This is a genomic window from Nocardia sp. NPDC049737 (genome assembly GCF_040674755.1).
Classification (GTDB): Bacteria; Actinomycetota; Actinomycetes; order Mycobacteriales; family Mycobacteriaceae; genus Nocardia.
Map to the genome: position 1 here is coordinate 82134 of NZ_JBFANH010000027.1, position 57671 is coordinate 139804.

Sequence of the window (57671 nt, forward strand, 5' to 3'; positions counted from 1 at the left end):
ACAGCCTCGACGAGGTCCGCGCCGCAACGGCAACAACTACTGACGCACAACCACCGACATGCCCACGCCCGAAACGAACACGCCAACGAAATCGCAAACCACAGCCTCGACGAGACCCGCGCCGCAACGGCAACAACTACTGACGCACAACCACCGACATGCCCACGCCCGAAACGAACACGCCAACGAAATCGCGAACCGCACCCTCGACGCCGCAATGGGACCAATTACTGAACAACTGATAGGCAGCGGTCAATGCGCGGGCCCCGGGATCCGCGCCACGTGACGACCGAATCAGAAGCTGATCTGCACATACGGTCGACGTCGACGATCTCGCTGCGGCCGAATCCGGCTGGACTCCGCAGCGCGCCGCCGACATGTGCGGCATCGACGCAGATGATCTGCGGCACACCCGCCGCCGAACGACCGCTGTTCAAACCGCCGCCGCGGGCATCCAGCTCACAGAATCGGCCGGCCACCGGTGACCGCGACACGCGCTCCGGAGATGTAGCTTCCGTCGTCGCTGGCGAGCAGCACATAGGTCGGGGCGAGCTCGGCGGGTTGTCCGGCACGGCCGAGTGGGGTGTTGTCACCGAAATTCGCCACCTTCTCCGGCGGCATCGTCGACGGGATCAACGGGGTCCAGATCGGGCCCGGTGCCACGCTGTTGACCCGGATTCCCTTGGGGCCCAACAGCTGTGCCAGACTGGCCGACAGATTCGCGATGGCGGCCTTGGTCGCGGCGTAGGGCGCCAGCGTCGGCGAGGGCATATCGGAATTCACCGAGGAACTGCCGATGATCGACGATCCCGGGGCCATATGCGGCAATGCGGCCTTCACCAGTGCGAAGTAAGCGTTCACGTTCACCCGGAAGGTGTAGTCGAATTCCTCGTCGCTGACCTCCTCGACCGTCTCGTGGGTCATCTGGTAGGCAGCATTGCTCACCAAGACATCCACCTTCCCGAATTCCGCGACCGCGGCGTTGATCACCGCTCGGCAGTGTTCGGGCTCGGCTACGTCGCCCGCGATCGTGACGACTCGGCGGCCGGCCTCGCGGACGAATTCGGCGACCTCGCGCGCGTCATCGTGCTCGTTGAGGTAGGAAATCACCACGTCGGCGCCTTCGCGGGCGAATGCGATCGCCACCGCTCGGCCGATACCGCTGTCCGCGCCGGTGATGACCGCTGCCTTCCCGGTCAACTTGCCGCTGCCGCGATAACTGCGTTCACCGCAGTCCGGCACCGGTTTCATCAGTGTCTGCACACCTGGGACGTCCTGCTGTTGCTCGGCGAAACCCATCGTCCGGCTCCCTTCTCGTCGCCCTCGAAAGCCACCGGTCGGCAGCGGTGACATCCCCGGTAATTGCCCGACCATCCCGGGCCAAACTCCCCCGTCGGGTCAGCCCGGCTTGATATTGGCGTTGCGGTGGAAGACGTTCCCTGGGTCGTATTCGGACTTGATATCGGCCAATTTCGCGTATTTCGCAGGTCCGTAGGATGCGCGAACCCGGTCCTCGCCCGCCTCCGCCATGAAGTTGACGTACCCGCCCTGGTTGGAGGCGAAGGGGCACAGCGCTTCCCAGGTCGAGCGCACCCACGCCCGGTCGGCGGCCAATATCTCGGCGTCGGGGGCGGCGGCTTCGATATTGCAGACGTAGTGTGCCGAGCGCGCGCCGCCGAATGCGGTGTCCTCCTCGCCGACGGCGGTGAAGGCGCCGTCGAGTGTGAAGATCGGCATGAACGACAGCGGCGAAGTCTTCTTCCCGGCCTGCTCGGCCAAGACCGCGATCACTTCGTCCGAGTAGTCGTCTAGATCGAGCGCCTTCTCATATCCGTGAATGCCCCACGGCGCCGACGCATCGAGCATCGACTGCAATCCGGTGAAGGGCATCGGGGTAATGAATTCGAAGAGTGGGGTGAGCGCATCGCGGATCGGCGCCAGCATTTCGGCGTGTTCTTCGGCAGAACCGTAACCGGCGGTAATAAGGGCATGGCCCGGCACGAAGTGGTACTGATCGGGCACGAAGGGCTCCGGCGGCGCGGATAACCCGACGGCGACCAGCACGCCCGACCTGGGCGGCATCGCAGGAATGAAATCACGAATCAGACGGAGTGCCTCAGCCCCTTCCGTCAGTGGCCAGAAGAAGAACCCGACGTGCACTTCGGGCCCGACCTGATGCGCGCGATATTCGAATTCGGTGACGACGCCGAAGTTCCCGCCACCACCGCGCAGTGCCCAGAACAGATCCGAATTCTCGGTCTCGGACGCCCGCACAATGCGGCTATCGGCAAGTACGACCTGCGCCGAGATGAGATTGTCGATCGACAGTCCGGCTACGCGGGTCAGCCAACCCATGCCGCCACCGAGGGTGAGGCCACCGACGCCGGTATCGCTGATCACCCCGCCGGGCACGGCCAGTCCGAACGCCTGGGTCGCGGCATCCATATTCGCCATGGTCGCGCCGCCACCGACCCGGGCGCTACTGGTCGCCGGATCCACAACGACGCTGTTCAGCACGCCGAGATTGATCATGATGCCGCCGTCGCCGACGGCCGTGCCGCTATAGGCGTGGGCACCGCCGCGCACGGCCACCTCGAGGTCGTGGTCCCTGGAAAAAGCCAAGGCCGCGGCCACATCCTCGGCAGATAGACATTGCGCGATCACCGCTGGACGCCGGTCGATGGCACCGTTCCAGATGGATCGGGCATGGTCATAACCAGCGTCGGCAGGAGCGAACACCGGACCGCCCATCGCGGATCGCAGTGCTCTGAAGTCGGAATTCATTGTTCGGGTCATGGCATTTCTCCAGCCACCGGGTCCCCGACCACTCGTGGAAGAGCGGGTCACGCGGTCCGCGTCGCCGACTCTTGCTGCGGCACCGACACAGAGGTGGTGCGATCCCAATGCCACGCACACAACCAGCCATCCGGGTGATGTGGCGCGCTTGACATATTAACGCTGGTGCACCGCGGCCGTACCTGGTTCGGACCCGTCGGCGACGTGTCGGTGCGGCACCGGCCGGAAACTCGATGCTAAAAGCTTGGGTATGAACAGGGGCGAAATCGGAGGAGTATCCAGATCGGTAGTCGGCATCGCTTTGGTGGGGATGCTTGTCGGTACGGCGCTAGGCACGCCGACGGCATTTGCCGACCAGGTCACCATGTCCGCGACGATTTCCATCGATACGGTTTCGGAGGATGGTTCGCGCATAACCGACGTCGAGTACATCGACGACCGGAATACCCGACTACAGGTTTATTCCGCGGCGATGGATGCTGAATTCCCGGTCGAGGTCCAACGTCCCACGGACGGCTCGGTTCCACGGCCGACTTTGTATCTGCTGAACGGCGCGGGCGGTGGCCAGGACGACGCGTCCTGGCAGGCGCAGAGCGACGCTCGGCAGTTCATGTCGGATAAGAATGTGAATCTGGTCCAGCCGATCGGCGGCAGGTTCAGTTACTACACCGACTGGCGCGAGGACGACCCGGTACTGGGTCGCAATAAATGGAAGACCTATCTGACCGATGAATTGCCACCGCTGATCAATGCCGCACTGGGCACCAACGGAGTCAATGCGATCGCGGGAATTTCCGCTTCCACCGCAACAGTGTTGGCATTGCCCATTGCCAGACCCGACCTCTACCGGGCGGCTGCCGCATATAGCGGCTGCGCGCAGACAAGCGATCCGATCGGTTCCAGGTTCCTGAAGCTCGTGATCGCCTGGGGTGGCGGAAACGCCGATAACATGTGGGGCCCGGTCGATTCGCCCGAATGGACGGAAAATGATCCATACCTGCACGCCGATAAATTGCGTGGCATCGACCTCTATCTTTCGTCGGGCAATGGCCTGCCCGGAAAATATGACATGCTGGACGGGGCGCATGCCGAACCCGGCCTCGACGGACTGACAAATCAGGTTCTGCTCGGTGGCGTGATCGAAGCAGCCGCCAATTACTGCATGAAGAATCTGCAGGCGAAGCTTATATCACTCGACATTCCGGCTACCTACAACTTCGATGAGGGAACACATTCCTGGGGTTATTGGGAAGATGAATTGAAGCGATCGTGGCCGGTCCTTTCCCACGGACTCGGCTTGACATAGTAAACCCGAACGCGGGCCGGAGGCCTTGTCCGACCCGCGTTCGGCTGTAATGGCTAGATGGCGAAGATCGAACCGAGCAACGCACCGATAACCGGTACGAAAACGCTTCCGAGACGCAGCAGCAGCTCGGCTTCCTCCTATTGTCGGCGGTGTGGCGATGGGTCGGTGCGATCCTCCCGAGCGGTGCATAGTCGGTAGTTCAACGTTCTCCGCGCGTCGGCGAGTTGCCCGGCGTAAGCATCGGAGACATCGACCGGCGCGGCTACCGACACGCTACGTAAGCAAATAGTCCGTTTTGTGGCGCATGTGACATAGCGTCATCGAATACTTCGGCGCGTAGTCAGGAGACGGCTCGGTGATGTCGAGTATTCGCAGACGGCGATCAGCGCTCGACTGCTCTGCGGCATTGGCAATGGCGGGTTCGATCGCGTATCCGGCCGCGGCCGCGCCACAGCCCGCCAGCGCCCCGCTGCCGCCCGGATTGATCGCGGCCGTCGAGAGTGACCTGGGAATCGATGCGCACGAATATCTCGCACGCGCCGAAAGCGCCCGGCGGCTGGCCGAATTCACACAGCAGGCCCGCCCCGCATACCCGGACATATACGCCGGAGTCCGGATGAATGACGACCGCCCCATCTTCTCCAGCACCGACAGCGAGCGCGCCGCGGACACCGAGTCCCTCGCCGAAAAGGCCGGATTCAGGGTGGAAATCGTTGCCGAGAGTGAGCGCACCCTCGATGCCCGCCGCGTGGCCTTCGACCGTTGGCTACCCGGTCAGCCGAGCATCGTCGTCGATTCGATTGTCGGTAATGGCATCGACCTGGTGAACGCGAGCTCATGACACCCATCGATACGGAAGGCAAACACAACTAAGGAGCGAAATCGATGCTGCGCGTTGCCGCGGCCGCCATTGCGGTCGGTGCCCTCATGGTTTGTGCCGGTCCAGCCGTTGCCGAGGGTTTGGGCGACAGCGTCGTTACGTTCGCCAATGCTCCGAACAGTGCCCCGATCTCCGCCGACGGTCCGGGCGACAGCACCACCACTCCCACCGACGGACTGAGCCACAGCGCCACCACTTCCGCAGACGATCTGAACGACGGCGCCACCACGCTCACCGAAGGGGTCGCCACACAGGCCACCCCGCCCGTCAGTAACCCGAACAGCGGCGTCCCCACATCCGCCAACGGGCTGAACGGCAACGCATCCGCCAATGCCGCTGACAGCAGTGCCATCACGCCCGCACACGGTCCGGGCGACAACGCCGCCACAACCGCCGACACCCCCGACAACGCCATCACGCCCGCAGACGCCCCCGACAGTCCCATCACCCCCGCAGACGGTCCGGGCGAGAGGGTCACCCCTTCAGCAGACTCGTGGGACGACAGCGTCACCACATCCACCGACGGCCTGGATGACGCCCTTGCCACGCCCGTCGAAGAGAGCGACGACGACACCGCCGTCACGCCCGCGGCCAGCTCACACGACACTGTCACAACCACTGTCGGACTCGCGGCCTCACTGATCCGCTTGGGCACCAGGGCCCTCGCCCTGACAGTCGTCCCACTCCACCAATTCCCGGCCTTCGACGCCGTCATCACCCACGAAAGCGGTTGGGACGTCTTCGCCATCAATCCGAAAAGCGGCGCCTACGGCCTCGGCCAAGCACTGCCCGCCGAAAAAATGCAAACCCACGGCGCGGACTGGCGCATCAACCCGCTCACCCAAATCCGCTGGACCTATGACTACATGAACGACCGTTACGGCAGCCCTGATGGCGCGTGGGCATTTTGGCAGCAACACCACTGGTACTGACCATCAGCTCTTGGCTGGTGCGCGGTGCAGTTCTTTCCGGTCGTAGTAACGGGTGACGACACCGCCGAGGACGAGCCCGATGACAAGGCCGAGCAGCGTCATCCAGATCGCGCGGTTCAGTCCGGCCGAGCCGTCGGCATTGAAGTACAGGATTGCCCTGATCCCGAGGTACACCTGATGCATCGGTTCGAAATCGGCAAGCCAGGCAACGGATTTCGGGATCGCCTCGATCGGAATGGTGCCACCGGAGGAGGGCAGACCGAGCACGATGAACAGGATGAGGTTGACCAGCAGCCCTGCGGTGCCGAGCGCCGACACGATCGACAGCGCCGTGACGCCGACCGCGATGATCGCGAAGGTGCTGTAGAGGAACAGCAGCAGCGGCCGCTCGATCGGCATACCGAGCCAATGCCCGACCGCCATGAATATCCCGGCCACAACCGGCGCGCTGCCGGTGATCACGCCCCATTTCAGCAGCAGCGTTCCCAATCGGGAAATCGGCGTCGGCGGATAGTGCACGTACCAGGGACCGAATTCGGTCGGTGTAAAGCCGAGCGAGGAATCGACCATCCCATTGATCACCATGGCGCCGGTGAATCCGGCCAACAGCATCAGCATCGTGTAGAAGAAGGCCGTCAGACCTCCGCCCGTACCCGAGGGCAGTGGATGGAACGGGGTGACGACCACATCGATCGGTTTGGCCAACATCAGCCGACTGAGGCCGACCAGTTCCGGCGCCGATCCGGATGATCGCAGCTGGGTCTGCACGGTCTCGGTGAGCTGCTTGCCGACCGTCTGGTTCGCCTGCGTGAGTGCGTTACCGGCGACCGTCTGCACGACCTGCGATGAGAACGCACCGGACCGCGGATTGGTGTACACCGTGATGATCGGCTGAGTGACATCGCCGGGCAGCACGCCGGCGGTGGCGAAAACGCCGAGCCGCTTGGTGAAATCGCTCGGAATGACGATCGCCCCGTACACATTGCCCGAATTCAACTGCTGCTGTGCCTCATTGATGCCGAGCACCCGCAGATCGATCTTGTCGCTCGGAGTCTGCTGTACCAGCGCGTCGCTGATCTGTTTGCCCACATTGGTCGGCTTCCCGCCGATCACATCCCCGCTGTCCTGATCGACCAGCGCGATCGGAAAGCCGTGCAGATGCTTCGACGGATCGACGACATACGCGAGATACATCGTGGCCAGTAAGGCCATCAGCAGCGACACCACGACCGCCGGTGCGAGCCAGACACGCACACGCGACCGACGAGGACTCGCCTCTTCCGGGTTGGTCATGACAGCACCGTAATTCCCGGACCGAGATACCCGGCTTCATTACCGGACTGTGTCTGCGCGTCAATCCACGATCTGGCGGTGGAACTGCCCCAGGTCGTTGATCGCGGCTCGGGCGTCGGAGAGCAGATCCGCGGCGACGTGATGGACGTGTGGTGCACGGTCCCAGACCTGCAGCCGCACCGGGACGTTCGCTTCGGCACAGCGCAGGGCCAGCATCTCCGCGTCGGGCAGCAGGCATTCGGTGGAGCCCACCTGGATCAGCACCGGTGGTAGACCGGTGAAGTCGTGGTTGACCGGCGACCACATCGGATCGAGTTCGCCATCGAGGGCGACGCCGCGGCGCGCGATTGTTTCCAGTATCCGAGTGGGTATGTAGGAATCGCGGTGCCGGTTGGGGTGCGCATTGCGGGTCGTCGGATCGAAGTCGGCCCACGGTGCGATCGCGGAGAGACCGCCGGGCATCGGCAACCCGCGTTCCCGGATTGCCAGCACCAGCGCGAAGGCGAGTCCGCCGCCTGCCGAGTCACCGGAGACGATGATGCGTTCGGGTTGGAATCCCTGTTCGAGCAGGTATTTATAGGACGCGACGGCGTCATCGAGAGTCTCGGTGAAATGCGCGCCTGGTAGGTGTCGGTAGTCGACATTGAATGCGGGCATCCCGCTGGCGCGCCCGATTTTGGCGACGAGGCGCCGATGGGTATTCAGGCCGCCGCTGATGTACCCGCCGCCGTGGAAGTACAGCAGTGCCGAATCTTGTTGCTGCCGCGGGTCGGGCAGATCGTTGTGCCACAACCATTCGGCGCGGAAGTTCCCCAACTGAACGGTCCGGCGTTTGGTGCCGTTCGGGGGGACGAGCGCGGCGGCCGGTAGCTCGATCAGACGGCTGAGCCAGAGCATTTGCTCGAATCGACCGTTGCCACCCAACAGCGCCAGGGTCGCCAACCCGAACCCGACGGTGCCGCGCAGCAGCGGATGGGCGACCCGAGTTCCGATACCGGCCCGATTGGATGGTTCAACGATCGGTGACGAGGCTTCAGGGAGCGCAGCAGTCGTCACGACCATTGCCATTGTCTGCCCTTATTCGGGCGTGGCGGAATGAGTGTGTTCCAGAAGTCGCGGCGAACCGCGTCCCACAACTGGGTCAGTCCCGGATGAAGTTCTCGTGCTTGCACGAGGTCCGGATAAGCGGCGGGACCGAACGAGAGAACCGGCGCGGCGTCGTATGCGTCGTGCACGGCGACGATCGAGATCAGCCGATTCTGGATCAACCGCCATGTCACACGCAGGCCGTCGACTTCGGTGCGGCATACGTTATCCATCGCCGACTCCTGGTTGTCTTGAATGTAGCTCGCGCTTTTGGCGACCCTTATCGATCGGGCACCCTCGGTGAGATGTCAAGGTCGACCTCCTGCTCACAACGGCTTTCCTGAGCGTCACAGATCCGCCGTGCACAGACATGGGTAGAAACACCCACTTCGCCACCCATATCCGCAGCTCGCGCATGCTCGGTACGCAAACCGCATCCCTCGCTGAGGTTCGATCAGTTAGCGATCGCTTCGGAGACGACCTTCGCAAAGCGTGCCCTCGCACCGCCCCGGGCACGGCTAGATTGGGTCTCATGGGGCGAAGTAGGCCCACTCGCGTGGTCGGTAACCTGCCATTCGCGGTGACAAGTTTCGTCGGACGGCAACGGGAGATCCGCGAGGTCCGGGAGCTGCTCGCGACGGCACGGTTGGTCACGCTCACCGGTGTGGGCGGAGTCGGGAAAACTCGGCTCGCCAGCGAGGTCGCAGCCATTTCCGGCCGGTCGTTCCCGGACGGGGTATGGCTGGTGGATCTGTCCGCCGTCGGCGATCCCGATCTGGTGGCGCAAACGGTGCTGACCAGCCTGGCGATCGTGGACGTATCGAACCGGACCATCGAGGAACAGCTCGTCGAGCACCTGGCCGATCTGCAGGCGTTGATAGTGCTGGACAACTGCGAACACCTGGTCGACGCGTGCAGCGCGCTCTGCAATCTGCTACTGCGATCCTGTGCCGGCCTGCGCATTATGACCACCAGTCGCGAGTTGCTGGGCGTCGCGGGCGAGCACGTATACACGGTTCCGACGCTGTCGATGCCGAGCCCGTACGATCCGGTGACGCTCGGCGCGCTGGCCGCCTACGATGCGCCGGCGATGCTGGTAGAGCGCGCTCGGGCAGTGCGCCCGGACTTGACCCTGACCGAACGTGACGCGGATGTGGTGGCGCGGGTCTGCGAGCGTCTGGACGGGATTCCGCTCGCGATCGAGCTCGCCGCGGCCCGGCTGCGGTCACTGTCGCTGTCCGCGGTGCTGGACCGACTCGAGGATCGGTTCGTGCTGTTGGCCGGCTCTATCCGAGCCGCTGTACCGCGGCAGCGAACGCTGCGGGCGCTGATCGACTGGAGCTACGAGCTGTGCCTGCCGACCGAACAGCTGCTGTGGGCGCGGTTGTCGGTATTCAGCGGCGGATTCACCCTCGCCGCGGCCGAGGGCGTATGCGCCGGTCCCGACCTGCCGCGTGAACGCATTCTGGACCTGATCGACCACCTGGTCGCACAGTCGATCCTGGCGCCGGTGCCGACCGACGGCCCGCCGCGGTATCGGATGCTGGAAACGATCCGTGAATACGGCTGGCAACGGCTGACCGAGCGGGACGCGACCGACTCCGTGTGCAAGCGGCATTGCGACCATTACCTCACGCTCGCCGAGCGGATCGCCGGAGCCTGGAACGGGCCAGGCCAAGCGGCCGGTCTGGCCGAGTTGCGCACCGAGTTCGACAATCTCCAAGCGGCGCTGGACTGGGCCACGAGCACACCGACCGCAGCCCGCGAGGCATTGGCACTGGTCACCGCACTGCGCTATCACTGGTGCGCCGACGGGTTCCTCGGTGAGGGACGCCGGTGGACCGATAGAGCGCTGCGCGTCGCCGATGACGTCTGCCCGGAGCGGGTCTCGGCGCTGTGGGTGGCGGGATGGGTGCGGCTGCTGCTCGGCGACACCGAAGCGGCCACCGAGGCGCTCGACGAATGCGCGGCGGGTGCGGCAGCGATGGGTGACCGCCACTCGCTGGGCTGGGTGAGCTGTCTGCGCGGCACGGCGGAAGCGTTCCCTGGACGTCTCGCACCGGCCATCGCGGCCTTCGAGAAGACCGTCGCGGACTACTCCGACGATGACGACGTGGTCTGCATGACCCTGTTCCAACTCGCCATGGCACAGGCACACGCCGGTGACCGCAGCGCGGGCGCGACGGCCCGCCGCGGCATCGAACTGGCCGACCAGCAGGATGAGCGGTGGACCAAATCCTATTCACTCTGGGCCCTCGGCCACGACCAGTACGTCCGTGGCGACTACGGCACGGCGGTCGAGTCGACGCGCGCCGCATTGGAGATCCAGCGCGAATTCAATGACCACGTGGGCGCGGCGCTGATGATGGAGTTGCTGGCTTGGATCGCCGCCGCCCGCGGCGAATACCGGCATGCGGCGCGACTGATGGGCGCGGTCGGATCGGTCTGGCGACGCATCGGCACCTCGATCACGGCGTTCGGACCACAGCTGGGCGCACAGCACTCGGCCTGCGAGCGCACTCTCACCCAGTCGCTGCGGCAGGCGGAGCAGCGCGCGGAAACAGCGCGCGGTGCGGCGCTGGACCACGCCCAGGCGATCGGCTACGCACTCGATCCCAACCAGACCGCGCAGGAGCCGGACGAGCAGCAGAACACCGAGCTCACAACCCGTGAGCGGCAAGTGGCCGAGTTCGTCGCACAGGGTCTGAGCAACCGGCAGATCGCCGAACGGCTGGTGCTGTCGCCGCGCACCATCGACCGGCATCTGGAGAACATCCTGTGCAAACTCGGCTACTCGTCCCGGGCACAGATAGCCGCATGGACGGCGCGGGCGCACCGAGTGCGATAACGCTCGACCTGGGCAAACGATGTCGGTCGGGATGGACCGCTCGGCAAAAATGGGTATACCCCGGGTAATTCTACCGTCGTATTCAGCCGTCGCGGACGGGACGCTCGGTGAGGACAGCATTCATGGCTATCACACCGAGGTTCCCATGTCCGAGCACAAATACGAGTCCAGCAACAAGCCCATCGGGGCCGAAAACACCATGATGATTCGGCGCTGCGGGCCCTGTAACAAGTTGTTTCCGCCGCTGACCGCCGAATGTTCGTCGTGTGGGTCCTGGGATCTCGAATGGTCGCCGTCGTCGGGTCTCGGATCGGTCGTGTCGTGGCGGCTCGTACACCGAACTGTGAGCCGTCCGCACGCCCAGGTGGTGCCGTTGACGATCGCCATCGTGGAACTCGACGAGGGCCCATGGGTGTACGCGACGATCGAAGGAGAGGTCGCACCGGTTTCGGATCAGCCGGTCCGGGTGCGATTCGAGCCCCATCCTCGGGTGGATCGTTTCCCGGTATTCGCTGTCTGCCCGGCGGAGCCTCATTCGGATGGCGGCGTCCGACCCGCGCCACAGCGTGCGAATGCTTCGATCGATGTGCGCTCGACACATCCTCGCGAGGTCGAGCATCGCTTCGACGCGTGGTGGGTGCGGACATCGCTGCGCCAGTGTGAACTCATGGAGGGCGCGAAGGCAGTCGACACGGCGGCGAAATCCCTGATCAGCTTTGCGATCCGATGGGCACCGTTCGGCGGGGCCTCCGCCGGGGAACTGCTGGTGACCTTCGGTGTGACCCGTCGACGGTTTCTGCACATGCTGGAAGAGGCGCTGGACCCGCGACGGACCGATAGCGTCAATGTGCGGGGGCTGAAGCGCCAGCTGAAGGACGCCCTGACACAGGCGTGGCAGATGAGTCCTGCCGCACTCCCCGCCGGTAGCGCCTGATATAGCCACAACTCGCGATCCGTTCACCTTCGTTGGCGATACGCTGGGCATTGACGAAAGGTGAGCGCATGGCGCCCGGTGCTCGCGCACATGCCGAGTGGATTGCCCGCCGCTGATGACAACGGATGATCCACTCCGGACCCGCCGCGACGCGACCACACCCGTCACGGCTGATTCGAGCGCGTCCGGGTTCGAGGACGCCGCACCAGTCCGGGTATGGGCCCAGCCACCTATAACGGGAGGCCGCACCGGCGTGCTGCCGCTGGAGCTGACCAGTTTCGTCGACCGCCGCGCCGAGACGGCGGAGGTGAAGAATCTGTTGGCCACGTGCCGACTCGTGACGTTGGCCGGGATCGGTGGCGTCGGGAAGACCCGCTTGGCGCTGCGCGCGGCGGCGAACGCTCGACGCGATTTCGCCGATGGCGTCTGGGTTGTCGAACTGGCCGATGTGCACGACCCGTCGATGCTGGTCGAGATCGTGGCGGCCACCCTCGGCCTGATCGACCAGTCCGACCAGCCATTGCTCGACGTGCTGGTCCAATTCCTTAGCTCGCGAGAAATGCTGCTGGTACTCGACAACTGCGAACAAGTGATCGCGGCTTCGGCGGAGCTGGTCGAGACGTTGCTGCTGGCCTGTCCGAATCTGCGGATTCTCGTCACCAGCCGCGAGCCGCTGGATATCGCCGGGGAAGCGACGGTGCGCGTGCTGCCGTTGGCCGTCCCGGATCCGGACCTCGAGCCGCCGTTGCGTGGACTGCCCAAATACGACGCCGTGACCCTGTTCGCCGACCGCGCCGCGGCGGTGGTGCCGGGATTCGAACTCTCTGAGGACAACAAGACCACCGTCGCCCGGATCTGTTCCCGACTGGACGGATTGCCACTGGCGATCGAACTCGCGGCGGCGCGGATGCGCGCGATGTCGCCGGAGCAGATCCTGCAGCGGCTCACCGACCGGTACGCGCTGCTCACCCGCAGTAGCCGCACCGCGCCGACCCGACAGCAGACGCTGCGGTGGTGCATCGACTGGAGCTACCAGCTGTGCACGCCGCCCGAGCAGCGAATGTGGGCCCGGCTATCGGTATTCGCCGGCGGCTTCGAACTCGACGCCGCCGAGCAGGTGTGCGGTGCCGACCTCGCGTCCGGGACGCTGCTCGATGTGCTGTCCTCGCTGGTGGACAAGTCGATTGTGATTCGGGAGGAGCCGGATGGCCTCGTGCGCTTCCGGATGCTCGAGACCATGCGCGACTACGGTCGGGAGAAGCTGCAGGAGACCGGCGAATACCGGGAGCTGCGTCGAGGACACCGCGACTGGTACGAGCGATTGGCCGTGGACACGGAGGCAGGGTGGATCAGCGACCGGCAACTCGATTTGCTCGCGCGGCTCGACCGCGAACAACCGAATCTGCGGGAGGCGCTGGAGTTCTGCGTGTCCGATGCGAGCTCGGAGTCGGCCGAGGCCGGGTTGCGCACCGCCGCCGCCCTCTACCTGTTCTGGAGCTTTCGCGGCCAGTACGGCGAAGGCCGACGCTGGCTCGACCGCACCTTGTCCCACCCCGACGCGCACTCGATACCCGATCGCGTCAAAGCACTACAGACGAGCACGATCATGGCGGCGGTACAGGGGAACCTGGAGCGCGCGGCCGTCATCGTGGAACAGGCATGCACACTGGCCGAACAGGACCCCGCTCCCACCACCAAGGCGCTGGCCGCATTCGCCGAGGGAACCCTGGCGCTGTATCGGGGTGCACACGATCGGGCAGACTCGCTGGTCGAGCCCACCCTCGCGGTATTCGAATCGAATAAGAGAGGACATCTGTACATCTCCGCGTTGTCCATACTCGGTTGGGCATGCGCACTCCGGGGAGATACAAAGCGATCGATCGAATATCGCGAGCAGCTACTTTCCATCACCGAAGCGTGCGGCGAATCGCTGTTCCGGTCGAGCACGCTGTGGGCGATCGGCATGTCCGCATGGCAGCAGGGCGAGCGTTCGCACGTAGAAGAAGTGCTGCTGGAATCGCTGCGAGTCAGCCGACACATACCCAGCCCCCTCGTCGCGGCGCCCGATATCGAGGCACTGGCCTGGACCGCCGGCAATGGTGAACGCTCGGCCATTCTGATGGGTGCCGCCGAAGCCCTGTTGCGCTCCGCCACAGGTGTCGCGACCTTCTTCAACGAGCTATCCCCCTATCACGACGAATGCGACCGCATCACCCGCCGCAGGCTCGGCGACCGAAGATTCGATGCCGCCTTCCGGCGCGGCCAGGCCATGGGGTTGAGCGCCGCGGTGTCCTACGCCCTGGGGGAACTGCCGCCCGCCACCGCACACGATTCCGGCATGGCATTGACCAAGCGTGAGCGGGAGGTTGCGCTCCTCGTCGCCCAAGGACTCACCAATAAACAGATCGCCGCGAAACTCGTGCTCTCCCAACGCACCGCACAGCACCACGTCGAACACATCCTGAGCAAACTCGGCTTCACCTCCCGCACCCAGATCGCCACCTGGATCGTGGACGAGGCCCAGCACTAGGCGCTGCTGACGCTCGGGCGTGTCGCCACGCTGTCGAATAGCTGGCAATCCGCCGAACCGCCATAGTGTGGCGCTATGACTTCCGGGAGCGGTTCGGTCTTGGCCACCAGAACCCTCGCCGTGGGTGGCAAGCGGGTCCTCATCACGATCGGGAGGCCCTGCCCAGACCAGTCGGCGGAGGATTCGGCATATATCTGTCGCATCGATATCGACGGGATGGCCACCGCCCCGATCCGACTAGAAAGCAGCGCGGACACCCCCGCGCGGACAGTAGCGATCGGTCTGCGGAGGACCGCCGAACACTTGGAAGTCGGCCTGGCCGAACTACTATCCGACGCCCACATCGGCATCGCCCCGTACCGGCACCCGGGGGCCGGTCGGGTCGGCGGCGGCCCGACATAACCTCCGGTCGCCGCGCATTCAAGCCCCGCCGCAGACCGTCGGGCACGAGTGAGTGGCAGCGGGTTCGCGATGCCTAGGCACCCTGACGATGTGATGGCACGCAGCTTCCGCGGCGACGATCCTGGATGACGCTGGGCATATCCGTCGACAATGTGACCACGCCGAACGAACAAGCGATTTCGAACCGAAAAGCCTGGCGGCGGGCCGCGGTCAGACGGCGGGGCGGGATGAGGGCATCAAGGCGCCGTCCATGACCTCGGTCCACCATTTTTGCAAAGGGCTGGGGTCGGGCCATCGCACGATGTCCGCGTCGTGACCAGTGGCCGATATGGATGTCGATGTGGATGTCGATGTGCTGGTGGGTGTTTCGGTGTTCACAGGCGATCGTCTTTCACAACGGGCCGGTAGAGGCTCTTACCGGGCACGGTGATCAGTAGCGAGGCAGTCGTAGTCGTCGTCGGTGTCGGGCGGGGTGAACCAGGCTTGGTCGATCCGGTCGTACATCGCGGCGGAATCGAAGGCGGCGCGTACGCGTTCGGCGAGTGGGTGCAGCGTGGTGGTGTCCAGGCCGATGTCGGGGTCGCTGTCACGGACGGGGGTGTTCTGCTCGGCGCAATCGAGGTCGCTGCCTGCCGGGGGTGTGGGCATCGCGGTTTCCTTCCTCGAACGTGATCATCGGATGGTCGGGTGGAAGGGGGCCGGGTGAGCCCGGAAGAACGTGTGCTGACCGGGCCCACCCGTCGACGGAAGGAATCTGACTGACTGTTGTGACGCGCCCCGCGCGGGGCGGGGACGGTACCTGCCTGCTGTGCCACCTCGGGTGGCTGTGCACGCCGACCGGGGAATCCCCGGTCAGTCGGTGCTCGCGGCGCGGCCGGCGGGCACGTCCCGCCACCGGCGAGAACGTTTTCCTGCGGTAAGTACGGGCATCACCTCGCTTTCATCGTTGCTGGTCGGATGCCGGGCAAACCCGGGTGCGGGCGGGCTGCGCTGGGTCGCCGGCATAGGCGGGGGGCCGCCGCACATTGAGTCGGTGGGGCTGCTCCGCTCGCGGTCGGCTCGGTGCGATGCTCAACGCCGAAGCGCTTTCGCCCGGGTCAGGCGTTGATCGCCTGGCGTTCGTGGTCGCCGCGGGCGATCTCGATCTTGCGGGGTTTAGCCTTCTCCGCGACCGGGATCGTCAACCGCAGTACCCCGTCGCGGTAGTCGGCGCGGATCTGGTCGGTGTCGAGGTTCTCGCCCAGAAACAGCTGGCGGCTGAACACACCGCGGGTGCGTTCGGCGGCGATCATCGACCGCCCCTGGTCGAGTTCCGGGCGCGAAGCGCGCACCGTGACCACGTTGCGTTCGACATCCAGATCCAGCGAATCCGGGTCGATGCCGGGCAGATCGAACTCCACAAAGAAGTCGTCACCCTCGCGCCAGGCGTCCATCGGCATCGCCGCCGGGCGGGCCGGCGTGCCGAACACCTGCTGGGTCAAACGATCCAGATCGCGGAAGGGGTCGGTGCGCATCAGCATGGTCGCCACCTCCAGTTCACTCCATTCTCGATCGAAGGGAAATCAGATAACCTATGTCATCTGACATAGATATTATCTAGCACTCGACCCAGGAGAGTGCAAGTACCTGCGAGAGGTAATCTGAAGTCGAAGACAGCGAGGAGCGAAATGTCATTAGGTGGACACGACCGGCACCTGCCCGGGTCGGGTCGGGCGGTGTATGCGATTTCGGTGGCCGCCGAACTCGCCGGGATCGGAATACAAACGCTGCGCCTGTACGAGCAGCATGGGCTGATCGCTCCTGCCCGCAGCCCCGGCGGCACCCGCCGCTACAGTGGCGACGATCTGGTGCGGCTGGCGCGCATCACCACTCTTGCCGGGCAAGGAATCAACCTCGCCGGGATCGCCCGCATCCTCGACCTCGAAGACGCAAACACCGCACTTACCGCAGAACGCGACCAGCTACGCGACAGCGGCAACCACCGGCTGTGACCACCGCCCCAGCTGCGGCGACAGGAATCCAGGCGGTCACGCTATCACCGAATCGAGCACCTTCTTCACTGCCGAAGGCCGCGCGGGCGAACGCGGAGCCGTCTTCCGCAACTCGATCATCTGCGCACCGATCTCCTGAAGCTGCTTGCGCCCCAACTGCTCTCGCACCTTCGGGAACCAGGCTCCCTCTTCCTCATCGATATGATGATCGACGCTTTCGATCAGAACGGTGACTTTGGCGGTGAAGCGTTCATCTTCGGGCTTCATCGCCGCCAACTCCATCACGAGAACATCGGCGACATGGTGCTCTTCATAGGATTCGAGGATGTCGTCTTCCAGTTCGGGCACGAGCTTGCGCACCGTCGGATACATGCACTCGTTTTCGAGGTAGGTGTGCACGGTCAACGCTTCGATGATCTTGTCGACCAACCGTCCCTTCGCGGCGTGCGCACCATCGCCCGCCTTCTCGAAATCACGGAACAGTTTCCGAATCTCCTTGTGGTCTTCCCGCAACAAGACGATCGCATCAGTAGTCACCGCAACTCCTCGAACTCGAACACTCACGGGTTGGATCTATGCCAGGCGTGCCCGCAAAAACAGAACCGAAACCGCCGGTGCAGGTGAGCTCATTGGCAACACGCATATGCGGATGCGCGACAGTCTCGCCGAGGAATTCGCCGCGACGGCGCGCTCGGCGCGGCGGCAACCCTTCGCCGATGAGGGGCCGCCGAGTCGGCCCGCCGTAGACCAGCACGGGCCGCTCCAGCGCCGCGACGGAGACCGCGTGTCGGGCGCTCTTACACGCGTCTCGACCGGGCGGACTCGCGAGAAGAAGCCGCGCCGACTCTACCGCTCAAATCTCATCTCTTCGTAGGCGACGGTGACGCACTCACGCGCTGGCTCCGTATTGTCAGCGTCGAACGAAGGCTCCGTCCAACTGGTCGGGAAAGCGCGAAGCAAGCGAAACCGCTGGAGAGGCTTTTCTTCAGCGTTCATCACGGTGATGGTGATGTCCTGTCTGGGGGAATCCACGCCGCCGTCGACCAACGCGCACTCGATCCAATCGGTGAAGGCTTTGCTCCGGTCGAGCCCCCGGGTGATCTGCACCTCGCCCAGCGTGCCCTCCGACGGCTGGCTTATACCCATCACGTCCTGCACCATTTCCGCCCTGAACTCGCCCAGATCGATGGCGAAGGTGCGGGTGTCGGTCTTGTCCTGGATTTGCATGTCGACCTCCTGAATTCGTAACCGGTGGGTTTCTCTCTCATGAGGCAATGCCACTCGAGAGTACGGCGTGGCTGGGGCCACCGGAGTGGAAATTCGCTCAATCCCGGCCCAGCGCACCCGACCCGGATCCACAGTCGACGCAGAGCAGACGGATGTGCGCGGCGGCGGGTTTGAACAGGGGTTGTTTGGAGACAGGGTCCCATTCGGAGCGGGTGAGTCCGTTCGCCGCTCTCGCTCGGTCGGGGCTATCGATCCCTGTAGCCGTAGTAGAAGGTGGACATGAGGATATCGGGCGGTAAGGCCCGGTACCCCCGCGCGAATCCTGACATCAACGGTCCGGCCCGCCAACGTCGGTAGCCCGAGCGCTACCGGTTGTGGGTAGGCTCGGCGCGGCGGTGATCTGCGATATCGGGAGGCGATGTCACGGTGGCTGGATCGAGTCGGAGGTCGTGGGCGGAGCTGCTGGGTGCTGATGGGCCAGGCGCGGTGGTTTGTATTCGGGTGGCGGTCGGGTTGGTGTTCCTCAGTGAGGGGATCCAGAAGTTTCTGTACCCGGACAAGCTGGGGCCCGGTCGGTTCGACAAGATCGGTATCCCCGCCGCGATGTTCTTCGCGAACCTGGACGGTCTGGTCGAAATCGTTTGCGGCACACTGATTGTGATTGGGTTGCTGACACGCCTGGCGGCGATCCCGCTGCTCATCGACATTATTTTGGCGATCCTGCTGACCAAGCTGCGCGAGCTGCGTCCGGGTGGATTCCAAGGCGTGCAAGGCTTTTGGGGGATGGCGCACGACGCACGCACCGATTTCGCGATGCTGTGCGGCCTGATATTCCTGTTGTGGATCGGCCCCGGCCGCTGGTCTATCGACGCGATCATCATCCGCGGTGCTCGGGCTAGGTCGTTAACGACCGATGTTGCGGCGGAACAGGTTTCGTAGCCGTGTCCGGTCAGATGGTGTGCAGCAGAGCCATGAACCCGAAGTCCATGTGCAGTTGGCTGTGGCAGTGCAGCAGCGACAGGCCGGGCTGGTCGGCGGTGAAGTCGATATCCATCACCTGATAGCCGCCGAGCATCGCGACGTCCTTGCGTACTCCGGCGGTGGGTGTGCCTGCGGCGTGGGTGATTTCGAAGGTGTGCCGATGCAGGTGCATGGGGTGGATGTCGTCGGTGGCGTTGCGCAGGTGCAGCCGGTACCGCTTGCCCTGAGCGAGGTCGAAGACGGGCTGTCCGGCCGCCATCGAGAATGGAGTGTCGTTGATCGTCCACTCGTTGAACCCGTTGCGGGCGGCGTTACGTTTGTCGATCAGCATGTCGATCACCTGATCCGGTACCGCCGCGGTCCGGTCGGGTGTGGTGAACAGTCGGTAGTCCCAGGTGAACGGTGGCGGCGTGACCCATTGCGGATCGCCGGTGCGGTTGGCGTACTCGACCACGATGCCCATGCCGTTCTCGCGGTCGTCGTCGGCGGTGTCGCCGAGCACCCACACGCCGGGGTTGGTCATCTCCACGATCGCCGAGATGCGTTCGGCGGCACCGAGCCACAGCACCGGCACCTGAGCCGGGTTCGGGACGGGGTTGCCGTCGAGGGCGATGACGGTGAAGGTGTGGCCGGGCAGGGCGAGGCTGCGGGTTTCGGTTGCGCTGCCGTTGAGCACATGGAGCAGGACCCGTTCACCGGATTCGACGCGGATCGGGTCACCATGGCCGAGGGCGCGGCCGTTGATGCTGAACGTGCGGTAGCCGACCTCGTAGCCGTGCGCGGTGCCCAGCGCAAGTGACGCGGCCATCGCGGCCTCGCCGCGGTCACTCAGTTCCGGTATGGGTTCACCGGCGAGGAAGTCGCCGGGCATGTCGTCCTCTCGGCTCAGGGCGGGTTCGAATTCCTTGAGCGTCAGGAAGATCTCCTGATCGTAGGCTCCGGGATGCTGTTTCGATTCGATGAAGACCGGGCCGACTTGGCCGCTGTACTGACCGCCGGACAGATCCGCGCCGGGAGTCAGGTGGGTGTGATAGAAGCGGAGCCCGGCCGGGCCGCAGGTGAAGACGATGCGGCGCATGCCGTGGGCCGGGATGAACGGTGTGCCTTCCTCAGCCGAGCCGTCGACATCGACGGACAAATGTTGCCCGTGCCAATGCAGTTGCTCAGGGGTGTCGGTGTCGTTGTGGACATCGATGGTGGTCTGCTCACCTTCAGTGAATCTGAGCAGCGGGCCGGGGAATTGACCGTTGTAGGTGGTGGTCGACACCGTCCGGCCCGGGGCTACCTCGATCCGGCTACGAACGATGTGCAACGTGTAGTCGGCGTTGCTCGTTGGGCCCGACTGCGGGCGCGAGCACCCGGTCACCGTGGCGGTACTCGCCCCCGCACCACCCAGTACGGCCACGCCGCTCCATCTGAGAAAACCACGACGATCAACAGGCATAGTCGATGCACGTCCTTCGGCTGTCTCAGCAGATCGAAGTTGCGGCAGAATCCTGAATGCAGGACACGATATCGAATGCCGGTACCGTGCGGCTGTGAATCAGGGTGCGGCCCGGCCCGCGCTGTGGGCGCGCGATACGCGCAGCGTGCGATTCATCGTGACTGCCCGCTTGGTCCGCTACGGCACATGGGCGTGCGTGGCACTCGGGATCGCGCTGAGCATGCGCGGCATCGTCGGAGTCACCGTGTCGGGGCTCGAGATCGCCAATTTCACCGGCCGCACCCGGGCACACTCGGCATCGGTACGCGCCTGCCGGTCTCCGGCTACTGGGGTATCGGCGCAGTGCGATCCCTTTCGCGCCAGCCAGCTGATAGCCATCGCCGCAGTAATCCTGGCGTTGCTCGGGCTGACCAATCTCACTGTCTCTCAGCGACCCACAACCCAAAGATCCGAAGCCAACGAGCAGGCGTTCTACGGAAATTCTCCCGAACGTTGGCACACCGGGGTTCTCGAACAGTGGTCCTGAAGCCACCAAAAACATCCTCTGACCTGGAGCCGCCTGGGGGAATCGAACCCCCGACCTTTTCATTACGAGTGAAGCGCTCTACCGACTGAGCTAAGGCGGCGTGCCTTTCGGCGTGGCGAGTCTATCGTCTCGGCGGTCGGATCGCGAAAACGGGAGGTCATCGCAGCGCGATCGGCAGACCCGGCGGCGGCTTCCAGCCGGTCTCTCGGTCGGCTGCATAACCTGCCGGTCGAGCATTGAGGCGGGTCGAATCCCCCGACCTCTTCATTACGAGTGAAACGCGGCGACGGCTGGGTGCCGATCGAAATCGGCTAGGCGGATTGGGCGGAGATGAGGGTGGCGACCATGGCGGCGAGCGCGAAACGGGGTTTGACGTTGAGGTCGAGGGCCTCGCGGCAGGCGAGGACGGCTTCGATGGAGCGCAGCAGGCCCTCGGGGCGGACGCGGTCGGCGAGGTCGTGGATCTGATCGGACATATCGGGGTGGGTGAGGGTGACGCCGGAACCGTTGCGGGCGGCGCCGAAGCGGACAGCGAGAGCATCGCGGTAGACACCAGCTACGTCGATGAGCGCGCGGTCGAGGGCATCGCGGCCGGTGCGGGTGGCGCGGGATTTCTGCCTGCGCTCCAGGTCTTTGAGCACACCGGCCGAGCCTCGGGTAGCGCCCGCCGCGCCTTTGCCGGTGCCACCCGCGCCGAGTGCGGTCGCCAACTCGTCGCGCTCGCGCTCGTCACGGGCCGCACTCATCTGCTTCGCCTCGTCATCGGCCGACTTCACCAATTCATCCGCAGCCGTATAAGCGGCACCGGGCCGGGAAACCGCACCCACCAACGCCAGCGCCCGCTGCCGGCGAGCACGCGCCTGCTCATCGGTAGCCAGCCGTCGAGCTCGCCCGACGTGGCCGCCGCTCACCGATGCCGCCCAAGTGGCGGTCTTTTCGTCGAGCTTGTCGCGCTCTCGCAGCACCAGCGCGATGGCGGGCACCGAGGGTGTAACCAGATGCACATGCCGACAGCGCGACCGCAGCGTCACGGAGATGTCCTCCGGGTCCACCGACGGCGCGCACAGCAGGAATACTGTCCGCTCCGGCGGCTCCTCGACCACCTTCAACAGCACATTGCCCGCCGCCTCGGTCAACCGGTCGGCGTCCTCGATCAGCACCACCTGCCATCGACCGGTACTCGGCCGCCGCGAGGCGATCTGCACGATCTCGCGCATCTCCTTGGTGCTGATGCTCAGCCCTTCCGGAATCACCCGCCGCACGTCGCCGTGCGTTCCGGCCATCGTGGTCGTGCACGCATGACACCGACCGCAGCCGGGCGCACCCTCGTCCGTGCACTGCAGCGCGGCCGCAAAACACAGCGCCGCAACGGATCTCCCCGATCCGGGCGGCCCGGTGAACAGCCACGAATGCGTCATCGCACCATTGCCGGCCCCTCCGCGCGCGGCGACCGCGGCCGCCCGCAATTCGGACTCGACCGCATCCTGCCCAACCAGCCGATCGAAGACACCCGCCACGCCGTACACCCTAGCCATCCCCACCGACAGGCTCGTCCTCGCGCCGTCCGAGCGTCACGATCGCAGCTGATCGGCGTTCCGCGGCGGCGTGCGCCATCCTGCCGGTGGCGGTCCGAGCAGCCGTGCGGTCGGCTGATCGGGATGCGATCCGAGCCTGCGCGGCACCGCCGCGGATCTCCGAATATCGATCCAACCGTGCCAATGACCGTCGGGCCCACAGCCGATGCCATCGGCGGCAACCGACATCCAGTCGATACCCCGGTCCCGCAGTCAACCGCGCACACCCGCCAACGGATGCGGACTACCCGGCAGGTTCTCATAGCCCGCGAGGCGAATCCACTCGAGGTCCATGGCATCCATACTGCCGTCGATCACACTCGTTGATAAGTGGTGTTCGCGCCGTCGAGCGCCTCTCGAATGATGTCGGCATGCCCACTGTGGTGGGTGATCTCGCGCAGCACGTGCAGCAGGGTGAAGCGCACGGTCCACCACTCGCGGTCGGGCGTCCACGGTGTCGTCGGGGTCGGGATGGACGTGCTCAGATCCGGATCGGTGCGAATCAGCTTCGCGGTCGCCTCCGCCACTTCGTCCCAGGTGGCCAGCAGTCCCGCAACCGTATCGTCGGGCGCCATCAGATACTCACCCTCGAATTCGGCCAGTTCCTGCTCGGCCGTCTCATCGCGCTCGACGATGACCTTTGTCCAGTGCCGCTCGCAGTTGACGACATGGTGCAGCAGCCCACCGAGGGTCAACTCGCTGACGGTCGTGCGCTGCCGCGCTTGCTGCTCGTCGATACCCCGCAGGGTAATTCGAAACAGCGCGCGCTGACTGTCGAGCGCGAGGATGAGATCTTCGCGCTCCTGATCGATCGCCATGGCGGCCCCTTCCCGGTCGATGCTCCGATACCGGGGCGAGGCTACGGCAAGGCACCGACGAAACCGTCAGGCCTTCTTCGCGGCCGTCTTCTTGGCGGTGGTTTTCTTCGCTGCGGTCTTCTTCGCCGCCGTCGCCTTCTTGGCCGGAGTCTTCTTCGCCGCCGCCTTCTTCGCCGTCTTCTTCACCGGACCACGCGCGCGCCGATCGGCGAGCAGCTCCGAGGCCCGCTCGTCGGTGATCGACTCGACCTCGTCGCCCTTGCGCAGGCTGGCATTGGTCTCACCGTCGGTGACATACGGACCGAAGCGCCCGTCCTTGATCACCATCGGCTTACCGGTCGCCGAATCGTTTCCGAGTTCGCGCAGCGCCGCGGCACTGGCGGCCTGGCGTCCGCGCCGCTTGGGCTCGGCGTAGATCTTGAGCGCCTCGTCCAGCGTCACGGTGAAGATCTGATCTTCATTGGCCAGCGAACGAGAATCCGTGCCCTTCTTCAGATATGGGCCGTAGCGTCCGTTCTGCGCGGTGATCTCCTCACCGGAGGCCGGGTCGGCACCGACAACGCGTGGCAGCGACAACAACTTCAACGCATCGTCGAGCGTAATCGTCGCCAGATCCATATCTTTGAACAGCGATCCGGTCCGCGGCTTAGGCGCCGCAGCCTTTTTCGCGGTCTTCTTCGCGGGCGCGGGCGCGTCCTCGGGCGCGGGCTCCGGCAGGATCTCGGTGACGTACGGACCGAAACGTCCTTCCTTGGCGACGATTTCGTGTCCGGTCGCCGGATCCTTACCGAGCAGGCGTCCTTCCTGCGGTGTCGAGAACAGTTTCTCGGCGACCTGCGCGGTCAGCTCGTCCGGCGGCAGATCATCGGGCAGATTCGCCCGCTGTGATATCGAATCCCCTTCGGGGTCATCGGGATTGGCGACCATCCGCTCCAGATACGGTCCGAATCGACCGACCCGAACCACAACGTCGCGACCCTCGTCGTCGACGAACAGCTTGATCGAATTGACCTCGCGCGCATCGATGTCATCGAGCTGCTCACCGACCATCCGCTTCAGACCGCCGGAGCGCGCGACCGAACCCTCGACACCGTGATCGCCACCGAAATAGAAGCTGGACAACCAATTTCCGCGCTGCTCACGACCGCCGGCGATGGCATCGAGGTCGTCCTCCATGGCGGCGGTGAAGTCGAAGTCGACCAGCCGACCGAAGTAGGCCTCCAGCAGACCGACCACCGCGAAGGCGACCCACGACGGCACCAGCGCACTGCCGCGCTTGTACACATATCCGCGGTCGAGAATCGTCTTGATGATCGACGAATACGTCGAAGGTCGACCGATGCCGAGGTCTTCGAGTGTCTTGATCAACGAGGCCTCGGTATACCGCGCGGGCGGATTCGTGCTGTGCCCATCGGGATTCAGCTCCACCGCCGTGACGCGCTCGCCCTCGTCGAGCGCGGGCAGCCGGGATTCGGCGTCGTCGGACTGACCGCCCGCCTCCTCGTCGACACTCTCGACGTAAGCCTTGAGGAAGCCCGGGAAGGTGATGGTCCGACCGGAGGCCGAGAACACGCATTCCTCGCCGGTACCCGCGACACCGGTGATCCGCAGCGTCAGCGTGGTGCCCCTGGCATCGGCCATCTGCGAGGCGACCGTGCGCTGCCAGATCAGCTCGTAGAGCCGGAACTCGTCATTGTCCAAGCGCGCGTGCAGCTGACCCGGGGTCGCGAAGGTATCGCCCGCCGGACGAATCGCCTCGTGCGCCTCCTGCGCGTTCTTCACTTTGCGGGTGTACTGCCGCGGCGTCGGGTGCACGTATTCCGCGCCGTACAGCTGGGTCGCCTGCGACCTGGCCGCGGCGATCGCCGACTCCGACAGCGTGGTCGAGTCGGTACGCATGTAAGTGATGTAGCCGTTCTCGTATAGCCGCTGCGCGACCCGCATGGTCCGCTCGGCATTGAACCGCAGCTTGCGGCCCGCCTCCTGCTGCAGGGTCGAGGTCATGAACGGCGCGTATGGCTTACGCGTATATGGCTTGGCCTCCGCGGAGGAAACCACCAGATCGGCGCCCTCGAGCGCCTCGGCGAGGCGGCGGGCATAGGGCTCGTCGAGGACGACCACGCCATTGCCCTTGAGCTGCCCGTCCGGCCCGAAGTCCCGGCCGGTTGCCACCCTGGTCCCGTCGACACTGACCAGGCGCGCCCCGAAGGTGCGCGGATTGGTGGCGTCGCCGTTTTCCCCGCCCGCATCCAGCTTGGCCGCGATATCCCAGTACTCGGCCGAGCGGAATGCCATCCGCTCGCGCTCGCGCTGCACGATCACCCTGGTCGCAACCGACTGCACCCGGCCCGCCGACAACCGCGGCATGACCTTCTTCCACAGCACCGGACTGACCTCGTAGCCGTACAACCGGTCCAGGATGCGCCGGGTTTCCTGCGCGTCGACCAGATCGTTGTCCAGATCGCGGGTATCGGCCGCGGCGGCCAGAATGGCGGGCTCGGTGATCTCGTGGAACACCATGCGTCGCACCGGCACCTTGGGCTTCAACGTCTCCAACAGGTGCCAGGCGATGGCCTCACCCTCGCGGTCGGGGTCGGTGGCGAGGTAGAGCTCGTCGGCATCGGCCAGCAGGCTCTTGAGCTCGGAGACCTTGGCCTTCTTATCCGGACTCACCACATAGATGGGCTCGAAGTCGTTGTCGACGTCGACGCCGAGGCGCGCCCAGGACTGCCCCTTGTACTTGGCGGGAACGTCCGCGGCACCCCGCGGCAGGTCCCGGATATGACCGACAGAGGCCTCGACCGTGTAATTGCGACCCAGATAGGGCGCAATTTTTCGGGCCTTTGTCGGGGACTCGACGATCACGAGACGACGCAGGGGACGGCCCTGGTCGGCTGCACCGCGGTCTCGTGTTGCCACCGGCGAATACACCTTTCCTTATCGACCCGCGCTGCGCTTTTTCGCGCTGTGCGCGGCTGGGGCAAGCGGCGGCGACGGGGAGGACGTTGCCACCAGACACGTTTATACCTTGACGCGACGTGTGGCCGAGCGCTTGCGACTCGAACCACAGAGCGTACCTGCGTCCCTGGTGATCAGTATGCAGTGCCTGCCGCGCTACGACCGCACCGCAGGTACGCGCCGGTTTTTGTCTTACCCCAGATATAGCTCGTCCCTCACCTCCGTTACCGGTGGTGAGGGACGAGCGAATCGTTGCGTCGCTCAGCTGAGCGCGCGAACTCCGGTGGCCTGCGGACCCTTTGTGCCCTGGCCAACCTCGAACTCGACCTTCTGGTTCTCCTCGAGGGTGCGGAAACCCGACCCTTGGATCTCGGAGTAGTGGACGAAGACGTCAGCGGAGCCGTCCTCGGGCGCGATGAAGCCGAACCCCTTCTCCGCGTTGAACCACTTCACAGTTCCCTGTGCCATTCTGTTCCTTCTCTTTTCTTACCGGAACGGCGGACAAGTAGGTTCATCCACCGGGTCCGTTCCGACCGTTGTACTGTTGGTTCCCCCTGCAGGAAAGCACCAAGCACAGCGTTCGCAACATCGATCCTGCTGACGGTTTGGACTTTGGATCCGTCCCTCGAACACAGAAGCTTGCGACCAGGAACTAGTGAACCATGTCTTCGAGCAATTCAACAGTCGAGTTACCGACAATTTGCAAAAAAGTTGATCTAGCGAATGCGCAGGTGAGGGACACAATGCCGGAATCCAGACTTGTGGTTCGTTTGCTTACGGATAACCGAGCCAGCGTCTGGCAAACAGGCTGTGACCCAGGTCGCTATTTGGTATCGAAATGGCAGGTGGAGCTTCCCAAGCGCACACGTTTCACACTTTCTGTGCGTGTCGCGGAGTTCGAGTCGTGAATCCGACCGATCCGGTAAGTCGGCCACGGGCCAGCAACGGCCGAAGTTACGGGCGATCGTTGCTGAATCGTGTCCTGAATGCGGGCCCCGACGACGACACCCGCCTGACCCATGTCGTCGAACTCGCCGCACGCCCTGCAGCCACCACTACCTGGCCTGATTGGGCCGCGCCCGATGTCGTCGCCGCGTTGCGGGCCGCCGGAGTCGAGGCGCCGTGGACTCATCAGACGAGAACCGCCGACATCGCCGCGAGCGGCCGACACGTGGTCGTCAGTACCGGGACAGCATCCGGGAAATCGCTCGGCTACCAACTGCCGGTGCTCACCGCATTGCGCGAAGATCCACTCGCCACTGCCCTTTATCTGGCGCCGACCAAGGCATTGGGCGCCGACCAACTGCGGGCAATAGCGGAATTGACGCACGAGGGGCCGTTGCGGGATGTCCATCCGGCCACTTACGACGGCGACACACCGGCCGAGGTCAGGCAATGGGTGCGCGCGAATGCCCGCTTCATCCTCACCAATCCCGACATGCTGCACGTCGGCATGCTGCGTTCGCATCAGCGATGGGCCAGAGTGCTGCGCAGGCTGCGCTACGTGGTGGTCGACGAATGCCATGCCTACCGGGGCGTATTCGGTTCGCATGTGGCACTGGTGCTGCGCAGGCTGCGGCGCATCGCGGCCCATTACGGTGCGGACCCCGTATTCATCCTCTGCTCTGCGACCACGGCAGAGCCCGCGGCCGCCGCCTCCCGGCTGATCGGCGCGCCATGCGTGGCAGTCACCGAGGACGGATCGCCGCAAGGCTCGCGCACCATCGCACTATGGGAGCCGCCGCTGTTGACCACTCTGACCGGGGAAAACGGTGCACCCGTTCGGCGATCCGCGAGCTCGGAGGCGGCCAGGATCATGGCCGATCTGGTATGCGAGGGCGCGCGCACGCTCGCATTCGTCAGGTCACGGCGGGCCGCTGAGCTGACCGCGATCGAGGCACGCCGGCTGCTCGCCGAGGTCGATCCGGCACTCAGTGAGCGGATCGCCGCTTATCGGGCGGGTTATCTCGCGGAGGATCGGCGGGAGCTGGAGGTAGCGCTATCGGATGGGTCGCTACTGGGAGCGGCCACTACGAATGCGCTGGAACTCGGGGTCGATATCGCGGGGTTGGATGCGGTCGTGATCTCGGGTTTTCCGGGTACGGTCGCCTCGTTCTGGCAGCAGGCCGGGCGCGCGGGGCGGCGCACGCAGGGGTCGTTGGTGCTGCTGGTGGCCAGGGACGACCCGCTGGACACCTTCCTGGTCCACCACCCGGAGGCGCTACTGGACAAGCCGATCGAGGCCACCATCACCGATCCACACAATCCCTATGTATTGGGCCCGCAATTGCTGTGCGCGGCGCTGGAACTGCCGCTCACCGACGATGAGGTCGATGCGCTCGGTGCGCGTGAGGTGCTCACCGATCTCGCAGGTCAGGGGTTGATTCGACGCCGGAACGGCGCGGTTCGCGACGGCAGCGCGCGCTGGTTCGCGACCGCCGAGGCGCAGCCGCATGATGCCGTCGACGTGCGCGGTGGCATCGGCACACCCATTGCCATCGTCGACGGCGAGACCGGCAGATTGCTCGGCACCGCCGACGCCGGGCGAGCTCGGGCAACGCTGCACGAAGGGGCCGTTCACCTGCATCAAGGCGATACCTACCTGGTCGATGAACTGGATCTCGAGGGCGGCGTGGCGTTCGTGCGCAGTACCGATCCCGGCTGGACCACCAGCGCCAGACAGATCACCTCGATCACGGTCGACGCGGTGACCGAACAGCGCCGACACGGTCGGGTGACCACCGCATTGGCGCAGGTCAGCGTCACCAGTCAGGTGATCGGTTATCTACGCACGCTGCGCACGGGCGAGGTGTTGGACCTGGTCGAGCTGGATATGCCGGAGCAGACGCTGTCGACCCGCGCGGTGCTGTACACGGTGACCCCTGAACTGCTGGCCGCGGCAGGCCTGGCTACACCGCGGGTGCCGGGCGCGCTGCACGCCGCCGAACATGCGGCGATCGGCCTTTTGCCGCTGGTCGCGACGTGTGACCGGTGGGATATCGGCGGCGTTTCGACCGCCGAGCATCCCGATACCGGACTGCCGACGGTGTTCGTCTATGACGGGCAGCCGGGTGGCGCGGGCTTCGCCGAGCGTGGGTTCGCGCAGCTACATCGCTGGTTGTCCGCGACACTCGCGGTGATCGAGACGTGTACCTGCACGGTCGGGTGCCCGTCCTGCGTGCAGTCACCCAAGTGCGGCAATGGTAACCATCCGCTGGACAAGGCTGGTGCGGCCCGCCTGCTGGCCGCGGTTCTGGGCGAATTGGGCGCCGATACAGGCCACTGAACGGCCCGGCGCAGGCGCCGGGGTCGATTCGTGACACTGCCGAGCTCCCAATGTGATCGCTTGTCCACTTTCCGGGTGGTCACCAAGGATTACCGGCGCCGGTCGACGTGGCCCGCCCCGCGGTGTCGGGTGTCTCGACCCGCCGAATAAAGAGGATTAGATTCATGTTAACTGAGGTATTGCCACGGCGTTAGCATCCGACGTGCGGATTCATTCGATTGCCTTCTTGGCACTAAGTAAATATAGGCAATGACGCATTTATTCGAGCATCCCAATTACCGCATTCCGCCATCGTGAAGTACCACTGGCGAGTGCATGTACGTACCGGTCACACTCCTTCTTCTTTGGGTCCCGCACGCGCAGTCGCGCGAACAGTCTGCTTTCCTAACAGACCCATTGGTACATTCCTTTCAACAGTGACGGTCGCATCCCACTGCACGACTTCACACTGCTGAATCCGCACTCCCATCCGTAGCGCGATCTCCCCCGCTTCCGCACAGCCGACATCGGCCCCACGCGCCAGTTCTCCAGCCGCCGCCAATGCCGCCAAATCCGCCGCGGCCTGCGCCCGATGCCGCGCCACAACCACCACCCCCACCTGAGCGATCAATAGCGTCGCGCCGATCAGCGCGACCAGCGCTAGACAGGCGAACAGCGTCGCAACGCCCTCATCCCGCCCTCCCCGCCGCGCCTCGCCGACCGCGTTCACTCCGAGGACCTGCTCCGCTCCACCGAGGCCGTCCTCGCCTCCGGACGCAATTGCATCGCCCCCTCGGCCGGCGCGGTTGTCCGCCCGGACGCACCGCGCGAAACGAGGCCACTGCGCGCTGCCCGAGACAATCTCGCTGCAACCCCCCTCGACTCGACCGGCCGCCCGGAGCCGCCGCACAAAGACGCCGTGCCCACGGCCACCAACTCGCGCAACGACACCGCGCGCATCGGCAACTCGGCCGCCTGCGGTTTGTAATGCTCGGCACCCGCAGTCGACTCGACCGTGCCAGGTCTGTCGCACGGCGGGGCCAGTCGAGTGCGTGCCGCCTGATCCGAATGCCCTGCACCGATGGCCGAGTCGGCTGGCTCTGATGGCGCAGCGGCAACGCGTCCATGTGGCGACAATGCCGTGCCCGGGTGGAAACACACAGCGCCCGTTGCCGACTCGGCGACTGCTGGAGCCGAACGCTCGGCACACGCGGTCGACCTCGCCGTCCCGACGCCTCCACACTGCGACGTCAGGTCCTGGTGCGCCGTCTGGCGCAAACGCACTGGAGCCATGGTCGAGTCGACTGGCCGCGGTGGCGCAGTGAGGACGTGCGATTCGCCCGTCGACGATGTCGCGTTGGCTGTGGTCGCTTCGTCGACAGCTAGAACTGTTCGGCGGGGCGGCTTCTACTGCTCGGTCACTGCGCATCCTTACCGCCGCGCTCCGGTGGCGCGACACATCGCTGTCCTTCATCTGTGTTGTGCCCGGTGGCACGTCGGTGGCCGTTGGGCGGCCCTTGGGGGTCACGGCTCGGCTCCTGGCTCGCGGGTAGCGACGGCCTCGGCGTGCAGGACCAGTAAGGGCAGTAGAGGCGCGCGGGCGGAGACCGCCGCGACTACCTTGTCGCCCTCACTGCCCAGCGAGATGTCGGCGGTCGGTGGAGCTACCCGCCGAGCCGCCGACACCGCATTCGCTTGATCACCGCGGGCAGCCAGCCGGGCCGCTTCGCGAGCGGCGTCGACACAGCGCACCTGCGTCGACGCCGCGAGCAAGACACCGACGCACAGCACCACCGCAACCACGATGGCAGCCAGCGCGATCGCCGCCTCAACCGTCACCGCACCCCGATCGTCACCGAGATGCGTTGTACCGCAGTAGTTTAATCGACAACTACTCTCCGCTACACCGCGGTATTCAACGCCTTGTCGATGATCTTCGTCAGCGCGTTCACAATGCTGTCCCCAGTCACAACCCCATAGAGCACGGCCCCGAACGCCGCAGCCGCAATAGTCCCGATCGCATACTCCGCCGTACTCATCCCGTCGTCCACGACCAGCACCCGCAGCACCCGAGCTCGCACCTCCATGCCAACGGCCCCCAGCCGCCGCACTACCCGATCCCGCATTATCCCTATTCGCACCGTCTTCCCCTCTCATTCCCGCCGGCGCGGCTACTCCGCGCCGACACGCTCTTCCCTGCCGCGCACGCACCAGCACCGCACCACACAGCTCAACCATCGCGAGGGCAGCACTCGGCAGCTCAACGCCACCTTCCACAACGCCGCGCTCGACAGCACCATGTGCGCCCCGCACCGAATCAGCAATGCCCCGCGTCGCTAATCGACGCCCACACGCTCGCCCCAGCCGCGCACGCACCGGCACCGCACCACATAGCCCGAGCGCAGAATTCGGCAGCTCAACGCCACCTTCCACAACGCCGCGCTCGACAGCACCGTGCGCGCCCCGCACCGAATCAGCGATGCCCCGCGTCGCTAATCGGCGCCGCCACACTCGCCCCAGCCACACTCGCCCCAGCCGCGCACGCCCCAGCCGCGCACCGCACAGCTCAACCCTCGCGAGGGCAGCACTCGGCAGCTCAGCAACGTCGTATTCGACATCGCACGCGACCGTCCACGGCTCGGTAGCGTGCCGCGCTGTGCTGTCCGAAGCAGCAGCATTGTCGGGACCGACGTTGCCTCGCTTTGTTTTTCGCAGCTCGGTCGTTCGCGCGCTCGTCACTGGTGATGCGGTGCTTCCGTGCCATGCGGTTTTCACAGCAGTCCACCCCCGAGGACGCGGCTGGCGAGGCCGATTACTACGGGAACGATGCCGAGGCAGACGAAGGCTGGGAGGAAGCAGAGGCCTAGGGGGCCGCCGATCAGGACTCCGGCGCGTTCAGCGCGGGCGGCGGCCGCGTCTTCGACGCCGCTGCGGTGCTGTTCGGCCAGTTCGCCGACGGCGGTGGCGAGTGAGGCGCCGGAACGGGCGGAGCGACGCGCCATGCGTGCCAGTGCGTCGACCTCTTCGGCGCCAGGTTGGTCTGTGCCGTCGCGGGCCACCTGGTCCCAGGCGGTTGCCGCGTCCGCGCCAAGTGCCAGCAGGTCGGCTGCTTTACTCAATGCCGCGCCGAGGGCAGGCGGTGCGCTGGGTGCCACAGCGCGGGCTGCGGATGCCATCGGCAGCCCGGCTCGCAGGCAGGCGGCCAACAGGTCGAATACCGAGGCCACGGCCAGCGGGTCGCTATTGGGGCCGCGCGGAGATGCCGGGGCGGCCGGCTGCGTGCCCACCTCCCGTAGCGCCCGCAATCGCCGATTCACCGTAACTCGACCGGGTAGCACTATCAATGCCATCGCGAGCAAAAGCACTGGCGCACTGATAATTCCAGCCATTCCCCACCCTTTCGCATGTGTGGACAACCAGCAGATTCGTTTCATACGAAGACCTTTCGCGTGATCGCGTCGGCCCACAGCAAGCCAGCGCACCCCAGTGCCGCACCGAGTGGCAGCAGTACGGTTCCGGCGCCCGGGCTCAGCAATACGTGCAGCGGAGCAGCACCCATCAATTGGCCGAGGCCGATACCCAGGAGCGGCAGACCCGCCAGGACCGCCGCAGTGGCGCGCGCACCGGCCAGTGATGCAGTGGTGCGCGTGCGAAAGCGAATGCGCCCCAACAAGTCGGTGCGAGCAGCGGAGAGTAGTTCCGCGAGGGCCAGACCGTGGTGCTCGGCGACCTGCCAGGCGTCAGCGATCCTGGCGAGTTCGGCATCGACGATGGAATGAGGATCGCGCAACCCGTCCGCGCCGGAGCCGCCGAGCCTGCTGCGCGCCGAGCTCACCGCGAAGGCACGTGCGGCCGCCCCGCGCGACTCCTGCGCGGCAGCAGCCGCCGCCGCACTCGGATGCGCACCCACCCGCAGCTCCCCGATCACGGCCTCGAGCGCATCCAACAGATAGGCGCACTCTGCACTGTGCCGCCGCTCCCGGCTAGCCCGTCGCACCCGAATACCGACGGTTGCCCCAACCAACACCACAGCAACCAGCAGACCGACACCGACAGCCAACGCCCCGACGATGACAACGCCGAACGCCACCCGAAACCCACTGCCCCGCCCAAACTTCCGAGCATCACCTGACGCCGCGAACAACCTGACGAACCGACGACGGCAACTCGGCGGCGGTACCAGCAAAACCCCCACCGCCAGACACACCAATCCCGCGATCATCGACCGGACCGTTCGCCGACCAAGCACGGCAACCGCACCATCCGACTACCAATTCTCGAGCGGACTACCACCGCGATCACCGGCCGAACCGCTCGCCAACCCAGCACCGCAACCGCACCATCCGACCACCAACTCCTGAGCGCACCTGCCACCGCGATCCCCGGCCGAACCATTCGCCAACCAAGCACCGCAACCGCACCATCCGACCACCAACTCCTGAGCGCACCTGCCACCGCGATCACCGGCCGAACCATTCGCCAACCAAGCACGGCAACCGCACCATCCGTCCACCAACTCCTGAGCGCGTCGCTGCCGCGATCATCGGTCGAGCCGTTCGGCGAGGAGGCGGGTGAGGGTGGGGGCGGCGGGGGTGGGGGCTTGGTCGGCGTGCCAGGCGGCGGTTATGGTGACGCGGTCTTGGGGGTCGCGGTCTACGATGCCGATTTCGCGGAGGACGCGGGAGCCGTCGGCTCGGCGGTGGACGTGCAGTACTACCTGGACGGCTGCGGCGAGTTGGCTGTGCAGGGCGGCGCGGTCCATACCGCCCAATGCGGCAAGGGCTTCCAGGCGGGCGGGGACCTCGCGGGGTGAGTTCGCGTGGACTGTGCCCGCGCCGCCGTCATGGCCGGTATTCAGGGCGGTCAGGAGGTCGACTACCTCGGCGCCACGGACTTCGCCGACGACGATTCGGTCGGGGCGCATTCGCAGGGCCTGCCTGACGAGGTCACGGACGGTCACCGCGCCGACGCCCTCGATGTTCGCGGTGCGCGCTACCAGGCGCACGACGTGGGGGTGTGGGGGTGCCAGTTCGGCGGCGTCTTCGACGCAGATGATGCGTTCATCGGCGGCGGCCTTGGCCAGTAGGCCGGACAGCAGTGTTGTCTTGCCCGCACCTTAGTTGTGACACACTTGAATCATGACCACCAAGAAGGCCGCCACGGGCAAGCTCTCGATCCTCCGCATAGCCATCTACCTGCGGATATCCCAGGATCGTAGCGGCGAAGGGCTCGGCGTCGCACGCCAGGAATCGGACTGCCGGAAGCTCGCGGAACAGATCGCAGCGCAGCGCGGAGCTGTGGTGCATATCACCGCGTTCACGGACAACGACACCTCCGCGTACAGCGGGAAGCGGCGCAAGGAGTACGAACGGCTGACCGCAGCCATTGAGACCGGACAGTTCGACATGGTGATCGCCTGGCACCCGGACCGGTTGCACCGCTCCCCTATCGAACTGGAGTACTTCATTGCCCTACTCGAACGCGGCGGGACAGAGGTCCAGACCGTCCAGGCAGGCATATGGGACCTGACCACGCCGTCCGGCCGGATGGTGGCGCGCCAGCTCGGCGCGGTGGCCCGGTTCGAGTCCGAGCACAAAGGCGCGCGGATCAAGGCGGCGCGCGTCCAGCAAGCCACGGAAGGAAGGTTTCACGGCGGCGCACGGCCCTACGGATTCGAATCCGACGGCGTGACCGTGCGCCAGGACGAAGCACGAGAGATCGTGCGCATGTACGAGCAGACCGTAGCCGGGGTGTCACTGCGTCAGATCGTGACTGATCTCAATCGACGTGGTATCCCGACCGCGACGGCACGCGGGCCGTGGACCTCGCAGACCGTCCGGGACATCATCACGCGGCACCGGAATGCCGGTTGGTCGGCCCACAAGGGCGAAGTAGTCGGCAAGGCACAGTGGCCCGCCCTGGTCAGCGAGGACACCTGGCACGCGGCGAACGCCGTGGTAACCGACCAATCGCGGCGCACCGCACCGGGCAATACGCCGAAGTGGCTCGGCTCGGGGGTGTACCTGTGCGGAGTGTGCGGCAAGGCAGAGCTGCGCGTATCCGCCGCGAGCAGCAACCGCGCGAAGGTCTACCGGTGCAAGTCGCGTGAGCTGATAGGCGAACAGCACGTGAACCGCGATGCGCTGCGCTTGGACGGATTGGTGGAGGAAACCGTCGTTGCCCGTCTGGAGCGTCCGGACGCGCTGCGGAAGCTGACCACCGGACACGCTGGCAGCGGCAACGATGTGGCGGCCCTGCGGCTCGAACAGGCTGCGCTGCGGCAACGGCTGGACTCGCTGGCTGATCTGTTCGCCGCCGGGGAGATCGACGCACGCCAGTTGTCCACCGCATCGGCCACGCTGAAAGCCAAGGTGTCCGAAATCGACTCGGCCCTAGCGTCTCTGGGTATGCGGTCGCCGTTGGCCGAACTGGAGGGCCAGGACATCCGCTCAACGTGGTTCGGCAAGCAACCCGACCGCAGTGATGGGCTGAGTCTCGGCCACCGACGCGCCATCGTGGACATGCTGCTGAGCGTGACCGTGCTCCCCGCGCCGAAGGGGCGGCGCGTATCCGGCGCGTATTTCAGCCCCGAGTACATCTCGCTGGAGTGGAAGCAGTAGCCCGGAAGCCGTTGGAAGGCAGCGGATTCCGTGTCTTCATCTCACACGGGCACGACGCCTACTCGCTGCGCGAGCTTCCCGAGATCACCGGTCGTCAGGTCACGCCGTGCGGTGCGCATCATGTGCCCGACGAGTTCGCGCACCGGGGACATGGTGCGGACATGCTGGGGCGCTGCGTGTTCGGCGCGCAACAGGGCGTACAGCGATTCGCGGTAGTTCCTCTGCATGGCGTGCGCCTTGCCGATTTCCACGAAGTATTGAGCGCGCCGCCCCTCGTTCGGCAGGGCGACCGGGGACAACGTAGGTGCGAGCGCGAGCACCTGACCGGGCTCACGACGTTCCATAGCGGCGGACATCCGCCACAGCGCCACATTCGCCGGGCCGAAGGACTCGTTGCGCGCCACAGATGTATTCGGTTCGGCCTCGGCCAACCGGTCCGCTTGCTCGGCCGCTTCGGCAAGGTGCGGTTCCGGGTCGCTGCCCATCGTGGCCGCGACGATCGAACCCTGTAGGTGCAGCATCCCGTATGTCTCGATCTCGCCACCCGTTCGCACGTCGGCGGCAATCTTCTCGGCGGTGCCGACAGTGGTAGCCAGCGCGGCGGGCAGCGCACCGGGGCGCGACAGGAGTATCTGACCTTGGATGAACGCAGCTGCGGCGATCGGCGCAGCCGCCCCGACGTGGCTCGCAGCGCTTTCGGCTTCCTGGGCGGCGGTCCATGCCAGCGCGTAATAGCCCCGTGCCCGCAGTGCCGACGCGACACCGTAGGCCACGGTCCCCAGCACGTCCCAAGCCTGTTCGGCCTCGGTCTCGCGTACATGGTGGTAGGCGTCGGTCAGCATCGGCGCGAGCATCGGCCCGAGCGTGGCGTAATCGCAATCGTGGCGCAGCTTCGTAGCGGTGCGGGTGAGCGCCGCCAGCTCATCGAGCGACTGCGCCGGGCGGGTGTCGGTGATGTTGCCCCGCGACCACAGCACCGTTTCCAGTTCGGGCACCGCCGCATGAAATCCGGCGGTGGCAGGGTCGAGCTTGTCTTGCTCGTGGTCGGTCAGGTCACCCAGCGTGACCCCCAGCGCAGAGGCCAGAGCCAGCAGCGTGCGGCGCGAGTCGATGGGCCGTTCGCCGTTCTCGTACTTGGCGACCGCGCCACGGCTTAGCCCCGCCCGGTCGGCTAGCACCTGTTGCGAGATGCCCCGCCGCGCCCGGATCGCGCGGACCCGTTGCCCGATGTACCGGTCTTCGTGCTGGTCGTCGCTCACGTGCGCGCCTTCCCGTTGCTGGCCGTGAATACCCGCTCAACGGGCATTGTCCCACGGTGGGACAGAACACGCCGTGGCCGCTGACACGCTTCAAACCAGCCCCGCCGCCGGGTGATGCGAAGTCCTCGGCGGCGGGTGCCCACCAACACGCACAGTGGAAGGCGCAGGGGAATGGAAGCGCTCGCGTGGTTAGACCCGACATCACCGACGTCGGAATGGGATGAGGCCCAGATTCGGCGGTTGGCGCGGCGATTGGGCTACGTGCTGCACTGGGCCGACGCGGGCTCGGTGCTCGGTCTGGTCGAACAGGCTGAGGGGCTCGGCGTCGACGTGGTGCTGTTGCCGTCCTCGGCGCACCTGGACGCGCACACCCTGAATCGGCTGATGGGGTTTGCCGATGTCGAATGCGCTTGCCCGCGTGAGTCTTTCGCCCGCTGGTCCGTCCTCGGTGGGGTGCACCGATGATCGCGCTCGGGTGGGTGATCGTGGTCGGCCTGCCCGCCGCCGTTACGGCGCTGGCGATCTTCTGGCCTGAGCGCTGACCTCAGCGCAGAGCCTTACCCACCCACCTCCGCGCCGTGCGTTGTGGGATGCCCGTCAGCCGCTCCAAGGTGCGCCATGAACCCGTGCGCCGATGAAGAGCGACGATCACCGCGCTACATAGACGCGCGTTGTCCTCACGCCGCGCCAGGGCGACTCGGATCGCTGCCGCAAGGTCGGCGTCCATGTCACCGGTTCGGCGGTCCGGCGGCAATAGCTCGTCCAGCGCGGCGTTCTCGTCGGGGGTGAGGGTGTGTCTCATGTGACACAGTGTGCCATGTTGACGACTGTGTCAGAGTTGACACACCCTGCCGGTACTGGCACCGTGTGTCAGTAGTGACACACTCTGCCAATTCCGGAGGTTCGAATCGTGAACGCCGTGCTCATCGCAGCTACAGCCGCCGTACCGGCACTCTCCACCGCCTATGCCGGGGCGTGGTCGGGCGGTTTCGGTCCCGGATACTGGCTCGCCAAGGACGCTGAAACCCGTAGCTCCTACCGTGCTGGTATCCGCATCCGGCGCGGCTGGAAACCACTGGCCCGCCGTCTGCGAATGGTCCTGCGTGACGTGCCCGCACAGCCGGGCGGCCCCGCACAGCCGGGCAAGATCCGCTACCCCAAGTTGAAGCGGGTAAAGGCCGATGCCAACGGCGTTACGGCGGACTTCGAACTCGTTCCCACGGTCCGCGCGACGGACTTCGAGGCCAACTCCGTAGACCTGCGCGACGCATGGCGCATGGTCCGGGTAGCCGTCGAGCAGACCGAACCGAACCGCGTCACCGTGCGCGCTGTGCGCCGTGACCCGCTGCGTGTGCCGACCGTGTACGTACCGACCGGCACCGCTCCCGACCTTCGCCATTACGTGGCGGGCGTCGACTCGTTCGGACGTGATGCGCGCATCCGGCTGCACCACGGCTCGGGGCTGTGCGTCTACGGATTGCCGAACTACGGCAAGACATCACTGCTGCTCGGCTTGATCACGCACCTCGCGCCGAGTGACAGCGTGCAATTCCTGATCGCGGACGGTAAGAGCACGCTCGGCACCGATGGCGATTACATGGACGTGGCACCGCGTGCGCTCTCGGTCATTGGTGACGACGTTTACACGTTCAACCAGTGGATTCGGGAACTCGAGATCATGCGGCAAATGCGATCGGCGACCATCCGTCAAGCGCTCGGCGTCCGCAACTTCTGGGACGCCGGGCCATCACCCGAGTGGCCGTTGATCATGCCGATAATCGACGAGGCGCACACCTATTTCGAGTCGACCTCCGCGTTCGGTGATCCGGAAATGCAGCGGCGTAATGCCGTGGCGGCCGACAACGCTGCGCGCGTCGCTGGCCTCGTGCGCAAGTGTCAAGCGGTCGGCATCCTGCCCGTGCTGACGACACAGAAAGGGACAGCGGACGCGATCCCTTCGCAGATCAGCGCCAACGCTTCCGCGTCGCTGTCCTTCGCCGTGCGAACCGACGAAGCGGCGCAAGCGGCACTCGGCCCTGACATCCATCGGCATCCGGACTGCTCACCGATCCATCTCCAACATGAGGACTTCGTGGGTGTGATGACGATGCTTGCCGACCACCGGGCCGGATACACCCAGGTCCGCACGCCGTATTGCGCTGAGTCCGTCGCGGCACAGATCGCGGAAGAGACAGCGCACCTGGTCCGGCCGGAGGTGGTCCCATCGGTCACGGTCGGCATGGACCATCGGGCATTCGCAGCCGATGGAGGCGACGCCGTGATCGCGTCCTTGCTGGAAAAGTCATGACCGGCCAGCGGCACGCTGTGCGCTGTGAACAGTGCCACCGGGTACTGCGTCCGAGCGATGACGGCACCCTGTGCGGCATCTGCAAGATGCTGAGCCGCTACGGCGACGCAGACGACGAACCGGCGTACGGCACGCCGTAGAGCACACTTGAGGAGCAAGGAGGTAGGGCCGTGAAGGAACTTGAGACCGTGAAGTACGACGACACACGTCAGCGCAAGGCAGCCATGCTGCGGACGTACGGGTGGTCATACCACGACATCGCTTGCGAACTCGGCTACCCGGACGAGCTTGCCGTAGCTGTGGCCGTGCGTGAGTCGCTGCAACTGCATGAGATGCACTCGGTAGCGGAGGGCATCGCGCAAGAGGACGTCCGGCTTCATACCCTGCTCCGCGCGTGGACGCCCGCCGCGTTGTCAGGCGATAAGGATGCGGCGAACGTCGTGCTGAAAGTACACACGGCCCTGGTGAAGCTGCATGGGTTAGCACAGCCTACGAAGGTCGCGCTCAGCCGTCAGGCCGATGAGGCGTTCGCGGAGGATATCGACTCGCTGTTGCGCGATCTCTCCGTACCGACGTACATCGAACCGACCGCCGACGCTGACGAGGACTGGGCCGAATTGCCGGAGTGACCGATATGCCCTGTCTTGGGGTGTATTGTCTTCCGACCCGCACATCTGACCGGGAATTGGGCATAAACGCCCTGGTCAGGGGCATGAGGTGATTTGCACCACACAATGCCCTGCTATATGGACATAGAAACAGCCCCCGCGCCGTGACCTTGGTACGGGGGCTGTTCTTCGTGGGGCTGTTTCATGAGGCTGAGCCCCGTGGACGACTCTAACCCTCAACCCTCAACCGTAGGTCTAGCCACCGATAACGTTCACTTATCGGCTGTCAGCAACCTGTGGATAACTCCGAGAGCTGTGTCCCGTATCGGGACATGCAGCTCGATACGGGACACTTTGCCGGAACTGATGAAATTGTCAGTATCTCCGGCCGGTCACCAGAGGCAACGACTCCGGAACATGCTCACGACCAACGGCAACGGCCGCTGTTCGGTGATCCCGAGAACCCTTTCCACATCCTCATGACTGGCCCTGGTGTGCCGGAACAGGTGCCCAGCCAGCTCCCGAATTCGCGGGACCGCATATTCGATATCGCCCTCGACACGCCTGGGCAACTCGGGGCATGGGCCGAAATGCGCCCTGTCTGCGTCGGTGGCTTCCCGGAACGCCGTGCGCAGACGTGAGAGCGGCGGAGTACGTCCATATTCGAACCGGCATCTGCCATAAACGCCCCAATATGCGATCTCGGCCGCACGAGGATGCTCGTCATCGATCGTGACGATTCCATGCGTAGGCTTCGCGAAGCATTCAACGATCCGCGCCCCGGCCAGCACAGCGCCGATCGCGTGAGCCGCTTCCTCGATACAGACTCCGCCCCAGTCTCGTAAGGCCCTGGTCCGGTCCGTAGGAGCTGCGGTGGTCATCTCGTTTCCTTCTGTCGGGTTGGCATGTCGAGAACTGGTCTGCCCCGGTAGTCGGAACCGGTGGGCTGCCCGCCGACACGTTCGCGCCGGGGACGTGGGTCGCTCGGGCGATACGTCATGCCGATGACGTCGGCTATACAACGTGTGCAGCGGTACTTATGAACGTCGCCCCGGTACACCGCTGTCTCGCGGCCGCAATCCGGGCACTCGCGGATCGTTCGCCGGGCGGCACGTCCACGGTCGCCGTAGTAGTCAGAGGGCATCGCGCATCCTCCACAACGCATCGAGTTCGGCGCGGTGCTGTTCGTGCAACTCGTGCAACTGCCGTGCGTTGCGCGCCCGTGCCTGATCGAAGGACACGCTCAGCGGCGATCGTGGCTTACGGACATGGCCCATGCGTGCCGTGTGCTGCTGCCGCAGCCGCTCATACATCCCGGCTGCCACCCTGTCCATGGTGCGAAGAGCTTTCACGACATCGTCAGAGAGTTGCGAGGGGTCGCGCAGTGGACCGGGACGGCCCAGGGCCGCCGCTAACGGCCTATCGAGCGGTTCGGCGACCTCGGTTATGGAATCGAGCCACGAGCCGCTAGCGACGTCTACAGGGGCCGGTTCGGGGATCCACACTGTTCGGGCGTCGATGAGTCGGCCGATGGCGGCAATCACCTCGTTGATTTCGGAAGTCATCTCCGCGACTTGCCGCGCCCATGTCGCCGGGTGCGGTTCGTCCGACAGCATGTCCCGAACCTCGGCCAGCGACGCTCGAATCTCAGCCGACAGCTTGAACTCGGGACCGTACTCGACACTGAGGCAGCGGCGTCGGCGAGCCCTCTTGGTGTCCTGGTCGTCGGCGCTGTGGTCACGGGGACGCAGCTCCAGACGGCGCGGCACGGCGAAACCGAGCGCGGACGGCACAGCGGGCACGTCGGGCACGGCCTTGGGTGCGGGCGCCGGGTCGGCCGGACGGGTGCGGGACAGTAGACGGCGCATGATCACGCCTCCATTTCATCGAGATCGAATGGGTAATCGGGGGACCAACTGCACGTCCAAACGTGGCCGTTCACGCAGACATAAGTAGCGATGACCATGGACCGGCCGCCGTCCCATGTGGACATGACCGGTTCACAGACGCTGTCCATCCGTGTGCAGCCCGAACGTGTGCACGTCGCGCAGTAGTCGCCGTACAGCTCTGGTCCGGCGTCGCGGGCCGGGATTGTCGCTGTCATACTGATTTCCTTCTCTATCGGCGGTCCCGGAAGCGTTTGGCCTCGTTCCGGGACCGTTTTCTTATGTCCGATCGGGGCTATGCCTCGTCGTCGTCGCTGCGAGTGAGCAACCACCGCTGCCAGCGGTCCGTGTCGGACCACGAGGTGTCGGCCGGTCCGGCCGCGCCCAGGTTGCGGCTCAAGTAGCTGCCGGACTCGGGGGTTCGGCGCAGTCGAAGCGGATCGCGCAACGCGGCGATGAACTCGATTTGTTCAGCGGAGCTGCCACCGGGGATCTTGATCTTTTTCACACTCACGGACATGTCCTCTCGGGTATTGATCTGCCGCCACGACGGCGGAAGCTTGTTGGCGCAGCTCAGAGCGCCGGGGTAGGTGCTGACACAGCTCCCAACCCAGTCGCGCCACCGCGTCACCGTGTCTCTGCTCATTACCCTTGGCGCGGTGGCGCGACAGCCTAAAAAGGTGGGCTGACCTGCGATAAGGTGTTGCGCCAAGCCCCACGGCTATCGCGCCAAGCACTATGGTTGGCGCGACAGGTTGGCGCGACAGAAATATGCCCTCTACCTGCATATATATAGAAGTAACGTCTATAGTTTTGGCTGTTGCGCCACCGCGACACAGATACACAGACCGGGTTGGCGCGACAGGGTGTGAGCTGAGGTGCCCGGTCTCGATCGGAGCTGCGGTCTCGGCGCACCACGATGTTGTTTCAGGCGGAGTGATCATCGACCGGACCACTTTCCTCGGTGCTGAATGACAGGTCCGGTAGCTCCCAATGACTGGTCGCTGGAAGCGTCTTGCCGGGCTCCTCGGACTCCTCGGCCTTCTTGGTGTATTTGACATTCAGAGCTTTTGCGGCCCGTTGCAGCGTGCGTTCCTTGTGCCCCTCAGCCTTGGCGGCGGCCTTCACGACTCTGCCCGCTACCTGGTTTCCCTTGTGCTCGGAAACGAGGTACCAACGCAGCCACTCCATAGCGTCATCGAATTCGTTCGTATCGTTCGCGTCGTCATCCTCGGGACCGTGGAATGCTTCCGCGATCAAGTCACGCGACGACTTGCCCACCAAGCCGACGTATTCGAGCAGCGGCACTGTGCCGTCGTCCTCGTCGGTCGGCTCGAAGCGCTGGACAGGCTTCTTGCGAAAACGGGTAGCCTCCGCTGCCCGCGCAATGTTCGATTTCTCCGGACCGACGATCATGCATGTGTCGTCGTCAGGGTCGGCCTGCGCGAACAGCGTCATCCGCGCTTTCTTGCGTAGCTCGGCCGTGGCCCCGTACTTGTCACGTGCGTTCGCTGTGCTGACACGGTTCGTATGCGTCAGCAGCAGCACCGCCGCACCGGTCCCGGTCGCAAGTTCCTTCCACGGGTGCAGTGCTTGACGCGCTTGCTGCGGATCACGAACCGACAGTTTGGAAGACACGGTGTCCAGCCACGCGTCAATGACGATCAAGGCGGGCTTGGTCTTGTCTGCGGCATCACGGACGGTGACGAAGTCCTCCGGGAACGTCGGCGATCCACTGCCGTCCTGTTCGGTGGCGATCACATGGACGCGAGTCAGATCGACCTTTGCGACCTCCATACGGGGCAGCACCGTTGTGGCCCAATCGTCTTCGGTGGCGACGATGATCACGTCGGCCGGTTCACGCGCCGGGATGCCGAACTCGGGTGAGGGCTTCCCCGTGGTGACGTAGTACAGGAGCCAGACCCACCACAGAGACTTGCCGATGCCCTCGTCGCCCACGAGCAGCGTTACCGCCGACTTGGGTACGTGACCCGTGGCGAGCCATTCGCGTTGCTGTGAGGCGTGCAGATCGACGGCCGCCCACAACCGGGGACGTTCCTGGTCGGCCTTATCCGCCTTCTCGGCGGCGGTTACGGCCTCTATCCGTTCCTGCGTCAATGCGTGTGGGTCGCCACTGAGCGAATCCACCGCCCATTCCTTCACGTCGGCACGTGTAATTGCGAGGGACGGAAGTCGTTTGGCCACCGGCCCATCTGGGCTAATCGGTATCGTCAGGAAATCTTTCAAGGGCGACCCCTTCATGACCTTGCGCTCTGGGCAAAGCCTCGAATGGAGCCGCACCACCTTTCTTGCGAGTTCGTGGCCCAGAACGGAGTCCAGAGGCGTATCCGGGTCTATGTCGAGCGCCTCGGCCACGTGTGAACCTGTTGCAACTTCAGCCGGAGACGTCCAGCTGGCGTTGGCTTTCGATCCTGGTCCCGGTCCCGTATTGTTGACCTCAGAAACCGGTCCCACGGTGTTCGTATCGGCCCCCCGCTCGTGCCTGATCGGGGGGTCGTTCTTTGTCTTGTACACGATTCAGCCTTTTCTTTTCGTCGCTATTCCTGGTCATCTCGTGGTGTGAGGTGTCCGGATGAGGAAAAGGTCAAGCGGCCTCGATATGGATGCGGGCGGCGGAAATCGTCCGGCTCACAGTGGATGCACTGCACCCGACGTGCTCACCGATGCGGGTGTGCGGCCATCCGTCCTCGTGGTGCAGCCGCAGGATCTCGGCCACAGTGCGCGGATTGCGCCGGTTGGATGTGTCGGCGTCGCACAGCTGCACCGCCGCATCCGTCCACCGATCGGCGTGCGCAAGGTCCGCAGTCGTGCACACCTCATGCACGGCCGCTGTGCGTGCGGTCAGTTCCGTTGCGGTCTCATGCGTTTCGGTATGGACTTCGCGCACGGACAGCGTGCGCACGGCCGCTGCCGCGTGCACGGGCAATGCATCGTGGTCGTGCATGGGCGCTGCGTCCAGAACCTCACCGTGCACGGGCTGTGCATCGGCGTCGTGCATGGCGTGCACATCGGACATCAGCATGTGCGCGAGCGTTGCGCCCATGCCAAGCACCAGGACCGGGATGCACGCCACCGCAACGGTTACCGGCCACGGTGCCGCCGTGATGGATGCGGCGTGCATGAGATGGAACGCGACCTGTCCAGCGGCCCCCAGGAAGAGTGCACCGAGCGCGGAGAACTTGGTGTAGCTGCGCGTCCGGTCGGTACGCACGGTGCCGCTCAGCCACACGTGCAACGCATATGCGGCGTAGGTTTCCATGCCGATCGGCAGGGTTACGGCGGAGTTGAACGTGACCGAGTCCGCGAGTCCGGGCAGCGGCCGGACCGGACCGAACCCGGTCAGTTCACCAAGCCCGACCCATCCCGACCAGATCGCAACGAACGCGGGCAGTGCGAGCAGTAGAACGGGCCACCGGCGCGGCGTGCGGTCTTTCGTGATAGCAGTCATTTCGATTGTGTCCCTTGGTATTCGATGCTCGATACCCGGAACGACGGGGGGATCCCCCGACTCCGGGCGGGGGCGATTCACGCAGACTTGGCCAGAGCCGACGTGTCGCGGGCGGTGCCCAGCAACGTCGAAATGCGCGCGATCTGATCGGAACTGAGTGGCGGCGCGGCGGCAACCACCTTCGCGATGTACTCCACGAACGCCTCACGTGCTGCGGGCGGCGGAGTTTCGATGCTCTGTAACCGATCGGCGACCGGCGGCGCGCTGACGACGTTCAGCGCGTCCATGTCGATGCGAATGGACTTGCCGATACGGATATGGGGGAGCTCACCTTTCGCAACAAGACGGCGAACGGTTTCGTAGCTCAGACCACGCTGTGCCGCAAAGGCTTTCATGGTGACGAAGTTGGTTGGCTGAGTAGCCATGGATGAACGCTCCGTGATGCCAGATTCAAGCCCCAAGGCGTTTTGTTCACGTTCGCGTTCATGTTCATAGGTCCGGGGCATTTGGACCGAGACCAACGTTACCAACAGACAACGACTTTGGACAACGGCAACCTAGTTACCCGGAAGCTAAATGTGTCTTTTCTCCAGTACCGTATTGCCCGCACCGGTTCCGCCGACCACCAGGAAGGCGAGTCTGGCCCGGATGATCTGCTCCAGTAGGAGTTTCGCGTCGGCGGGTACGGCACCGGCCGCAGCGAGCGCATCAAGTCCCTGGGTCGCCGGACGCAGCACGCGTAGCGACAGGCAGGTGCCGCCGTGCGCCACCGGCGCCAAGACCGCGTGCAGCCGGACTCCGAACGAATCCCCCAGTGCCGCTTCCCTTCCAGACAACCTGCCGTCCACCCAAGGCTGTGCATCGTCGAGCCGCCGTCCGGCCGATAGCGCCAACCGCTGTGCCAGCCGACGCACCGCCGCCTCATCCGGGAAGACGACCGAGGTGCGTTCCAGTCCACGGCCACGGTCGATCCACACCGCATCCGGCGCGGTCACCAGCACATCGGCGACCCGAGGGTCGTGCAGCAGCGGCTCCAACAGCCCCGCTCCGGTCATCTCGGTCTGCAACAACCGCAATGCCCGCAGCAGATCGGTATCCCCGAGTACGCCACCGGCCTCGGCTCGGATGGCCGCCGCCACCTGCGCCGGATCCGGAGCCCCCGAAGCACCGGACAGCCGCTCCCGCACCCGGTCCAACAACTCCGACGTCACCAACGCACTCACCGCGAACCCCTCCCTACCGAAGCGGCAAGGACCCGCCGCAACATCCAGCGCACCGCCCACACACTCGGAACCGCAGATCGCCCACTGCGGACAGTTCCAGACATGCCAATCCGACACTGCTGCGGCAATTCATCTCGACCACGGCGAGCTGGAATCCCGTGCACCGCCGCGGCTACAGCACGGACTCGAACCGGCGGCTCGAACACCAACGCACTCATCGCAACCCCTGCCCGGCCGGAGCGCCGAGCACCCCGAGCACGGCGTCCGCGGCGTCGCGGAGGGGCCCGCGGCGCAAAGTGAGCCCGCCGCGTTCCAGGCGGGCGGCCAGTCCGGGTTGGGCTCGGACGGCGGCTAGGAGAGGGAGGTCGAGGACTTCGGCGACCTCGGGGCCGCGGAGTCCGCCGGGTGCTGGGCCGCGGACTATCAAGCCCTGGTTGGGATTTCGTCGAGCGATATGGGCGGCGACCGATTCGGCGGCGGCGAGGGCGCGTAGGCGGGCTGGGACGACCAGGACGACGAGGTCGGCCGCGTCGAGTATTTGGTCCGCGTGTGGGCCGCGTTCGCCCGAGATGTCGCATATCACCAAATCGCCTGCGGCACGGCCCGCTTCGATGACGGCGTGGATGGCAGCGGGGCCGATTTCGGCGGGCAAGCGTCCGGCACCGCCGCGGCCGCAGGACAGTACCGCAAGTCCCGGCGCGGCTGCCGGTAGTGCGCTGTGCAGTGCGGCGGCGGAGACCCGACCGTCCTCGATCACCAGATCCGGCCAGCGCAGTCCGGCCGCGGTTTCGATGCCGAGCAGCAGGTCGAGGCCGCCGCCGAGGGGCGCGCCGTCGACGAGCACGGTGTCGCGGCGGAACCGCTCTGCGGCGGATCGCAGTCCGGTCGCCGCGGCCAATATGGAGGCGCCCGCACCGCCGCTGGCACCCGCGATCGCGACGACAACACCGTCGCCCATGCGATATTCACCGTGCTCAGCAAACTTCTCGATAAGTCCGACCGCGGCACCTGGCAGCGCGATGACGCGCTCGGCACCGACGGCCGCGGCGGCCTGCCAATCGGTCAATCCGGGTTCCCCATCGGTCACCAGTACGATGCCGATCCGCCGGAGATAACCGGCGCGGGCACAGCTCTCGGCCGCCAGGGTGTCGAGGATCACCAGGGGTGCGGACACCCAGGCGTGCCGACCGACAGAGAGCGCGCGCTCGTCGAGCTCGCGCTCTGCGGCCGCCGCGACCCGGCGAACCTCATCGCGCAGCCGGATGTCCTGGATGAGCACCAGCGCGGGCGGCGGTGTGAGTGCCGGGGCGGCTTCGAGATTCATGCAGGTCAGCGTGCTCGAAGACGAAGCCGGGCAGAAGATGCAATATGCCGAATGTGGATAACTCGGGGGGTGGGGATAAATCCGGAGGGCCGAATCCGGAGGAACAACCTTGCCTGAAATAGAGGACGGCCCCAGCCGGGGGGGGAGGAGGCTGGGGCCGTCGGGTTCAGCCCCGGGGGGTCGGGCTGAACGCGCCTGGACTATGTCCAGGTGCCAGCAATACTACACCCAAGCCGGGGCCACAACGCAAGTCTGTCGTCGGAGAACTTTGTGGCTACCACCGGCCCGGCGTCTGCGGGGCAAACCCGCCGAACGGCCCGGACGCCCGACCCGTCGGACACCGTCGCCGCGGCATGCATATTCTGAACGAGTGACGGCCGATGGCGATCAAACAGAGCTCGAGGACCGGACGGCACGGGACGCGACGACAACGAAGCGACCCAACGCCGGGGGCGAGCGCGTGGCCGCCTTCTTCGATCTCGACAAGACGGTGATCGCGAAATCGAGTACCTACGTGTTCAGTAAGCCCTTCTACGCACAGGGCCTGCTGAACCGGCGCGCGGTACTGGAGAGCAGTTACGCCCACTTCCTGTTCATGCTCTCGGGCGCCGACCACGATCAGATGGAGCGCATGCGCGCCAATCTGACCAATATGGTCGCGGGCTGGGATGTCGAACAGGTGAAATCCATTGTGGCCGAGACACTTCACGAACTCGTCGACCCGCTGATCTATGCCGAGGCCGCGGATCTCATTGCCGACCACAAGATCCGGGGACACGATGTGGTGATCGTCTCGGCCTCGGGCGAGGAGATCGTCGGCCCGATCGCCGAGGTGTTGGGCGCCTCACATACCGCGGCAACCCGAATGGTGGTCGAGGACGGTCGATACACCGGTGAGGTCGAATTCTATTGCTACGGCGCGGGTAAGGTGACCGCGATCGAAAAGCTCGCCGCCGCTGAGGGTTACGACCTCGCGCGGTGTTATGCCTACTCCGATTCCGTGACCGATCTACCGATGCTGAGCGCGGTGGGGCATCCGACGGCGGTGAACCCGGATCGCAATCTGCGTCGCGAAGCGGTGGCCAAGGGCTGGCCGATTCTCACCTTCTCCAACCCGGTCTCGCTGTGGGCGCGGTTCCAGAGTCCGTCGTCGACCACCCTTGCCGCGACGGCGGCGGTCGGGCTGAGTGCGGTGCTCGCCGGGGCGATCAGCTACCGGCTGCTGCGCCGGCGCCGCTGAGCCATAGCTGGCGAGCTCGGGCCGCGCGGCCGGGCTGTTGGGGCGCGCCGCGGACGGCTTGCTGCCATAACACAGAGGCCGCCGCGACCAGGGATTTAACCACGAAACGCCAGCAGACATGCAGCTTATTGAATGTTTTTCCAAGCCTTGATGTGGGCGCGGTCACAGTGTAGAAATGTAACTACGGAAGGACGGAAGGCCTGAGCGGAGCCGGAAGAGAAGGTTCAGCTCCCCGACCCACCCTTCCCAGCACGGGCACCAGGCACCCACGCGGAGCGCGCCGCGACAAGGGCAAAAGCGTTGTGGGCCTGCGAGATCCGGGTTTTCGACGGCGAAGGCCTCGCACAGGTTGCGGGGATGAACCGCCGGAGTTCGGATAATCGCCGAGGCCGCAGAACACAACCCACCCAGCACGCTTGGTAACCGGGTATCCGTGCTAGCGGGCGGTGAGGTCGTCAACGACAACGCCGCCCGCTTTGATGTGTGTGGACCCCTATCCGGATGCCGAGTCGGCGATCGATGTCGCCTCCCGCGCACCGTCTTCGAAGGCGCCGCAGCACAGGATCACCCAGCCGCCCACCGCATCCGGAGCACCCGAGCCGAATCCGGCCGCCGAATCCAGATACTGCTGACGCCGCCGCAACCAGAACACCTCCGGCACGCCGAGGCTGTGCGGGTCCAGCCCACTGGACGCGGCCACCAGTCGCGAGGCCGCCCGCGCCACGATGCCGTCGGCCGTACCGAACGGCCGCAAGGTCAGTAGCTCGCCGTGCACGACCGCCGCGATGACCGGCGCGGGTGCCTTCGATCCGAGCACCGTCTGCACCAGCAGGTCGAGCCGTTCGGCCACACCGCCGTCACCGCGCGGGCGCCCGAGCAGCTCCTCGTCGGTGACCAGATCGGCCGCGGCCAGCAGATGTAGCCTGGCCAGCGCCTGCAGCGGCGCGCGCTGCCAGGTGCCGACCAGATTCCGCAGCGCGTCGCCGTCGAGCGCCTGCCCGACCCGCAGCGAGCCGGCCAGGATCGGATCCGCGACCCGGCCGTCGGCGGGCAGTTCGGTACTGCCGCCCTCGATGGCGGCGGATGAGCGCGCGGCACGCACCGCCGCCTCGGCGGCCGTGGTCGGCCAGCCCCGCCGGTTCGCCTTGTGCCGATGCACCGCGGCAAGCGCGTCACGCGCCTTATCGGCGGCTTCGCGCACACCTGGCAGATCGACGAGGGGCTGTAGCGGATCGGTCACCGAGACATTCTGCAGCGCCTGCGGCGCTGCGTGTTCGCGACCCCCTCCTGTCTCGCCTCCGACCCGTTCGAGCGACCTGCAAGCAGTCGCTAACGGCGCTCCTGGTCAGCCTGCCAGCAGGTCCCGTCCGGGAATGGCGTCGAGCAGGCGGCGGGTGTACTCCTCTGTGGGGTTCTGGAAGACTTCGTCGGTGGTGGCCGCTTCCACGATCCTGCCGGTCTGCATGACCAGGACGTCGTCGGCGATCTGCCGGACCACGGCCAAGTCATGGGTGATGAACAGATACGACAGACCCAGCTCTGCTTGTAAGTCGTTGAGCAGCTTGAGGATCTGTGCCTGGACGAGGACATCGAGTGCGGACACCGCCTCGTCGCACACCACGACCTCAGGGGAGAGCGCGAGCGCACGGGCCACCGCGACGCGCTGACGCTGGCCACCCGAGAGTTCATTGGGGTAGCGGCGCATTACCGAGGACGGCAGCGACACCTTGTCCAACAGGTCGCGCACCGTCGCCTCACGTTCCTTGGCGGTGCCGATCTTATGCGTGCGCAGCGGCTCCTCGATGGTGCGGTAGATCGAGTACATCGGATCCAGCGAACCGTAAGGGTCCTGGAAGATCGGCTGCACCCGCCGACGAAAAGCGAACGCGCCCTTCCGATCCAGCTTCGCCACGTCGTGGCCGTCGAAGGTCACCGAGCCCGATGTCGGTTCGAGCAGACCCAGAACCATCTGTGCCACAGTTGATTTGCCCGAGCCGGACTCGCCGACAATGGCCGTTGTCGTGCCGCGCTTCAGACAGAACGACACATCGTCGACAGCGACGAAATCCGTCGACTTCCAGGGCGTACTACCCCGAATCTTGAACGCTTTGGTCAGATTCTGCGACACCACCACGTCGTCGGACACCGCCGCGATTTCGCTATCGGCGGCCGCGACCTCCTCGGCGACCTGCACGGCCTGCTTGCGCACCTCGATACGTTCACGCACCGAGGACAGCCGCTGCGAGGCGAGCGAGGGCGCGGAATTCACCAGCTTCTTGGTGTACAGATGCTGCGGTTCGCGCAGAATCCGCAGTGCCGGACCGGATTCCACCACCTTGCCGCGATACATCACCACCAGGTGCTCGGCGCGCTCGGCGGCCAAGCCGAGATCGTGGGTGATGAGCAGGACCGCGGTGCCGAGTTCGCTGGTCAGTCCGTCGAGATGGTCGAGGATCTGCCGCTGCACCGTCACGTCGAGGGCCGAGGTCGGCTCGTCGGCGATCAGCAGTTTGGGACGGCAGGCCAATCCGATGGCGATGAGCGCGCGCTGGCGCATACCGCCGGAGAACTCGTGCGGGTACTGGTTCACCCGGCGCGCCGCGTCTGACATCCCGGCTTCCTCGAGCAGTTCGATGGCGCGCTGCTTCGCCGCCTTGCCCTTGGCAATGCCATTGGCCTCCAAGGTCTCTCGGATCTGGAACCCGATCTTCCACACCGGATTCAGATTCGACATCGGATCCTGCGGCACCAATCCGATCCCGCTGCCGCGGACCGCGACGACCTCCCTCTTCGACGCCTTCGCCAGATCCTTGCCGTCGAACCTGATCGAGCCGGAGGTGACCTGCCCGGTGCCGGGCAGCAGGTCGATAATGCTGTGCGCCGTCGTGGATTTTCCGGATCCGGATTCGCCGACAATGGCGACGGTCTGGCCCGGATAAACCGTCAGACTGACGTCACGAACCGCCGGAATCTTCTTGCCCTCGGAGGAGAAGCAGACATTGAGATCCTCGATCTCGAGCAATGGTTTATCGGACATCGCTGCGGTCACCTCTTCCTCGCCTTCGGATCGAGCGCATCCCGCAGCGCGTCCCCGAGCAGGATGAAGCTCAGCACGGTGAGCGCCAAAGCCGTTGCGGGATAGAACAAAATCGGCGATCCGCCGCGCAGCTCGTGCTGATTGGTATTGATATCCGAGCCCCAGGACACGATTGTGCGCGGCAGGCCGACGCCGAGGTAGGACAGTGTCGCCTCGGTGACGATGAACGCACCGAGCCAGATCGTCGTCACCACGATCAGCGGTCCGGCCGCATTCGGCAGCACATGACGCAGCAGCGTGCGTATTCGCGACACACCCAATGCCTTTGCCGCCGTGACATATTCGCTGTTCTTCGCCTCGATCACCGCACTGCGCGCGATACGTGCAGCCTGTGGCCAGGTGAACGCGGCCAGGATCAAGATGACCGTCCAGATCGTGCGCGAATCGAGCAGCTGCATGATGACGATCGCGGCCAGCATCAGCGGAATCGCATAGAAGATCTCCGCGATGCGTGATACCACCGAATCGAGCAGACCGCCGTAGAACCCCGCGAGGGCTCCGAGCGTGCCGCCGACGAGCAGGAATACCGTGGTGGCACCCAACCCGGCCATTACCGAAGCCCGTGCGCCGTAAACGGTTCGGGTGTATACATCACAGCCCTGCTTATCGAAACCGAACGGGTGTCCGGGCCCGCGCGGATCCATGCTGAAATCGCCATTGCAATAGCGCGGATCCTGATCGGAGAACAGACCGGGCCACAGCACCACGATGGCGATGAACACGATCAGCACCGCGGCCACGATGAAGATCGGATTGCGGCGCAACTGTCGCCACGCGTCCTGCCAGATGCTGGTCGGCGAACCGGTATCGACGACCTGATCGGTGGCGAGCACCTCGACTTCATCGGGTGGCGCGACGAAATGCCGCTGCCAGTCCCGAGCCTTCTTCTCGAGCTCAGGCATATCGGATCCTCGGGTCGAGCGCGGCATAGAGCAGATCGATGATCAGATTCGAGATCAGGAAGATCACGATGAGCACGGTCACGAATGAGACCACCGTCGGCGGTTCACCGCGGGTAATCGCCTGGTACAGCGTCCCACCCACGCCCGGAATGTTGAAGATGCCCTCGGTGACGACCGCGCCGCCGATCAGCGCACCGAGATCGGCGCCGAGGAAGGTGATCACCGGAATCATCGAATTACGCAGAATGTGCACGGTGACCACACGTGGGCGACTGAGCCCTTTCGCGGTCGCGGTGCGGACGTAATCGGCGGACATGTTCTCCGCCACCGAGTTTCGGGTCAGCCGCAGCACATACGCGAACGACAGCGAACCGAGCACGAATGCGGGCACGAGCAGTTCACCGATGCTGGCCTTACCGGTGACGGTCACCGGCGCGATACCCCACTTCACACCCAGTACGAACTGGGCCAGGAAGCCGATCACGAAGATCGGCACCGCGATGATGATCAGGCTGACCACCAGTAGCGTCGAGTCGAACAGTTTGCCTTTGCGTAGTCCTGCGATCAGCCCGAAGACAACGCCGAAGATGCCCTCGATGAGCACCGCCATCAACGCCAATTTGATGGTGATCGGGAATGCGCGGGCGAGTTCGTCGCGCACCGGGCGGCCGGAGAAGGCCGTCCCGAAGTCGAGGGTGAAAATGCCCTTCAGATACAGCAGATACTGCACGATGAACGGGCGATCCAGGTGATAGCGCGCACGCAATTGGGCCTCGACGGCAGGCGTCATCGGCTTGTCACCGGCCAGCGCGTGGATCGGATCGCCCGGAACTAAGAAGACCAGTGCATAGATGAGCAGCGTCGCCCCGAGGAAGACGGGGATCATTTGGAGCAGACGCCGCACGACATACCAGGCCATTTCATCTCCTGGGTGAGCGGCGCGGCCGTACCGTCAGAATGTGCGGCACGACCGCGCCGAGCGGCTACTTCTCGATGTTTTCGAAGTCGAACAGACCATTCCAGGCCAGGTCGGCCTTCTTCACCTTGTCCGAACGTCCCGCCGCGGCAAGATAATCGATCACCGGGATATCGGCCATATCCTTGATCAGCAACGCCTGCGCCTGGGCCACGATCTTGTACGACTCTTCCAGCGTCGGCGCGGCCAGCGCAGCGTCGAGCAGGTGGTCGAATTCGGGGCTCTTGTAGTCGACGTTATTGGTCTCGGAGTAGCTGTAGTACTGCGAGGTGAGGAACTGCAGCATGGTCGGGTAGTCGCCCTGCCAGCCGTAGCGGAACGCCTTGCCGATCGTCTTCTGGTTCACCAGATCTCGGATGTTCTTGAATGTCGGATACGGCGCGCCGACCGCATCGATGCCGAGGGTGTTCTTGATGCTGTTGGCCACGGCCTCGACCCATGCCTGATGGCCGCCATCGGAGTTGTAGGCGATCTCGTACCGACCCGACCACGGCGAAATGGCATCGGCCTGCGCCCAAACCTTCTTGGCCTCTTCGGGGTTGTACTTCAACACCTCCGAGCCGGGCAGGTTGCCGTTGAATCCGGGCAGAGTACTCGAGGTGAAGTCGCGTGCCGGAATCTTGGTGCCGTTGAAGATGGTGTCGCAGATTTGCTGCCGGTTGATCGCCATCGAGAGGGCCCGTCGACGCAACAGTCCTTCCTCACCGCCGAAGTGCGGGACATTGGCCTGGACGCCGATGTGCTGGTTTTGCGCGGACGGATCGAGGATCGCGCGATCGCCGAGGTCCTTCTTGTACGAAGTCAGCGCGCTGTCCGGAATCGTGTCGAGGGTGTCGAGGTTGCCCGCCTGCAGATCCGAGTACGCGGTATCGAACGACTGGTACATGACGAAGCGCAGACCCTTGTTCTTGGGCGCACGTCCGCCCTTGTAGTCCGGGTTGGGCGTCAGGTCGATCTTGACGTTGTGCTCCCAGGTCTGGAACTTGTACGGGCCATTGCCGATCGGGTTCTCACCGAAGGCCTTCATATCCTTGAATGCGGCATCGGGCAGCGGATAGAACGGTGCGTAGCCGAGTTCGGTCTCGAAGTCGATGGACGGCGACTTCAACTCGACGGTGAAGGTTCGGTCGTCGACCACCTTCAGACCCGACATCGTTTGTGCCGTGGGCTTTTCCGACGAAACCTCGTCGAATCCGACGATCGGGGTGAACGCGTAACTCTGCAGCTGACCATTGGTGCCGAGGGCGCCGTAGTTCCAGGCGTCGACGAACGACTTCGCGGTCACCGTGGTGCCGTCGGTGAACTTCCAGTCCGGCTTGATGGTGATCGTGTAGGTCTTGCGGTCGTTCGTCTTGATGGACTCGGCCATCTCGTCGTGCGCAACGCCTTTGCCGTCGTAGTACTTCAGACCCGCGAACAGCCGGTCCACGACGCGGCCGCCCATATTCTCGTTGGTATTGGTCGGCACCAACGGATTCTGCGGTTCACCCCCGTTGGTGGTGACGATGTCGGCGTCGGCACTATCGCTCGACGAACATGCGGACAGTCCCAGGCTTGTGGCCAGCAGGACTGCCGCGGTCAACGCTGTAGCTCTGTTGAATCTCAACGCGTTCTCCCGATTTCGAGACAGGCGAAGGGGATCCGCGACGACGCATGGGTATCTGCCCAGCGCGCCTCGACTCGATCCGCCTTGGAATGCCTGGGACGTTAGCCATTCGAAGCAGCCTTGTCACCGGATTGACAGAGGTTCGTTCCACTTGTTACCAATCCGGCAACATCGTCGAAACGCGTTAAACATTAAGGAGAAGACGGGCATCCGCCGGAAGTATGCCTCCGTTGGGGCTTCCGGTGTCCGGAGCTGGTTGGTCTATGACGATAGCGACCGAAGGCCCGGTTTGTCAGCGGATCGCGCAGGATACCCGCCGAGGTGACGCGATGGAAACCCATTGGACACAGCAGGCGCGGGCTGGATCACAGTTGGTTACTGTCGAAATCGACTGCGACTGCCAGCACCACGGGGCTACGTGAGGAAGAGACGAGATGACCGAAACCACCGACCACCGGGACTCGTACCCGCCGACCGCGGCATTCGCCGCGGCGGCGAATGCCGACGCGTCGTTGTACCAGCGGGCCGTGGCGGATCGCGACGCGTTCTGGGCCGAACAGGCCCAGCGGCTGCACTGGGAGCAGCCGTGGACGCAGGTGCTCGACTGGAATGACCCGCCCGTCGCGAAGTGGTTCGTCGACGGAAAGCTCAATGTCGCCTACAACTGTGTGGACCGCCATGTGCTCGACGGGCACGGCGATCAGGTCGCCATCCATTGGGAAGGCGAACCGGGCGACTCCCGCGACATCACCTACGCCGAACTCCTCGCCGAAGTTTCCCGCGCCGCAAACTATCTGACCGAACTCGGACTCGAAGCGGGCGATCGGGTAGCCATCTACATGCCGATGGTTCCCGAAGCGATCGTGTCGATGCTGGCCTGCGCCCGACTCGGGCTGACGCATTCGGTGGTATTCGCGGGCTTCTCACCGACCGCGCTGCGCCAGCGCGTCGACGATGCGAGCGCCCGGCTGATCATCACCACCGACGGTCAGTGGCGTCGCGGTAAGGCCGCACCGCTCAAGGAGGCTGTCGACGAGGCGCTCTACGCCAACGGCGATGTGCCGCACTCTGTGGAACACGTACTGGTGGTGCGCCGCACCGATATCGAGGTGCCGTGGACCGAGGGCCGCGACCTGTGGTGGCACGAGACCGTCGCGCAGGCCTCCCCCGAACACCGGGCGCAGGCCTTCGATGCCGAGCATCCGCTGTTCATCCTCTACACCTCCGGTACCACCGGTAAGCCCAAGGGCATCCTGCACACCAGCGGCGGATATCTCACCCAGGCGTCCTACACCCACCACAATGTCTTCGACCACAAGGCCGGACAGGACATCTACTGGTGCACCGCCGATATCGGCTGGG

Annotated in this window: 51 protein-coding genes, 1 tRNA gene and 2 pseudogenes (1 of these 54 only partly in view); 18 read left to right on the plus strand and 36 right to left on the minus strand. The window is 65.1% G+C overall.

Features of this window, described 5'->3' with window-relative positions; genetic code table 11:
• Nucleotides 1-459: 459 nt before the first annotated feature.
• Together AB0J47_RS31135 and AB0J47_RS31140 are read right to left on the minus strand one after the other, a co-directional pair.
• Nucleotides 460-1299 (minus strand): glucose 1-dehydrogenase, encoded by an 840-nt coding sequence (locus AB0J47_RS31135; protein ID WP_364354053.1) that lies wholly within the window; start codon nt 1297-1299, stop codon nt 460-462.
• A 99-nt stretch (nt 1300-1398) separates the two neighbouring features.
• Entirely contained in the window at nt 1399-2796 is a 1398-nt protein-coding gene (locus AB0J47_RS31140; protein WP_364354056.1) for an FAD-binding oxidoreductase, read from the minus strand.
• 364 nt (nt 2797-3160) lie between these two features.
• On the opposite strand from AB0J47_RS31140, the gene AB0J47_RS31145 reads away from it, so the two are divergent.
• From AB0J47_RS31145 to AB0J47_RS31155, 3 genes are all read left to right on the plus strand, one after another.
• A complete protein-coding gene (locus tag AB0J47_RS31145; RefSeq protein WP_364354242.1) occupies nt 3161-4102 on the plus strand; it encodes an alpha/beta hydrolase family protein in 942 nt (313 codons plus the stop codon).
• 355 nt (nt 4103-4457) lie between these two features.
• Nucleotides 4458-4943, plus strand: a complete 486-nt coding sequence (locus AB0J47_RS31150) for a hypothetical protein (protein ID WP_364354059.1) — start codon at nt 4458-4460, stop codon at nt 4941-4943.
• Nucleotides 4944-4987: 44 nt separating this feature from the next.
• Entirely contained in the window at nt 4988-5914 is a 927-nt protein-coding gene (locus tag AB0J47_RS31155; protein WP_364354062.1) for a transglycosylase SLT domain-containing protein, read from the plus strand.
• Nucleotides 5915-5917: 3 nt separating this feature from the next.
• Here AB0J47_RS31155 and AB0J47_RS31160 read toward each other — a convergent pair whose 3' ends face one another.
• Genes AB0J47_RS31160 through AB0J47_RS31170 form a run of 3 tightly spaced genes read right to left on the minus strand, consistent with a single transcriptional unit; the run spans nt 5918 to nt 8526 of the window.
• On the minus strand, nt 5918-7207 hold the full coding sequence (locus AB0J47_RS31160; protein WP_364354065.1) for a DUF3533 domain-containing protein: 1290 nt from the start codon (nt 7205-7207) through the stop codon (nt 5918-5920).
• A gap of 60 nt (nt 7208-7267) precedes the next feature.
• Nucleotides 7268-8263 carry an alpha/beta hydrolase gene (locus AB0J47_RS31165; protein ID WP_364354068.1) on the minus strand — a complete coding sequence of 332 codons (996 nt, stop codon included), beginning with the start codon at nt 8261-8263 and terminating at the stop codon, nt 7268-7270.
• A complete protein-coding gene (locus AB0J47_RS31170; RefSeq protein WP_364354071.1) occupies nt 8260-8526 on the minus strand; it encodes a hypothetical protein in 267 nt (88 codons plus the stop codon). Before AB0J47_RS31170 ends, AB0J47_RS31165 begins: the two co-directional genes overlap by 4 nt.
• A 299-nt stretch (nt 8527-8825) precedes the next feature.
• Between AB0J47_RS31170 and AB0J47_RS31175 the strand changes: the two genes are divergently transcribed.
• From AB0J47_RS31175 to AB0J47_RS31190, 4 genes are all read left to right on the plus strand, one after another.
• Nucleotides 8826-11141, plus strand: coding sequence for a LuxR C-terminal-related transcriptional regulator (locus AB0J47_RS31175; RefSeq protein WP_364354074.1), 2316 nt, complete (start codon nt 8826-8828; stop codon nt 11139-11141).
• Between the two features lie 202 nt (nt 11142-11343).
• Nucleotides 11344-12075: an OB-fold domain-containing protein gene (locus AB0J47_RS31180; RefSeq protein WP_364354245.1), complete on the plus strand. Its 732-nt coding sequence runs from the start codon at nt 11344-11346 to the stop codon at nt 12073-12075.
• Nucleotides 12076-12190: 115 nt separating this feature from the next.
• Entirely contained in the window at nt 12191-14605 is a 2415-nt protein-coding gene (locus AB0J47_RS31185) for a LuxR C-terminal-related transcriptional regulator (RefSeq protein ID WP_364354077.1), read from the plus strand.
• A 75-nt stretch (nt 14606-14680) separates the two neighbouring features.
• Nucleotides 14681-15007 carry a hypothetical protein gene (locus tag AB0J47_RS31190; RefSeq protein ID WP_364354080.1) on the plus strand — a complete coding sequence of 109 codons (327 nt, stop codon included), beginning with the start codon at nt 14681-14683 and terminating at the stop codon, nt 15005-15007.
• Between the two features lie 414 nt (nt 15008-15421).
• On the opposite strand, the gene AB0J47_RS31195 is transcribed toward AB0J47_RS31190, so the two are convergent.
• Nucleotides 15422-15655, minus strand: a complete 234-nt coding sequence (locus AB0J47_RS31195; protein WP_364354083.1) for a hypothetical protein — start codon at nt 15653-15655, stop codon at nt 15422-15424.
• Nucleotides 15656-16104: 449 nt separating this feature from the next.
• Nucleotides 16105-16527 (minus strand): HSP20 family small heat-shock protein, encoded by a 423-nt coding sequence (locus tag AB0J47_RS31200; protein WP_364354086.1) that lies wholly within the window; start codon nt 16525-16527, stop codon nt 16105-16107.
• Between the two features lie 147 nt (nt 16528-16674).
• Here AB0J47_RS31200 and AB0J47_RS31205 point away from each other — a divergent pair, with 147 nt between their 5' ends.
• Complete coding sequence (locus AB0J47_RS31205; protein ID WP_364354089.1) at nt 16675-16998, plus strand: MerR family transcriptional regulator; 324 nt, start codon at nt 16675-16677, stop codon at nt 16996-16998.
• Nucleotides 16999-17034: 36 nt separating this feature from the next.
• Here the strand turns inward: AB0J47_RS31205 and AB0J47_RS31210 are convergent, their stop codons facing one another.
• Nucleotides 17035-17535: a hemerythrin domain-containing protein gene (locus AB0J47_RS31210; RefSeq protein ID WP_364354092.1), complete on the minus strand. Its 501-nt coding sequence runs from the start codon at nt 17533-17535 to the stop codon at nt 17035-17037.
• 309 nt (nt 17536-17844) lie between these two features.
• Nucleotides 17845-18225, minus strand: coding sequence for a phage tail protein (locus AB0J47_RS31215; protein ID WP_364354095.1), 381 nt, complete (start codon nt 18223-18225; stop codon nt 17845-17847).
• A gap of 462 nt (nt 18226-18687) precedes the next feature.
• On the opposite strand from AB0J47_RS31215, the gene AB0J47_RS31220 reads away from it, so the two are divergent.
• A complete protein-coding gene (locus tag AB0J47_RS31220; RefSeq protein ID WP_364354248.1) occupies nt 18688-19164 on the plus strand; it encodes a DoxX family protein in 477 nt (158 codons plus the stop codon).
• A 10-nt stretch (nt 19165-19174) separates the two neighbouring features.
• Here AB0J47_RS31220 and AB0J47_RS31225 read toward each other — a convergent pair whose 3' ends face one another.
• On the minus strand, nt 19175-20650 hold the full coding sequence (locus AB0J47_RS31225; RefSeq protein ID WP_364354098.1) for a multicopper oxidase domain-containing protein: 1476 nt from the start codon (nt 20648-20650) through the stop codon (nt 19175-19177).
• A gap of 94 nt (nt 20651-20744) precedes the next feature.
• Between AB0J47_RS31225 and AB0J47_RS31230 the strand changes: the two genes are divergently transcribed.
• Entirely contained in the window at nt 20745-21176 is a 432-nt protein-coding gene (locus tag AB0J47_RS31230) for a hypothetical protein (RefSeq protein WP_364354101.1), read from the plus strand.
• 24 nt (nt 21177-21200) lie between these two features.
• Here the strand turns inward: AB0J47_RS31230 and AB0J47_RS31235 are convergent.
• From AB0J47_RS31235 to AB0J47_RS31255, 5 genes are all read right to left on the minus strand, one after another.
• Nucleotides 21201-21276 (minus strand) — tRNA-Thr (locus AB0J47_RS31235).
• 211 nt (nt 21277-21487) lie between these two features.
• Nucleotides 21488-22693, minus strand: a complete 1206-nt coding sequence (locus AB0J47_RS31240; protein WP_364354104.1) for a DNA polymerase III subunit delta' — start codon at nt 22691-22693, stop codon at nt 21488-21490.
• Between the two features lie 371 nt (nt 22694-23064).
• Nucleotides 23065-23568, minus strand: a complete 504-nt coding sequence (locus AB0J47_RS31245) for a DUF664 domain-containing protein (protein ID WP_364354107.1) — start codon at nt 23566-23568, stop codon at nt 23065-23067.
• A 66-nt stretch (nt 23569-23634) separates the two neighbouring features.
• A complete protein-coding gene (gene topA / locus AB0J47_RS31250; RefSeq protein WP_364354251.1) occupies nt 23635-26433 on the minus strand; it encodes a type I DNA topoisomerase in 2799 nt (932 codons plus the stop codon).
• A gap of 354 nt (nt 26434-26787) precedes the next feature.
• Nucleotides 26788-26994 carry a cold-shock protein gene (locus tag AB0J47_RS31255; RefSeq protein WP_011206895.1) on the minus strand — a complete coding sequence of 69 codons (207 nt, stop codon included), beginning with the start codon at nt 26992-26994 and terminating at the stop codon, nt 26788-26790.
• A 499-nt stretch (nt 26995-27493) separates the two neighbouring features.
• Here AB0J47_RS31255 and AB0J47_RS31260 point away from each other — a divergent pair, with 499 nt between their 5' ends.
• Nucleotides 27494-29812 carry a DEAD/DEAH box helicase gene (locus AB0J47_RS31260; protein ID WP_364354110.1) on the plus strand — a complete coding sequence of 773 codons (2319 nt, stop codon included), beginning with the start codon at nt 27494-27496 and terminating at the stop codon, nt 29810-29812.
• Nucleotides 29813-30140: 328 nt separating this feature from the next.
• On the opposite strand, the gene AB0J47_RS31265 is transcribed toward AB0J47_RS31260, so the two are convergent.
• The 6 genes and pseudogenes from AB0J47_RS31265 to AB0J47_RS31290 form a co-directional block, all read right to left on the minus strand.
• Complete coding sequence (locus AB0J47_RS31265) at nt 30141-30521, minus strand: Rv3654c family TadE-like protein (RefSeq protein WP_364354113.1); 381 nt, start codon at nt 30519-30521, stop codon at nt 30141-30143.
• A 794-nt stretch (nt 30522-31315) separates the two neighbouring features.
• Nucleotides 31316-31630: a TadE family type IV pilus minor pilin gene (locus AB0J47_RS31270; protein ID WP_364354116.1), complete on the minus strand. Its 315-nt coding sequence runs from the start codon at nt 31628-31630 to the stop codon at nt 31316-31318.
• Nucleotides 31631-31692: 62 nt separating this feature from the next.
• A complete protein-coding gene (locus AB0J47_RS31275) occupies nt 31693-31878 on the minus strand; it encodes a DUF4244 domain-containing protein (protein WP_364354254.1) in 186 nt (61 codons plus the stop codon).
• Nucleotides 31879-32562: 684 nt separating this feature from the next.
• Nucleotides 32563-33180, minus strand: a complete 618-nt coding sequence (locus AB0J47_RS31280; RefSeq protein WP_364354119.1) for a type II secretion system F family protein — start codon at nt 33178-33180, stop codon at nt 32563-32565.
• Nucleotides 33181-33221: 41 nt separating this feature from the next.
• Nucleotides 33222-34013 carry a hypothetical protein gene (locus AB0J47_RS31285; RefSeq protein WP_364354122.1) on the minus strand — a complete coding sequence of 264 codons (792 nt, stop codon included), beginning with the start codon at nt 34011-34013 and terminating at the stop codon, nt 33222-33224.
• Nucleotides 34014-34331: 318 nt separating this feature from the next.
• Nucleotides 34332-34907: pseudogene (locus tag AB0J47_RS31290) on the minus strand (ATPase, T2SS/T4P/T4SS family); the annotation flags it as partial.
• A gap of 22 nt (nt 34908-34929) precedes the next feature.
• Here AB0J47_RS31290 and AB0J47_RS31295 point away from each other — a divergent pair.
• Complete coding sequence (locus AB0J47_RS31295) at nt 34930-36411, plus strand: recombinase family protein (RefSeq protein ID WP_364354125.1); 1482 nt, start codon at nt 34930-34932, stop codon at nt 36409-36411.
• Between the two features lie 41 nt (nt 36412-36452).
• Here the strand turns inward: AB0J47_RS31295 and AB0J47_RS31300 are convergent, their stop codons facing one another.
• A complete protein-coding gene (locus AB0J47_RS31300; RefSeq protein WP_364354128.1) occupies nt 36453-37670 on the minus strand; it encodes a helix-turn-helix transcriptional regulator in 1218 nt (405 codons plus the stop codon).
• Between the two features lie 171 nt (nt 37671-37841).
• Here AB0J47_RS31300 and AB0J47_RS31305 point away from each other — a divergent pair, with 171 nt between their 5' ends.
• Complete coding sequence (locus tag AB0J47_RS31305; RefSeq protein ID WP_364354131.1) at nt 37842-38135, plus strand: hypothetical protein; 294 nt, start codon at nt 37842-37844, stop codon at nt 38133-38135.
• Nucleotides 38136-38214: 79 nt separating this feature from the next.
• Here AB0J47_RS31305 and AB0J47_RS31310 read toward each other — a convergent pair whose 3' ends face one another.
• Nucleotides 38215-38472: a hypothetical protein gene (locus AB0J47_RS31310; protein ID WP_364354134.1), complete on the minus strand. Its 258-nt coding sequence runs from the start codon at nt 38470-38472 to the stop codon at nt 38215-38217.
• Nucleotides 38473-38580: 108 nt separating this feature from the next.
• Between AB0J47_RS31310 and AB0J47_RS31315 the strand changes: the two genes are divergently transcribed.
• Genes AB0J47_RS31315 through AB0J47_RS31325 form a run of 3 tightly spaced genes read left to right on the plus strand, consistent with a single transcriptional unit; the run spans nt 38581 to nt 40607 of the window.
• Nucleotides 38581-39978, plus strand: coding sequence for a hypothetical protein (locus AB0J47_RS31315; RefSeq protein WP_364354137.1), 1398 nt, complete (start codon nt 38581-38583; stop codon nt 39976-39978).
• Nucleotides 39975-40118 carry a hypothetical protein gene (locus AB0J47_RS31320; protein WP_364354140.1) on the plus strand — a complete coding sequence of 48 codons (144 nt, stop codon included), beginning with the start codon at nt 39975-39977 and terminating at the stop codon, nt 40116-40118. The genes AB0J47_RS31315 and AB0J47_RS31320 overlap by 4 nt, the downstream gene beginning before the upstream one ends.
• Nucleotides 40119-40148: 30 nt before the next feature.
• Nucleotides 40149-40607 carry a hypothetical protein gene (locus AB0J47_RS31325; protein WP_364354143.1) on the plus strand — a complete coding sequence of 153 codons (459 nt, stop codon included), beginning with the start codon at nt 40149-40151 and terminating at the stop codon, nt 40605-40607.
• Nucleotides 40608-41719: 1112 nt separating this feature from the next.
• Here AB0J47_RS31325 and AB0J47_RS31330 read toward each other — a convergent pair.
• The 8 genes and pseudogenes from AB0J47_RS31330 to ssd all read right to left on the minus strand — a co-directional run bounded on the left by AB0J47_RS31330 (nt 41720) and on the right by ssd (nt 48488).
• On the minus strand, nt 41720-42454 hold the full coding sequence (locus AB0J47_RS31330) for a hypothetical protein (protein ID WP_364354145.1): 735 nt from the start codon (nt 42452-42454) through the stop codon (nt 41720-41722).
• Between the two features lie 2 nt (nt 42455-42456).
• On the minus strand, nt 42457-42690 hold the full coding sequence (locus AB0J47_RS31335; protein WP_364354148.1) for a hypothetical protein: 234 nt from the start codon (nt 42688-42690) through the stop codon (nt 42457-42459).
• A gap of 77 nt (nt 42691-42767) precedes the next feature.
• On the minus strand, nt 42768-42986 hold the full coding sequence (locus AB0J47_RS31340) for a hypothetical protein (RefSeq protein WP_364354151.1): 219 nt from the start codon (nt 42984-42986) through the stop codon (nt 42768-42770).
• A 413-nt stretch (nt 42987-43399) separates the two neighbouring features.
• The gene (locus AB0J47_RS31345) at nt 43400-44848 is read right to left on the minus strand and encodes an AAA family ATPase (protein ID WP_364354154.1); all 1449 of its coding nucleotides are present in this window, start codon (nt 44846-44848) and stop codon (nt 43400-43402) included.
• 229 nt (nt 44849-45077) lie between these two features.
• Nucleotides 45078-45941, minus strand: coding sequence for a helix-turn-helix domain-containing protein (locus AB0J47_RS31350; RefSeq protein ID WP_364354157.1), 864 nt, complete (start codon nt 45939-45941; stop codon nt 45078-45080).
• A 77-nt stretch (nt 45942-46018) separates the two neighbouring features.
• Nucleotides 46019-46447 (minus strand): helix-turn-helix domain-containing protein, encoded by a 429-nt coding sequence (locus AB0J47_RS31355; protein WP_364354160.1) that lies wholly within the window; start codon nt 46445-46447, stop codon nt 46019-46021.
• Between the two features lie 84 nt (nt 46448-46531).
• Nucleotides 46532-47164: pseudogene (locus AB0J47_RS31360) on the minus strand (ATPase, T2SS/T4P/T4SS family); the annotation flags it as partial.
• A 214-nt stretch (nt 47165-47378) separates the two neighbouring features.
• Complete coding sequence (ssd, locus tag AB0J47_RS31365; protein WP_364354163.1) at nt 47379-48488, minus strand: septum site-determining protein Ssd; 1110 nt, start codon at nt 48486-48488, stop codon at nt 47379-47381.
• Nucleotides 48489-48858: 370 nt separating this feature from the next.
• Between ssd and AB0J47_RS31370 the strand changes: the two genes are divergently transcribed.
• Nucleotides 48859-49728 carry an HAD-IB family hydrolase gene (locus AB0J47_RS31370; RefSeq protein WP_364354166.1) on the plus strand — a complete coding sequence of 290 codons (870 nt, stop codon included), beginning with the start codon at nt 48859-48861 and terminating at the stop codon, nt 49726-49728.
• Between the two features lie 493 nt (nt 49729-50221).
• On the opposite strand, the gene AB0J47_RS31375 is transcribed toward AB0J47_RS31370, so the two are convergent.
• From AB0J47_RS31375 to AB0J47_RS31395, 5 genes are all read right to left on the minus strand, one after another.
• Entirely contained in the window at nt 50222-50968 is a 747-nt protein-coding gene (locus AB0J47_RS31375; protein WP_364354168.1) for an oxidoreductase, read from the minus strand.
• A gap of 105 nt (nt 50969-51073) precedes the next feature.
• The gene (locus tag AB0J47_RS31380; protein WP_364354257.1) at nt 51074-52765 is read right to left on the minus strand and encodes an ABC transporter ATP-binding protein; all 1692 of its coding nucleotides are present in this window, start codon (nt 52763-52765) and stop codon (nt 51074-51076) included.
• 8 nt (nt 52766-52773) lie between these two features.
• Nucleotides 52774-53727: an ABC transporter permease gene (locus AB0J47_RS31385; RefSeq protein WP_364354171.1), complete on the minus strand. Its 954-nt coding sequence runs from the start codon at nt 53725-53727 to the stop codon at nt 52774-52776.
• A complete protein-coding gene (locus tag AB0J47_RS31390) occupies nt 53720-54646 on the minus strand; it encodes an ABC transporter permease (protein ID WP_364354174.1) in 927 nt (308 codons plus the stop codon). Before AB0J47_RS31390 ends, AB0J47_RS31385 begins: the two co-directional genes overlap by 8 nt.
• 64 nt (nt 54647-54710) lie before the next feature.
• On the minus strand, nt 54711-56285 hold the full coding sequence (locus AB0J47_RS31395; protein WP_364354177.1) for an ABC transporter substrate-binding protein: 1575 nt from the start codon (nt 56283-56285) through the stop codon (nt 54711-54713).
• Nucleotides 56286-56743: 458 nt separating this feature from the next.
• Here AB0J47_RS31395 and acs point away from each other — a divergent pair, with 458 nt between their 5' ends.
• Nucleotides 56744-57671: the start of an acetate--CoA ligase gene (acs, locus tag AB0J47_RS31400; RefSeq protein ID WP_364354180.1), read on the plus strand. The gene runs 1025 nt beyond the window's last position; the window shows 928 of its 1953 coding nt (coding positions 1-928); the start codon lies at nt 56744-56746; the stop codon falls past the right edge of the window.

Excerpts from the sequence above, each read along its gene's own strand:
- AB0J47_RS31145 (WP_364354242.1), top strand. The coding sequence starts at position 3,161 with ATGTCCGCGACGATTTCCATCGATACGGTTTCGGAGGATGGTTCGCGC.
- AB0J47_RS31170 (WP_364354071.1), bottom strand. The coding sequence starts at position 8,526 with ATGGATAACGTATGCCGCACCGAAGTCGACGGCCTGCGTGTGACATGG.
- AB0J47_RS31160 (WP_364354065.1), bottom strand. The coding sequence starts at position 7,207 with ATGACCAACCCGGAAGAGGCGAGTCCTCGTCGGTCGCGTGTGCGTGTC.
- AB0J47_RS31175 (WP_364354074.1), top strand. The coding sequence starts at position 8,826 with ATGGGGCGAAGTAGGCCCACTCGCGTGGTCGGTAACCTGCCATTCGCG.
- AB0J47_RS31310 (WP_364354134.1), bottom strand. The coding sequence starts at position 38,472 with ATGAGACACACCCTCACCCCCGACGAGAACGCCGCGCTGGACGAGCTA.
- ssd (WP_364354163.1), bottom strand. The coding sequence starts at position 48,488 with ATGAATCTCGAAGCCGCCCCGGCACTCACACCGCCGCCCGCGCTGGTG.
- AB0J47_RS31215 (WP_364354095.1), bottom strand. The coding sequence starts at position 18,225 with ATGCAAATCCAGGACAAGACCGACACCCGCACCTTCGCCATCGATCTG.
- AB0J47_RS31140 (WP_364354056.1), bottom strand. The coding sequence starts at position 2,796 with ATGACCCGAACAATGAATTCCGACTTCAGAGCACTGCGATCCGCGATG.
- AB0J47_RS31205 (WP_364354089.1), top strand. The coding sequence starts at position 16,675 with ATGTCATTAGGTGGACACGACCGGCACCTGCCCGGGTCGGGTCGGGCG.
- AB0J47_RS31335 (WP_364354148.1), bottom strand. The coding sequence starts at position 42,690 with ATGACAGCGACAATCCCGGCCCGCGACGCCGGACCAGAGCTGTACGGC.
- AB0J47_RS31180 (WP_364354245.1), top strand. The coding sequence starts at position 11,344 with ATGATTCGGCGCTGCGGGCCCTGTAACAAGTTGTTTCCGCCGCTGACC.
- AB0J47_RS31390 (WP_364354174.1), bottom strand. The coding sequence starts at position 54,646 with ATGGCCTGGTATGTCGTGCGGCGTCTGCTCCAAATGATCCCCGTCTTC.
- AB0J47_RS31195 (WP_364354083.1), bottom strand. The coding sequence starts at position 15,655 with ATGCCCACACCCCCGGCAGGCAGCGACCTCGATTGCGCCGAGCAGAAC.
- AB0J47_RS31305 (WP_364354131.1), top strand. The coding sequence starts at position 37,842 with ATGGAAGCGCTCGCGTGGTTAGACCCGACATCACCGACGTCGGAATGG.
- AB0J47_RS31225 (WP_364354098.1), bottom strand. The coding sequence starts at position 20,650 with ATGCCTGTTGATCGTCGTGGTTTTCTCAGATGGAGCGGCGTGGCCGTA.
- AB0J47_RS31190 (WP_364354080.1), top strand. The coding sequence starts at position 14,681 with ATGACTTCCGGGAGCGGTTCGGTCTTGGCCACCAGAACCCTCGCCGTG.
- AB0J47_RS31380 (WP_364354257.1), bottom strand. The coding sequence starts at position 52,765 with ATGTCCGATAAACCATTGCTCGAGATCGAGGATCTCAATGTCTGCTTC.
- AB0J47_RS31135 (WP_364354053.1), bottom strand. The coding sequence starts at position 1,299 with ATGGGTTTCGCCGAGCAACAGCAGGACGTCCCAGGTGTGCAGACACTG.
- AB0J47_RS31295 (WP_364354125.1), top strand. The coding sequence starts at position 34,930 with ATGACCACCAAGAAGGCCGCCACGGGCAAGCTCTCGATCCTCCGCATA.
- AB0J47_RS31285 (WP_364354122.1), bottom strand. The coding sequence starts at position 34,013 with ATGATCGCGGGATTGGTGTGTCTGGCGGTGGGGGTTTTGCTGGTACCG.
- AB0J47_RS31385 (WP_364354171.1), bottom strand. The coding sequence starts at position 53,727 with ATGCCTGAGCTCGAGAAGAAGGCTCGGGACTGGCAGCGGCATTTCGTC.
- AB0J47_RS31200 (WP_364354086.1), bottom strand. The coding sequence starts at position 16,527 with ATGCTGATGCGCACCGACCCCTTCCGCGATCTGGATCGTTTGACCCAG.
- AB0J47_RS31245 (WP_364354107.1), bottom strand. The coding sequence starts at position 23,568 with ATGGCGATCGATCAGGAGCGCGAAGATCTCATCCTCGCGCTCGACAGT.
- AB0J47_RS31275 (WP_364354254.1), bottom strand. The coding sequence starts at position 31,878 with ATGGAGGTGCGAGCTCGGGTGCTGCGGGTGCTGGTCGTGGACGACGGG.
- AB0J47_RS31185 (WP_364354077.1), top strand. The coding sequence starts at position 12,191 with ATGACAACGGATGATCCACTCCGGACCCGCCGCGACGCGACCACACCC.
- AB0J47_RS31255 (WP_011206895.1), bottom strand. The coding sequence starts at position 26,994 with ATGGCACAGGGAACTGTGAAGTGGTTCAACGCGGAGAAGGGGTTCGGC.
- AB0J47_RS31355 (WP_364354160.1), bottom strand. The coding sequence starts at position 46,447 with ATGCCCCGGACCTATGAACATGAACGCGAACGTGAACAAAACGCCTTG.
- AB0J47_RS31320 (WP_364354140.1), top strand. The coding sequence starts at position 39,975 with ATGACCGGCCAGCGGCACGCTGTGCGCTGTGAACAGTGCCACCGGGTA.
- AB0J47_RS31280 (WP_364354119.1), bottom strand. The coding sequence starts at position 33,180 with ATGGCTGGAATTATCAGTGCGCCAGTGCTTTTGCTCGCGATGGCATTG.
- AB0J47_RS31155 (WP_364354062.1), top strand. The coding sequence starts at position 4,988 with ATGCTGCGCGTTGCCGCGGCCGCCATTGCGGTCGGTGCCCTCATGGTT.
- AB0J47_RS31330 (WP_364354145.1), bottom strand. The coding sequence starts at position 42,454 with ATGCGCCGTCTACTGTCCCGCACCCGTCCGGCCGACCCGGCGCCCGCA.
- AB0J47_RS31350 (WP_364354157.1), bottom strand. The coding sequence starts at position 45,941 with ATGACTGCTATCACGAAAGACCGCACGCCGCGCCGGTGGCCCGTTCTA.